Source organism: Nocardioides panacisoli (assembly GCF_019448235.1).
Classification (GTDB): Bacteria; Actinomycetota; Actinomycetes; order Propionibacteriales; family Nocardioidaceae; genus Nocardioides; species Nocardioides panacisoli_A.
This window is the reverse complement of the sequence record NZ_CP080409.1, coordinates 2,767,876-2,822,915: the sequence shown is the minus strand read 5'-3', so window position 1 is coordinate 2,822,915 and position 55,040 is coordinate 2,767,876. Positions and strand designations below refer to the sequence as shown.

General features: G+C 71.3%; 58 protein-coding genes and 1 riboswitch (1 of these 59 running past the window's edge). Of the genes, 25 read left to right on the top strand and 33 right to left on the bottom strand.

The annotated features are described in order from the left end of the window. Positions 1–2: 2 nt before the first annotated feature. Positions 3–290 carry a hypothetical protein gene (locus KUV85_RS13665; protein ID WP_219960443.1) on the bottom strand — a complete coding sequence of 96 codons (288 nt, stop codon included), beginning with the start codon at positions 288–290 and terminating at the stop codon, positions 3–5. Positions 291–579: 289 nt separating this feature from the next. On the opposite strand from KUV85_RS13665, the gene KUV85_RS13660 reads away from it, so the two are divergent. Genes KUV85_RS13660 through KUV85_RS13650 form a run of 3 tightly spaced genes read left to right on the top strand, consistent with a single transcriptional unit; the run spans position 580 to position 2,571 of the window. Beyond that, positions 580–909 carry an ArsR/SmtB family transcription factor gene (locus KUV85_RS13660; RefSeq protein ID WP_425299407.1) on the top strand — a complete coding sequence of 110 codons (330 nt, stop codon included), beginning with the start codon at positions 580–582 and terminating at the stop codon, positions 907–909. 1 nt (position 910) lies between these two features. Beyond that, complete coding sequence (locus KUV85_RS13655) at positions 911–1,627, top strand: cation transporter (protein WP_219960442.1); 717 nt, start codon at positions 911–913, stop codon at positions 1,625–1,627. Between the two features lie 50 nt (positions 1,628–1,677). Continuing rightward, complete coding sequence (locus tag KUV85_RS13650; protein ID WP_219960441.1) at positions 1,678–2,571, top strand: haloalkane dehalogenase; 894 nt, start codon at positions 1,678–1,680, stop codon at positions 2,569–2,571. A gap of 16 nt (positions 2,572–2,587) precedes the next feature. Here KUV85_RS13650 and KUV85_RS13645 read toward each other — a convergent pair whose 3' ends face one another. Then, on the bottom strand, positions 2,588–2,902 hold the full coding sequence (locus tag KUV85_RS13645; RefSeq protein WP_219960440.1) for a DMT family transporter: 315 nt from the start codon (positions 2,900–2,902) through the stop codon (positions 2,588–2,590). 9 nt (positions 2,903–2,911) lie between these two features. Further along, positions 2,912–2,977, bottom strand: a riboswitch (guanidine-III (ykkC-III) riboswitch). A 59-nt stretch (positions 2,978–3,036) separates the two neighbouring features. Beyond that, positions 3,037–3,501: a MarR family winged helix-turn-helix transcriptional regulator gene (locus tag KUV85_RS13640; RefSeq protein ID WP_219960439.1), complete on the bottom strand. Its 465-nt coding sequence runs from the start codon at positions 3,499–3,501 to the stop codon at positions 3,037–3,039. A gap of 104 nt (positions 3,502–3,605) precedes the next feature. Between KUV85_RS13640 and KUV85_RS13635 the strand changes: the two genes are divergently transcribed. Then, positions 3,606–4,427: an alpha/beta fold hydrolase gene (locus KUV85_RS13635; protein ID WP_219960438.1), complete on the top strand. Its 822-nt coding sequence runs from the start codon at positions 3,606–3,608 to the stop codon at positions 4,425–4,427. A gap of 93 nt (positions 4,428–4,520) precedes the next feature. Here KUV85_RS13635 and KUV85_RS13630 read toward each other — a convergent pair whose 3' ends face one another. Further along, positions 4,521–4,937 (bottom strand): VOC family protein, encoded by a 417-nt coding sequence (locus KUV85_RS13630; RefSeq protein ID WP_219960437.1) that lies wholly within the window; start codon positions 4,935–4,937, stop codon positions 4,521–4,523. A 66-nt stretch (positions 4,938–5,003) separates the two neighbouring features. Then, complete coding sequence (locus KUV85_RS13625) at positions 5,004–5,570, bottom strand: TetR/AcrR family transcriptional regulator (RefSeq protein ID WP_219960436.1); 567 nt, start codon at positions 5,568–5,570, stop codon at positions 5,004–5,006. Positions 5,571–5,720: 150 nt separating this feature from the next. Between KUV85_RS13625 and KUV85_RS13620 the strand changes: the two genes are divergently transcribed. Next, positions 5,721–6,443: a sulfite exporter TauE/SafE family protein gene (locus tag KUV85_RS13620; RefSeq protein ID WP_219960435.1), complete on the top strand. Its 723-nt coding sequence runs from the start codon at positions 5,721–5,723 to the stop codon at positions 6,441–6,443. 132 nt (positions 6,444–6,575) lie between these two features. Continuing rightward, positions 6,576–6,716 carry a hypothetical protein gene (locus KUV85_RS13615; RefSeq protein WP_219960434.1) on the top strand — a complete coding sequence of 47 codons (141 nt, stop codon included), beginning with the start codon at positions 6,576–6,578 and terminating at the stop codon, positions 6,714–6,716. 38 nt (positions 6,717–6,754) lie between these two features. Here KUV85_RS13615 and KUV85_RS13610 read toward each other — a convergent pair whose 3' ends face one another. From KUV85_RS13610 to KUV85_RS17585, 3 genes are all read right to left on the bottom strand, one after another. Beyond that, positions 6,755–7,660 (bottom strand): SDR family NAD(P)-dependent oxidoreductase, encoded by a 906-nt coding sequence (locus tag KUV85_RS13610; RefSeq protein ID WP_219960433.1) that lies wholly within the window; start codon positions 7,658–7,660, stop codon positions 6,755–6,757. Positions 7,661–7,694: 34 nt separating this feature from the next. Continuing rightward, a complete protein-coding gene (locus tag KUV85_RS13605; protein WP_219960432.1) occupies positions 7,695–8,966 on the bottom strand; it encodes an Nramp family divalent metal transporter in 1,272 nt (423 codons plus the stop codon). 92 nt (positions 8,967–9,058) lie between these two features. Further along, the gene (locus tag KUV85_RS17585) at positions 9,059–9,601 is read right to left on the bottom strand and encodes a YbaK/EbsC family protein (protein WP_237690141.1); all 543 of its coding nucleotides are present in this window, start codon (positions 9,599–9,601) and stop codon (positions 9,059–9,061) included. A gap of 52 nt (positions 9,602–9,653) precedes the next feature. Here KUV85_RS17585 and serA point away from each other — a divergent pair, with 52 nt between their 5' ends. Then, positions 9,654–10,853 (top strand): phosphoglycerate dehydrogenase, encoded by a 1,200-nt coding sequence (gene serA, locus KUV85_RS13600; protein WP_237690140.1) that lies wholly within the window; start codon positions 9,654–9,656, stop codon positions 10,851–10,853. Positions 10,854–10,987: 134 nt separating this feature from the next. Here the strand turns inward: serA and KUV85_RS13595 are convergent, their stop codons facing one another. Further along, positions 10,988–11,353 carry a DoxX family protein gene (locus KUV85_RS13595; RefSeq protein ID WP_237690297.1) on the bottom strand — a complete coding sequence of 122 codons (366 nt, stop codon included), beginning with the start codon at positions 11,351–11,353 and terminating at the stop codon, positions 10,988–10,990. A 67-nt stretch (positions 11,354–11,420) separates the two neighbouring features. After that, the gene (locus tag KUV85_RS13590; RefSeq protein ID WP_219960429.1) at positions 11,421–11,879 is read right to left on the bottom strand and encodes a MarR family winged helix-turn-helix transcriptional regulator; all 459 of its coding nucleotides are present in this window, start codon (positions 11,877–11,879) and stop codon (positions 11,421–11,423) included. Between the two features lie 73 nt (positions 11,880–11,952). Between KUV85_RS13590 and KUV85_RS13585 the strand changes: the two genes are divergently transcribed. Then, positions 11,953–14,016: an MMPL family transporter gene (locus KUV85_RS13585; protein WP_219960428.1), complete on the top strand. Its 2,064-nt coding sequence runs from the start codon at positions 11,953–11,955 to the stop codon at positions 14,014–14,016. A gap of 62 nt (positions 14,017–14,078) precedes the next feature. On the opposite strand, the gene KUV85_RS13580 is transcribed toward KUV85_RS13585, so the two are convergent. Genes KUV85_RS13580 through KUV85_RS13570 form a run of 3 tightly spaced genes read right to left on the bottom strand, consistent with a single transcriptional unit; the run spans position 14,079 to position 15,820 of the window. After that, the gene (locus tag KUV85_RS13580) at positions 14,079–14,315 is read right to left on the bottom strand and encodes a hypothetical protein (RefSeq protein ID WP_219960427.1); all 237 of its coding nucleotides are present in this window, start codon (positions 14,313–14,315) and stop codon (positions 14,079–14,081) included. A gap of 40 nt (positions 14,316–14,355) precedes the next feature. Beyond that, positions 14,356–14,973 carry a GNAT family N-acetyltransferase gene (locus KUV85_RS13575; RefSeq protein WP_219960426.1) on the bottom strand — a complete coding sequence of 206 codons (618 nt, stop codon included), beginning with the start codon at positions 14,971–14,973 and terminating at the stop codon, positions 14,356–14,358. A 1-nt stretch (position 14,974) separates the two neighbouring features. Further along, complete coding sequence (locus KUV85_RS13570; protein WP_219960425.1) at positions 14,975–15,820, bottom strand: sigma-70 family RNA polymerase sigma factor; 846 nt, start codon at positions 15,818–15,820, stop codon at positions 14,975–14,977. 177 nt (positions 15,821–15,997) lie between these two features. Between KUV85_RS13570 and KUV85_RS13565 the strand changes: the two genes are divergently transcribed. From KUV85_RS13565 to KUV85_RS13555, 3 genes are read left to right on the top strand one after another with little or no spacing between them, the layout of a single operon-like run. Continuing rightward, complete coding sequence (locus KUV85_RS13565; RefSeq protein WP_219960424.1) at positions 15,998–16,600, top strand: DUF4956 domain-containing protein; 603 nt, start codon at positions 15,998–16,000, stop codon at positions 16,598–16,600. Then, positions 16,597–17,427 (top strand): VTC domain-containing protein, encoded by an 831-nt coding sequence (locus KUV85_RS13560; protein ID WP_219960423.1) that lies wholly within the window; start codon positions 16,597–16,599, stop codon positions 17,425–17,427. Before KUV85_RS13565 ends, KUV85_RS13560 begins: the two co-directional genes overlap by 4 nt. A 2-nt stretch (positions 17,428–17,429) precedes the next feature. Then, positions 17,430–19,043: a CotH kinase family protein gene (locus tag KUV85_RS13555; RefSeq protein ID WP_219960422.1), complete on the top strand. Its 1,614-nt coding sequence runs from the start codon at positions 17,430–17,432 to the stop codon at positions 19,041–19,043. Between the two features lie 163 nt (positions 19,044–19,206). Here the strand turns inward: KUV85_RS13555 and KUV85_RS13550 are convergent, their stop codons facing one another. The 5 genes from KUV85_RS13550 to KUV85_RS13530 form a co-directional block, all read right to left on the bottom strand. Next, on the bottom strand, positions 19,207–20,655 hold the full coding sequence (locus tag KUV85_RS13550; protein ID WP_219960421.1) for a catalase: 1,449 nt from the start codon (positions 20,653–20,655) through the stop codon (positions 19,207–19,209). Positions 20,656–20,752: 97 nt separating this feature from the next. Further along, positions 20,753–21,106 carry an STAS/SEC14 domain-containing protein gene (locus KUV85_RS13545; protein ID WP_219960420.1) on the bottom strand — a complete coding sequence of 118 codons (354 nt, stop codon included), beginning with the start codon at positions 21,104–21,106 and terminating at the stop codon, positions 20,753–20,755. Positions 21,107–21,203: 97 nt separating this feature from the next. Then, the gene (locus tag KUV85_RS13540) at positions 21,204–22,046 is read right to left on the bottom strand and encodes an alpha/beta hydrolase family protein (RefSeq protein ID WP_219960419.1); all 843 of its coding nucleotides are present in this window, start codon (positions 22,044–22,046) and stop codon (positions 21,204–21,206) included. 48 nt (positions 22,047–22,094) lie between these two features. Continuing rightward, positions 22,095–23,360, bottom strand: a complete 1,266-nt coding sequence (locus KUV85_RS13535) for an HNH endonuclease signature motif containing protein (RefSeq protein ID WP_219960418.1) — start codon at positions 23,358–23,360, stop codon at positions 22,095–22,097. A gap of 178 nt (positions 23,361–23,538) precedes the next feature. After that, complete coding sequence (locus KUV85_RS13530) at positions 23,539–24,042, bottom strand: mycothiol transferase (protein ID WP_219960417.1); 504 nt, start codon at positions 24,040–24,042, stop codon at positions 23,539–23,541. A gap of 359 nt (positions 24,043–24,401) precedes the next feature. Between KUV85_RS13530 and KUV85_RS13525 the strand changes: the two genes are divergently transcribed. From KUV85_RS13525 to KUV85_RS13515, 3 genes are all read left to right on the top strand, one after another. Beyond that, entirely contained in the window at positions 24,402–25,121 is a 720-nt protein-coding gene (locus tag KUV85_RS13525; protein WP_219960416.1) for a VOC family protein, read from the top strand. Positions 25,122–25,283: 162 nt separating this feature from the next. Next, a complete protein-coding gene (locus KUV85_RS13520; protein WP_219960415.1) occupies positions 25,284–26,885 on the top strand; it encodes a DUF1800 domain-containing protein in 1,602 nt (533 codons plus the stop codon). Positions 26,886–26,889: 4 nt separating this feature from the next. Next, on the top strand, positions 26,890–28,206 hold the full coding sequence (locus KUV85_RS13515; RefSeq protein ID WP_219960414.1) for a DUF1501 domain-containing protein: 1,317 nt from the start codon (positions 26,890–26,892) through the stop codon (positions 28,204–28,206). Positions 28,207–28,223: 17 nt separating this feature from the next. Here the strand turns inward: KUV85_RS13515 and KUV85_RS13510 are convergent, their stop codons facing one another. Then, entirely contained in the window at positions 28,224–29,717 is a 1,494-nt protein-coding gene (locus KUV85_RS13510; RefSeq protein ID WP_219960413.1) for a cryptochrome/photolyase family protein, read from the bottom strand. 111 nt (positions 29,718–29,828) lie between these two features. On the opposite strand from KUV85_RS13510, the gene KUV85_RS13505 reads away from it, so the two are divergent. Next, positions 29,829–31,223, top strand: coding sequence for an AI-2E family transporter (locus KUV85_RS13505; protein WP_219960412.1), 1,395 nt, complete (start codon positions 29,829–29,831; stop codon positions 31,221–31,223). Between the two features lie 35 nt (positions 31,224–31,258). Here KUV85_RS13505 and KUV85_RS13500 read toward each other — a convergent pair whose 3' ends face one another. Further along, complete coding sequence (locus tag KUV85_RS13500) at positions 31,259–31,687, bottom strand: SRPBCC family protein (protein WP_219960411.1); 429 nt, start codon at positions 31,685–31,687, stop codon at positions 31,259–31,261. A 136-nt stretch (positions 31,688–31,823) separates the two neighbouring features. Between KUV85_RS13500 and KUV85_RS13495 the strand changes: the two genes are divergently transcribed. Both KUV85_RS13495 and KUV85_RS13490 read left to right on the top strand, forming a co-directional pair. Continuing rightward, positions 31,824–33,398, top strand: coding sequence for a DUF1800 domain-containing protein (locus tag KUV85_RS13495; RefSeq protein WP_219960410.1), 1,575 nt, complete (start codon positions 31,824–31,826; stop codon positions 33,396–33,398). A gap of 7 nt (positions 33,399–33,405) precedes the next feature. Further along, positions 33,406–34,671 carry a DUF1501 domain-containing protein gene (locus KUV85_RS13490; RefSeq protein WP_219960409.1) on the top strand — a complete coding sequence of 422 codons (1,266 nt, stop codon included), beginning with the start codon at positions 33,406–33,408 and terminating at the stop codon, positions 34,669–34,671. A 22-nt stretch (positions 34,672–34,693) separates the two neighbouring features. On the opposite strand, the gene KUV85_RS13485 is transcribed toward KUV85_RS13490, so the two are convergent. Beyond that, positions 34,694–35,509, bottom strand: coding sequence for an alpha/beta fold hydrolase (locus tag KUV85_RS13485; RefSeq protein WP_219960408.1), 816 nt, complete (start codon positions 35,507–35,509; stop codon positions 34,694–34,696). Positions 35,510–35,567: 58 nt separating this feature from the next. Here KUV85_RS13485 and KUV85_RS13480 point away from each other — a divergent pair, with 58 nt between their 5' ends. After that, positions 35,568–36,215, top strand: a complete 648-nt coding sequence (locus KUV85_RS13480; RefSeq protein WP_219960407.1) for a TetR/AcrR family transcriptional regulator — start codon at positions 35,568–35,570, stop codon at positions 36,213–36,215. 21 nt (positions 36,216–36,236) lie between these two features. Here the strand turns inward: KUV85_RS13480 and KUV85_RS13475 are convergent, their stop codons facing one another. Next, positions 36,237–37,484, bottom strand: a complete 1,248-nt coding sequence (locus tag KUV85_RS13475) for an FAD-dependent oxidoreductase (protein ID WP_219960406.1) — start codon at positions 37,482–37,484, stop codon at positions 36,237–36,239. Between the two features lie 49 nt (positions 37,485–37,533). Here KUV85_RS13475 and KUV85_RS13470 point away from each other — a divergent pair, with 49 nt between their 5' ends. Beyond that, positions 37,534–38,199 carry a class I SAM-dependent methyltransferase gene (locus KUV85_RS13470; RefSeq protein ID WP_219960405.1) on the top strand — a complete coding sequence of 222 codons (666 nt, stop codon included), beginning with the start codon at positions 37,534–37,536 and terminating at the stop codon, positions 38,197–38,199. A gap of 119 nt (positions 38,200–38,318) precedes the next feature. Here the strand turns inward: KUV85_RS13470 and KUV85_RS13465 are convergent, their stop codons facing one another. Further along, positions 38,319–39,323, bottom strand: coding sequence for a LuxR C-terminal-related transcriptional regulator (locus KUV85_RS13465; protein WP_219960404.1), 1,005 nt, complete (start codon positions 39,321–39,323; stop codon positions 38,319–38,321). A gap of 126 nt (positions 39,324–39,449) precedes the next feature. After that, positions 39,450–39,926, bottom strand: a complete 477-nt coding sequence (locus KUV85_RS13460; RefSeq protein ID WP_219960403.1) for a MarR family winged helix-turn-helix transcriptional regulator — start codon at positions 39,924–39,926, stop codon at positions 39,450–39,452. Between the two features lie 127 nt (positions 39,927–40,053). On the opposite strand from KUV85_RS13460, the gene KUV85_RS13455 reads away from it, so the two are divergent. Further along, positions 40,054–40,446: a group I truncated hemoglobin gene (locus KUV85_RS13455; RefSeq protein ID WP_219960402.1), complete on the top strand. Its 393-nt coding sequence runs from the start codon at positions 40,054–40,056 to the stop codon at positions 40,444–40,446. Between the two features lie 106 nt (positions 40,447–40,552). Here KUV85_RS13455 and KUV85_RS13450 read toward each other — a convergent pair whose 3' ends face one another. The 3 genes from KUV85_RS13450 to KUV85_RS13440 are packed head-to-tail and all read right to left on the bottom strand — an operon-like array spanning position 40,553 to position 42,437. Next, positions 40,553–40,942, bottom strand: coding sequence for a VOC family protein (locus KUV85_RS13450; RefSeq protein WP_273543989.1), 390 nt, complete (start codon positions 40,940–40,942; stop codon positions 40,553–40,555). After that, entirely contained in the window at positions 40,939–41,235 is a 297-nt protein-coding gene (locus tag KUV85_RS13445) for an ArsR/SmtB family transcription factor (RefSeq protein ID WP_219960401.1), read from the bottom strand. The genes KUV85_RS13450 and KUV85_RS13445 overlap by 4 nt, the downstream gene beginning before the upstream one ends. Positions 41,236–41,267: 32 nt before the next feature. Continuing rightward, the gene (locus KUV85_RS13440; protein ID WP_219960400.1) at positions 41,268–42,437 is read right to left on the bottom strand and encodes a serine hydrolase domain-containing protein; all 1,170 of its coding nucleotides are present in this window, start codon (positions 42,435–42,437) and stop codon (positions 41,268–41,270) included. A gap of 99 nt (positions 42,438–42,536) precedes the next feature. Between KUV85_RS13440 and KUV85_RS13435 the strand changes: the two genes are divergently transcribed. Then, entirely contained in the window at positions 42,537–43,130 is a 594-nt protein-coding gene (locus tag KUV85_RS13435; protein WP_219960399.1) for a GNAT family N-acetyltransferase, read from the top strand. 670 nt (positions 43,131–43,800) lie between these two features. Continuing rightward, the gene (locus tag KUV85_RS13430) at positions 43,801–45,636 is read left to right on the top strand and encodes a hypothetical protein (RefSeq protein WP_219960398.1); all 1,836 of its coding nucleotides are present in this window, start codon (positions 43,801–43,803) and stop codon (positions 45,634–45,636) included. A gap of 77 nt (positions 45,637–45,713) precedes the next feature. Here the strand turns inward: KUV85_RS13430 and KUV85_RS13425 are convergent, their stop codons facing one another. After that, the gene (locus tag KUV85_RS13425) at positions 45,714–48,731 is read right to left on the bottom strand and encodes an RNA-directed DNA polymerase (protein WP_219960397.1); all 3,018 of its coding nucleotides are present in this window, start codon (positions 48,729–48,731) and stop codon (positions 45,714–45,716) included. Between the two features lie 426 nt (positions 48,732–49,157). On the opposite strand from KUV85_RS13425, the gene KUV85_RS13420 reads away from it, so the two are divergent. Then, complete coding sequence (locus KUV85_RS13420; RefSeq protein WP_219960396.1) at positions 49,158–49,409, top strand: hypothetical protein; 252 nt, start codon at positions 49,158–49,160, stop codon at positions 49,407–49,409. 354 nt (positions 49,410–49,763) lie between these two features. Here the strand turns inward: KUV85_RS13420 and dnaB are convergent, their stop codons facing one another. After that, positions 49,764–51,080, bottom strand: coding sequence for a replicative DNA helicase (gene dnaB / locus KUV85_RS13415; protein ID WP_219962911.1), 1,317 nt, complete (start codon positions 51,078–51,080; stop codon positions 49,764–49,766). A 543-nt stretch (positions 51,081–51,623) separates the two neighbouring features. Here dnaB and KUV85_RS13410 point away from each other — a divergent pair. Next, a complete protein-coding gene (locus KUV85_RS13410) occupies positions 51,624–52,979 on the top strand; it encodes an MATE family efflux transporter (protein WP_219960395.1) in 1,356 nt (451 codons plus the stop codon). Next, entirely contained in the window at positions 52,976–53,536 is a 561-nt protein-coding gene (locus KUV85_RS13405) for a hypothetical protein (RefSeq protein WP_219960394.1), read from the top strand. The genes KUV85_RS13410 and KUV85_RS13405 overlap by 4 nt, the downstream gene beginning before the upstream one ends. A gap of 80 nt (positions 53,537–53,616) precedes the next feature. On the opposite strand, the gene rplI is transcribed toward KUV85_RS13405, so the two are convergent. The 4 genes from rplI to rpsF form a co-directional block, all read right to left on the bottom strand. Next, a complete protein-coding gene (rplI, locus tag KUV85_RS13400; protein WP_219960393.1) occupies positions 53,617–54,063 on the bottom strand; it encodes a 50S ribosomal protein L9 in 447 nt (148 codons plus the stop codon). A gap of 21 nt (positions 54,064–54,084) precedes the next feature. Then, entirely contained in the window at positions 54,085–54,321 is a 237-nt protein-coding gene (gene rpsR, locus KUV85_RS13395) for a 30S ribosomal protein S18 (RefSeq protein ID WP_219960392.1), read from the bottom strand. A 76-nt stretch (positions 54,322–54,397) separates the two neighbouring features. Beyond that, on the bottom strand, positions 54,398–54,928 hold the full coding sequence (locus KUV85_RS13390; protein WP_219960391.1) for a single-stranded DNA-binding protein: 531 nt from the start codon (positions 54,926–54,928) through the stop codon (positions 54,398–54,400). An 84-nt stretch (positions 54,929–55,012) separates the two neighbouring features. Then, on the bottom strand, positions 55,013–55,040 hold the 3' portion of the coding sequence (gene rpsF / locus KUV85_RS13385; RefSeq protein WP_219960390.1) for a 30S ribosomal protein S6. It continues 287 nt past the right edge of the window; the window shows 28 of its 315 coding nt (coding positions 288–315); the start codon falls outside the window, past its right edge; it ends in the stop codon at positions 55,013–55,015.

Sequence of the window (55,040 nt, the reverse complement as noted above, 5' to 3'; positions counted from 1 at the left end):
GCTCACTTCGTGACGGCGCGGTGGATCTCCTCGAGCTTGCCCTGCATCGCGGGGATCTCCTTGATCAGTGCGATCTCGTCACTGAGGTCGGACAGCAGCCCCTCGACGCGACCGAGGACGTCGCGCACCTCGCCGAGCGTCTCGTCGACGCTGCTCATCCTGCCGTCGACCCGGGACAGGGTGCCGTCGACCGAGCTCAGCGTCCCGTCGACCTCCTCCAGGGTCTGGCCGGCGCCCTTGAGCACCTTGTCCGCTCGCTTCAGGGTGTCGGCCACCGGGTTGATCCCCATGGGTCCTCCTCGCTCGTGTGCTCGGTCGCACCGTTGTGTGCGACACGGCGTCCACCCTGAATCCTAGTGCGACGCGGGTCACGCCGCGGCGGATTGACGCACAGCCAGTTGGCGTTATCATCGCTGCATGGCGATGAATGACGGGTCTCGACAGGCTCGACCGACGGAGCCGGCGCGACCGACGGAGCCGGCGCGACCGACGGACGAGGGTGCGGCCCGGTCGACCGCTGCGGAGCAGCCGGGGCTGACGGAGCCGGAGCCGCCGGTGGCGAACGAGGCCACCACCGAGGTGGACGAGGCGGCTGCGGCAGCCGCCGCCGCGTGCCTCTTCCGGGCGCTCGGCGACCCGCGGCGCCTGACGATCCTGCGCCACCTGCTGCTCGGCGAGCACAACGTCGGCGAGCTCACCGCCCACCTGGGCCTGGCGCAGTCCACGGTCTCCAAGCACCTGGCGTGCCTGCGCGACTGCGGACTGGTCAGCTCGCGCGCCGTCGGGAGGTCGTCGGTCTTCTCCGTCGCGGTGCCCGAGGTCGTACTCCGCGTCCTCGGCGCGACCGAGGAGTTGCTCGCCGCCACCGGCGACGCGGTGGTGCTGTGCCCGACCACCGGGGAGGAATGAGATGAGCACCCACGTGCACTCCGAGACCTACGCCGTCGACGCGGCCACCCGCGACCGGCTGGGCCGGCGCGCCCAGTGGCTGGCGGGCGCCTCGGTGGCCTACAACGCCGTCGAGGCCGTGATCGCCATCAGTGCCGGCCTGGTCGCCGGCTCGATCGCGCTGGTCGGCTTCGGCCTCGACTCGGTGGTCGAGGTGAGCAGCGGGCTGATCGTGCTGTGGCAGTTCCGCCACCGCTGGCCGGAGTCGCGGGAGCGCCGTGCGCTGCGGCTGATGGCGCTGTCGTTCTTCGCGCTCGCCGGCTACGTGACGTTCGAGTCGGTGCGGTCGCTGGTGACCGCCCACGAACCCGAGACGTCCGCGGTCGGGATCGGGCTGGCGATCGCCTCGATCATCATCATGCCGTTCCTGTCCTGGGCGCAGCGGCAGACGGGTCGCGGCCTGGGCTCCAACGCGGTCGTGGCCGACTCGACCCAGACGGCGCTGTGCGCCTACATGTCCTTCGTGCTGCTGGCCGGCCTGCTGCTCAACGCGGCCCTGGGCTGGGCGTGGGCCGACCCGGTCGCGGGCCTGGTGATCGCCGCGGTCGCCGCCCGTGAGGGCGTGAAGGCGTGGCGGGGCGAGGGCTGCGCGTGCGGCGGCGCCGTGCTGCCCGACGCCGTCACCGAGGAGGCGGCGCCCGCCGACGCGTGCTGCGGCGACGGCCACTGCGGCGACTGATCCGGCCGGCGGGGATACTCGACCCAGCCGAGGAGAGAGGAACCCCCGCCGTGGACGTACTCCGCACCCCCGACGAGCGCTTCGCCGACCTGCCCGACTTCCCCTTCGCGCCGCACTACGTCGACGTGGCCGCCGAGGGCACGCCGTCGCTGCGGATGCACTACCTCGACGAGGGACCGCGCGACGGGACGCCGGTGGTGCTGTTGCACGGCGAGCCGACGTGGAGCTACCTCTACCGCACGATGGTGCCGCCGCTGGTGGCCACCGGCCACCGGGTCCTCGTGCCGGACCTGGTCGGCTTCGGACGCTCCGACAAGCCGACCGCGGTCACGGACTACACCTACGCCCGCCACGTGGCGTGGGTCCACGCCTGGTTCGAGGCCGTCGGGGTGCGGGACGCGACGATCTTCGTGCAGGACTGGGGGTCGCTGATCGGACTGCGGCTCGCGGCCGAGCAGGACCACCTCGTGGGCCGGATCATGGTCGCCAACGGCTTCCTTCCCACCGGTGACCGGCCGCCCTCGCCGGCCTTCCGCGCCTGGCGTGGCCTCGCCCGCTGGAGCCCGGTCTTCCCCGCGGGCCGCATCGTGGCCACCGCGACCGTCGAGAGGGTCCCCGCACCGGTGCGGGCGGCGTACGACGCGCCGTTCCCGTCGGCGAGGTACCAGGCGGGAGCCCGCGCGTTCCCCCGTCTCGTGCCGACCTCGCCGGACGACCCGGCGACGCCGGCCAACCGTGCCGCGTGGGAGTCGCTCGGTCGGTGGGAGAAGCCGCTGCTGGCGGTCTTCGGACGCAACGACCCGATCCTGGGCAAGGCCGACGCCCGGCTGATCCGGCACGTGCCGGGCGCCGCGGGGCAGCCCCACGCCCGGATCCGCGGGGGCCACTTCGTGCAGGAGGACTGCGGACCCGAGCTGGCGCAGCGGCTGATCGCCTGGGGCTGAGCCACGCCGGGGAGGCTCAGTGGGCCAGCTTCAGGCCCACGATGCAACCGACCAGGCCGAGCAGCAGCACGACCTTGACCACGCTGACGGCCTCCTCGCCGGTGACCATCCCGTGGCACACCGCGAGCGAGGCGCCCACGCCCACCCACACGGCGTACGCCGTCCCGGTGGGCAGGTCGCGCATGGCCCAGGCGAGGCCGAGCATGCTGATGACCAGCGCGACCCCGAAGACGACCGAGGGGCCGAGCCGCGTGAAGCCCTCGGAGCGACCGAGGGCGACGGCCCAGACGGCCTCGAAGATGCCGGAGACGATGAGCACGAGCCAGGACATGACCACACCAGGTGGCCGTCTTGTCGCGCGCCGGGTACGGCTCCCTCGTCCGGTGGGCCGATCGCCGGCCCGCACCCGAGGCTAGCAACACCGGCAGCCGTTGGCACCTCGGCGCGGCTCCTACCGGCGGCGACTCAGTCCTCGCGCGCCACGGCGTCCTCCATGGCCACCGACGCCCGACGCAGGACCAGCTGCAGGTCACGCACCTCGTCGGCGCTGAGCCCGAAGTCCTCCCGGATGGTGCACTGCACCCGCTCGGTGGCCTCGTGCGCCTCCCAGCCGCGCTCGGCCAGCGAGAGCCGGTAGGAGCGCCGGTCGACCGGGTCGCGCTCGCGCTGGAGCAGCCCGGCGTCCTCCATGCGGCGCAGCATCGGTGTCAGCGTGGCGTGGTCGAGGCGGAGCGCGCCGACGAGGTCCTTGATGGGTGCCGGTCCGGTCGCACCGAGGACGACGATCACCAGGTACTGCGGGTAGGTGAGGCCCAGCTCCTCCAGCAGGGGCCGGTAGCGCCGGGTCATGGCGCGGGACGCTGCGTAGAGGTCGAAGCAGAGCAACTCGTCGAGCGCGGCACTCTCGGCCACGTGACGGGGGCGCGGCATCGGTGTCTCCTCCTCACGGTTGATCACCGGACTTGTCCAGCCTAGTGCCACGTGGCATGTTGTCTAGTGCACGAGACATTTCCCGAGCGGAAGGAACTCGACCCATGCCGGAGATCACCGCAGGCGACATCACGCTCCACTACACCGACAGCGGCGGCAGCGGCCGCCCCGTCGTACTGATCCACGGCTGGCCCCTCAGTGGCGCCGCGTGGTCGGAGCAGGTGCCCGCCCTCACCGAGGCCGGCCACCGCGTCATCACCTACGACCGTCGCGGCTTCGGCGAGAGCAGCAAGCCCGCCGACGGCTACGACTACGACACCTTCGCCGACGACCTGGCCGCCCTGCTGGAGGGCCTCGACCTCACCGACGTGAGCCTCGTCGGGTTCTCGATGGGCGGCGGCGAGGTCGCCCGGTACGTCGGCCGCCACGGCACCGACCGCCTGCACTCGGTCGCGTTCGCCGGCGCCGTGCCGCCGTACATGCTCAAGACCGAGGACAACCCCGACGGCGGTCCGTCCGAGGAGGACGTGCAGGGCATGGAGGAGGGCGCCCGCACCGACCGGGCGAACTTCCTCGACGGCTTCACCACCGGCTTCTTCTCCGTCGGGGAGGAGCTGAAGGTCTCCGAGGAGCAGCGCCAGGAGGCGCTGGCCCTGCAGCAGCCCGCGCGTGACGAGGCGGTCGTCGGATGCATCGACGCCTTCGCCCGCACCGACTTCCGCGCCGACCTGCCCAAGGTCGACGTGCCCGCACTGGTGCTGCACGGCGACTCCGACGCCATCGTGCCGCTGGAGGCGTCCGGCCAGCGCACCGCGGAGGCCGTCGCGGACAGCACCCTCGTGGTCATCGAGGGCGCTCCGCACGGCTTCAACGTCAGCCACGCCGCCGAGTTCAACCGCGCCCTGGTGGACTTCCTGGCCCGCTGACCCCCTGATCCGCGCCGCGGTCCCGGTTCCCGAATCCCCGGGGCCGCGGCGTCGGCACGTCCACCGGGCGCCCTGCCCCGGCCACGGGGCGCGCTAGATCGAGCCCTGGACCCGTGCGGCAGCGATCTCGCCCTCCGAGCGCAGGATGCAGAACTCGTTGCCCTCCGGGTCGGCCAGCACCACCCAGCCGGTGCCCGGACCGTGCTCACCACGCAGGTCCGCGACCTGGGTCGCGCCGTGCTCGACCGCCCACGCGACCTCCTCGTCGCGGGTGCGCTCGCGCGGTCGCAGGTCGAAGTGGAGCCGGTTCTTGCGCTCCTTGGCCTCCGGGACCTCGAGGAAGAGCACCTGCGGCCCCGCACCCGCGGGGTCGATGATCATGCACTCCTCGTGACCGGGCTCGTTGGGGTCACCGGGCACGTCGACGTACCCCAGCACGGGCTTCCACCACTCCGAGAGCTCGTAGGCGTTGCCGCAGTCGATGCTGGTGTGGGAGATGAAGGAGGCCATGGTCGTCAACCTGCCGCGCCTCCGCCGCGCCGCGCAACCGGATTGGGCGCGCCTCCGGACGCGGGGTCAGGTCAGCAGGTCGCGCGCGATCTCGCGGGCCTGCACCATCAGCTCGTCACCATGGATGCCCTGGTGCACGAACGCGCCCTCGAGCAGCAGGAAGACGTGGCGGGCGAGCCGCTGCGGGTCGGCCGCGTCCGGCAGGTCCTCGGCGATGAGCTCGGCGAGCCGCTCCTCGATGGACCGCTTGTGGTAGACGACCACGTCGAACGCCGCGTGGCCCCGCGGGAGTTCCGCGGCGGCGTTGAGGAACGCGCAGCCGCGCGTCACCGTGTCGCCCTCGTCGGCGTAGACGTCGAAGAAGGCGAGGGCGCGCGGCGCGTCGAGTGCTGCGATGCGGTCCTCGAGCCGCTGCCACCAGGCCGAGTGACGGTTGCTCAGGTAGGTCGAGACGAGCGCGTCCTTGGACCCGAAGTTGTTGTAGAGCGTGCGCTTGGTGACCCCCGACTCCTCGGCGATCGTGTCCACGCCGACGGCGTGGATGCCGTGGCGGTAGAACAGCTCGGAGGCGACCTCGAGGATCTTCAGCGAAGCCTCGGTCAGGTCGTCGATGGGTACTTCCTGCGTGGTCACGTCAACCTCTCGTCGTCGTTTCCCAGCCATGGTCCCGGCCCTGACGCCGGTCCGTTCCACCCTCGACTACACAGAACAGTGTAATTGCCGGACAACGTGTCACCCACCCGGCGTGCTCGCCGGCGGTCGTCGTCGGCGATCCTGAGCCCCATGGGTGAGGTCGTGATGCTGGCGGTGCCGGCGCTGGTCGTCGTCCTCGCCGCGTTCTCCCAGGCGGTCACCGGGTTCGGGTTCGCCCTCGTCGCCGTGCCGCTGCTCAGCGTGGTGGTCGGTCCCCAGCACGCGGTGGTGTCGGTGACGGCGATCGCCGCCCTGCTGGCCGGCACCGTGGCCGTCCGCCACCGTGACGCCGTCGACGTCCCCGCTGCGCGGACCTTCGTGCTGACCGGGTTCCTCGGCGCGCCGCTCGGGCTGGCCGTGCTGCTGCTGGTCGACGCCGCCACACTGACGGTGCTGGTCGGGGTCGTGGTGCTGGTCGCCGTCGTGGCGATGCTCTTCCGCGTCCGGGCGACCGGGCGGCGTACGCAGCTGGGTGCGGGGGTGCTGGGCGGCACCCTGTTGACCGCCACCGGCATGAACGGCCCGCCCATCGTGATCGGGCTGGACGGCCGCGGCCTGCGCCCGGTGGAGTTCCGCGCGACGATCCAGGTGGTCTTCTGCACCCAGGGCGCAGTCGCGTTCGCCCTGTTCGCCGCCAGCGGCCTGGTGGACCGCACCGTCCTGGGTCTGGTCGCGACGTACGTGATCGCGCTGCCGGTGGGGTGGACGGTGGGCGCCAAGCTCTTCGACCGGATGGACGCGCGGCACTTCCGTGGCGCGATGCTCCTCATGCTCAGCGCCTCCGCGCTGGTCGCCCTCGGCTCCGCGCTGTAGCCGTCCGCGTCGCTGTTGCACGAATCACACCGAAAAAGGTGGACCGGGACGGGCGACGGCTGTTGTGTACACAGACCTGTGTACTACACTGACCAGTGAAGTTCACAGATCAGTAAACACAGGAGGTGCTTCATGTCCAAGTTCTTCGGCAGCATGGTCGGGTTCGTGCGCGAGGTCGGTTCGGCGATCGATGCGGGGCATGCGGTGCGCCTCGGCCTCCCGGTCCCCGAGAACGCCAAGACGCGCTGCGCTCCCAAGCACAGCCGCTGGTGACCTGACCTCCGCGACGGCGCACTGACCCTGACCAGCCATCAGGGCGCCGACGCGGACTCGTGGAGCCCGACTCCCCGCGCCGCCGGGGAGTCGGGCTCCTTGCTGTGCAGGACCGCCATCACCAGGTCCGCCAGCCGCGGCGTCGCGAGGTTGAAGACTTCGTAGAAGCTGCCCACCGCACCGTTGACCGTGAGCGGCCGGTCCTCCAGCGCCCGCACCACCCGCTCCGCACACTCCTCGGGGCTCTCCCCACGCCCCTCGTAGGACGCCGTCGGCGCGATCATCGGCGTGCGCACGATCGAGACCCGCATGTTGGTGCAGGTGACGTTGTCGAAGAAGGCCTCCCGCCCCAGGATCCGGCCGAACACCTCCAGCGCGGTCTTGGCGGCGATGTAGGGCGCGAACTTGGGCGCCCGGATCTGGTTGCCCCACGTCACGATGTTGACCACGTGCCCGAACCGCTGCGCCCGCATCGCCGGCAGCAGGCCCATCGTCAGCCGCACCGGACCGAAGTAGTTCACCGCCATCATCCGCTCGAAGTCGTGGAAACGACCGTGGGTGAGCTCCAACGAACGCCGGATCGACCGGCCCGCGTTGTTGACCAAGTAGTCGACCGCACCGTGCTCGGCGAGCAGCCGCTCCACGAGCGCGTCGATCGCCTCCCCGTCCGTCAGGTCCACCATGTACGACGACGCCCGGCCGCCGCGGTCGGCGACCTCGCGCCGCACCCGCTCCAGCTCACCCTCCCGCCGTGCTGCCAGCAGCACGTGGGCACCCTGCCGGGCCGCGGCGTACGCCGTCGCCTCGCCGATGCCGGAGGTGGCACCGGTGATGAGCACCGTGCGATCCGCGAGGGGGCTGGGGGCGCCGGTCGCCCGGCGCGCGAGGCGCCCGGCGCGGGCGCGAGGGGTCTGCAGGAGCGGGGTGCGCAGCAGGTCGATCACGTCGCGAGCCTAGGCCCACGACCCGGTCGGCCGCTCAGCCCACCAAGCCGGTCTGGGAGGCCACGAAGAGCAGTCCGAAGCCGACGAGGAAGACCAGGCCGGCATACGACAGCATCCGCATGCTGCCCGACAGCTCGCGCTCGCTGCGGATGAGGGAGAAGTTGAGCCAGGCGAAGACCGGCGCGGTGAGGAAGGCGCTGATCATCGCGAACCGCAGCATGTCGGCCAGCGACGCGCTCATCCAGACCACGATGGCCAACCCGATGATCGAGATGCCGGTGATCCACAGGTCCTTGGACCGGCTGCTCATCTCCGGCCGGCCCCGCAGCAGGCGCACCGACTCCGCGCAGGCGCGGGCGTAGCCGTCGACCACCGAGATCACCGTGCCGAACATGCAGGCGAAGGCGATCAGTGCCATCAGCGGCACGGCCCACTCGCCGATCGCGGCGCCGTACATGCTCATCAGCTGTGGGATGTAGGCACCGCCGGCCAGTTCCAGCTCCTCGCCGCTGCCGTACTGCACGAAGACGCCGAGGCCGATGAAGAAGACCGCCAGCAGGGTGGACACGACGTAGCCGGTGTTGAAGTCGAACAGGACGTCGCGGACCGCGAGCCGGCGCCCCTGCCCCTTGGCCTTGACCCACAGCGAGTTCAGCGCGCTGATCTCGATCGGGGCCGGCATCCAGCCGATCACCGCCACGAGGAACGGCAGCGTCGCCACGGTCCACGGCGAGGGGTCCTCGAACCCGGCCTGACGTACGGCGCCCTGCCCGGCCGCCATCACCACGGCGACCACGGTGGAGACCGCGAGGACGGCCATGATGACCTTCGTGACGCCGTCCAGCGCCTGGTAGTGGCCGCCCACCAGCAGCAGGAAGGTCACGGCCATCAGGACCGCCGCGATCACCGGCACGCCCAGGCCCCAGGAGGCCGGGAGCAGGTAGGCGAGGATCACCGTGCACAGCAGCGCCACGCCGGCGGTGGAGATCACCGAGGACACCGCCGCGAGCACGAAGAACACCCACAAGTAGCCGGTCCCGCGCCGCGCGTAGCCCTCGACGAGGCTGCGGCCGGTCTCGGCGGCGTACTGCGGGCCGAACCGGAAGAACGGGTACTTCAACACGTTGGCCAGCACGATCAGCCACACCAGCTGCCACCCGAAGAGCGCGCCCGCCTGGGTGGAGGAGATGAGGTGGGAGGCGCCGATCGCGGCCGAGGCCGCCAGCAGGCCCGGCCCCATCGCGGCCCAGCGACTCCGCCAGATCGAGCGCGCGGGTGTGGTCGTGGTGTCCCCGAGAGTGGCCATGGCGGGCACGCTAACAGCGCGCACGGTCACCGGTCGCCCGATGACGCCCGGGATCCCCGGGCGGGGTCAGGTCGCCGGCGGGACCGGCTGGGTCACGCCTGCCCGAGGCCGTCCACGACCTCCGCACCGGGGAGCGCCGCCAGGGTGGCGCCGGGCAGCACGAGCTTGGAGCGGCGTACGCCGGAGCCGATGATCGCGGCCTCGATCGAGGACACCCGACCGTCGACCAGCACCCGCCACGCGGTGGGGAGCCCGAGCGGGGTGATGCCGCCGTACTCCATGCCGGCCTCGGCGACCGCGCGCTCCTGGGGCAGGAAGGAGCACTTGCGCACGTCGAGCAGCTGCTTGACGGTGCGGTTGACGTCGGCGCGGGTGTCGGCGGGGACCAGGCAGGCGGCGATGCGCTCCTCGCCCGCGCGCTTGCCGGCGACGAGCACGCAGTTGACCGAGTCCGACATCGCCAGGTCGTGCGCCTCGACGAGGGTGGCGGTGTCCGCGAGGTCCGGGTCGATCTCGACGACGGTCAGCTCCGCGCGACGGTCCCACGCCTCGAGCGCGTCCGCGACCGGCGGCGCGAGCAGGTCGGAACGGTCGGTCGCGGGGTGGCCGGGCAGGCCGGGGATCTCGGGTCGCACGTGGTCGAGTGTGCCGCACGGGCCACGGAACGCCCCGCGTAGGCTCAGCCGCGTGAAGGTGCTGCTGACCGAGAACATCCATCCCCTCGCCGTGGACAACTTCGAGCGCCACGGGTACGACGTCGAGCTGCTCTCCCGGTCGCTGAGCGAGGAGGAGCTGGTCGAGCGCCTCCCCGGCGTCGGCATGCTCGGGATCCGGTCCAACACCACCCTCACCCCGCGCGCGATCGAGGCCGCGGACGACCTGGTCGCGGTCGGCTGCTTCTGCATCGGCACCAACCAGGTCGACCTCGCCGCGGCGGCCGGGCGAGGGATCCCGGTCTTCAACGCGCCGTTCTCCAACACCCGCAGCGTCGTGGAGCTGGTGATCGCCGAGATCATCGCGCTCGCGCGGCGGCTCCCGGAGAAGACCGAGCGGATGCACGCCGGGGTGTGGGACAAGTCAGCGCGCGGCAGCCACGAGGTGCGGGGCCGCACCCTGGGCATCGTCGGCTACGGCAACATCGGCACCCAGCTGTCCAACCTCGCCGAGGCGATCGGCCTGCGCGTCATCTACTACGACACCGCCGACCGGCTCGCCCACGGCAACGCCCGCCGGATGCCGACACTGGAGGCACTGCTGGCCGAGGCGGACGTGGTGAGCCTGCACGTGGACGGGCAGCCGGGCAACGCCGGCATGTTCGGCGACGAGCAGTTCGCCGCGATGAAGCCCCGGGCGCTGTTCGTCAACGCCTCCCGCGGCATGGTCGTCGACGACGAGGCGCTGCGTGCCCACATCGAGTCCGGCCACATCGCGGGTGCGGCGCTCGACGTCTTCCCGGTCGAGCCCAAGGCGCAGGGCGACGAGTTCACCTCGGCGCTGCGCGGGCTGGACAACGTCATCCTCACCCCGCACGTGGGGGGGTCCACCCAGGAGGCGCAGGAGGAGATCGGCCACTTCGTCTCCCGCAAGCTGGCGAACTTCCACGAGGAGGGCAGCACCGAGCTGTCGGTGAACTTCCCCCGCGTGCAGCCGCCGGGCCTGCAGTCGGGCCACCGGGTCGCCGTACTGCACCGCAACGTGCCCGGCGTCCTGGCGGGGATGAACCAGATGCTGGCCGAGCAGGGCGACAACGTCACCGGCCAGTACCTCTCCACCAGCGGTGAGCTCGGGTACGTCGTCACCGACGTCGCCGAGATGCCCTCGGCGGAGTCGCTGCGCCAGCTGGCCGACTCCGAGCACGCCCTCTGGGTACGCACCCACTCCGCCTGACCCGTTGAGTCGTGACTTCCTGCGGTTGAGTCAGCACTTTCTGCGGTCGAGTAGGCAGTGGTCCGCACCTCGACTGCGAAGAAGTGCTGACTCGACCCGCAACAAGTGCCGACTCAACGGGAGGAAGTGAGCGCTCAACCCTCGGGGGGGTCGGGGTCGCGACGGCGGAGTACGCCGCCGGCCCACAGGGCCCACAGGACGAGGACCGGTTGGAAGAACAGGCGGACCAGGCGGGCGCGGTCGGTGGTGAGACCGAAGGCGTCGGTGCCCTCGACGTACTGCGCGACGTTGCCGGGGAAGATCGCGACGAAGAACGCCGCGAGCAGGGCGCCGACCGTCCGGCGGTGGCCCTTGAGCGCCACGAAGGCCGCGCCCAGCCCGATCTCGACCACCCCGGACGCCAACACGGTGACGTCGTCGTCGACGGGGAACCACTCGGGGACCTGCGCCTGGAACTCCTCCCGCGCCACGGTCAGGTGGGTCACCCCCGCTCCGACCATGAGGGTGCCGAGCACGATCCGGGCGAGGTTGCGCACGAGGTTCACCGGTCCAGCGTAGGTCGGCGGCTCACAGGATCCGCTCGACGGCGTCGATGGCGCCGCGCAGGAACTCCTCGACGACCGCTCGGTCGCCCTCGGAGAGGCCCCGGTCGAGGTCGACGAGCGCCTCGAACATCGGGGTGAGGTGGGCGACCACCTCACGGCGTCCCGAGTCGGTGAGGTCCAGGCGCCGGCGGCGCCGGTCGTGCTCGTCGGGGACCCGCTCGACGTGGCCCCGCGCCACCAGCCGGTCGACGATGCCCGAGGCTGCTGCCGAGGTGACCCCGAGGTGACGGGCGAGGTCGCTGGGGCCGTGCTGGTCGGCGACCAGCAGCTCGAGGGCCGTCAGCTCGTGCGGCGAGAGCCCGGCACGACGGGCCACGGTCGGCCCGGACCTGGCGCCGGCGTCGAGCAGCCGACGCAGCAGCACGAGGGTCGACGAGGCCAGGGCGTCGGCATCGTGTGGCCCGGATCTCGCCTCGGACATTGGCAATTTACCTAACTGGCTTAGTAATCTTCTACGGTAGTTGTCGTACTATCCTACCCACGGAGGGACCCCCATGACCGGTGCGCCGAGCTCACCCAGCACGTCGGTGGCTGCGCCACGTCGGATCCGCCCGGCCGCGGCCGGCACCGTCGCCGTGCTCGCTCTCCTCGCGACGGGGCTCCTGCTCGGCCTCGTGGGGCAGGCCACGCACCAGACGGCGGTCACCGACGACCTGCCGGAGGGGTACGACGCGACCCGGGTCGCCGCACTGCTCGAGGAGGTCCCCAGCAGCGACAGCGCCGTGGCCGTGACGCTGTTCGTGTCCGACGACGGCGAGCTGGATCGAGCGCAGCTCGCCGAGCTCGAGCGGGCCCAGCAGTCCCTCGGCCCGGGCAACGGTGCCCCGCTGCGGGTCAGTGAGGACGGCACGGCCGCCCTGGGCGTCGTCCCGGTCGACGCGCGCAGCGCGACCGACGTGGCGGCGTACGTCGAGGACCTGCGGGAGCGCGTCGACGCGGCCGCGCCCGAGGGAGTGACCGCCCTGGTCACCGGGCCCGCGGCGATCCAGGCCGACCTCGCCGGCGTCTTCGAGGGAGCCGACTTCACGCTGCTGCTCACCACGGCCGCGATCGTCGCTGTGCTGCTGGTGGTCACCTACCGCAGCCCGTTGCTGTGGGTCGTGCCGCTGCTCGTGGTGGGCGCGGCCGACCAGGTCGCGGCCGTCGCGGCCACCCACGTGCTGGCGGTCTTCGACATCGCGTGGAACGAGTCCACCGTGGGCATCCTCAGCGTGCTGGTCTTCGGTGCCGGCACCGACTACGCGCTGTTGCTGATCAGTCGCTACCGCGACGAGCTGCGCCTGCGCGAGGACCGCTTCGCCGCGATGGCGGTCGCGGTGCGCAGCACCACCGAAGCGGTGCTCGCCAGCTCCACCACCGTGGTGCTCGGCCTCCTGACGCTGCTGCTCTCGGTGGTGCCGACGACGCGCGGCCTCGGGCTGGCCTGCGCGGTGGGCGTGGCGATCGCGGCGTTCACGGCACTGGTCGTCCTGCCGCGGGTCCTGGTGCTCTTCGGGCGCTGGGTGTTCTGGCCGATCGTGCCGCGGGTGGGCCAGACCGCGCTCGTCGACTCCCGCACGTCGCTGTGGCGCCGCCTCGGCACCGCCGTCTCCGCACGCCCGGGTCGCTTCGCCGTGACCGCCGTACTCCTGCTCGGCACGCTGGCGGCAGGGCTCACCCAGGTGCGCGTGGGGCTGTCGGAGTCCGAGCAGTTCCTCGACACACCCGAGTCGATCGTGGCCGCCGACCGGATCGTGGAGTCCTTCCCCGCCGGCACGACCGACCCCACCGTGGTGCTGACCCGCGACGACGCGGAGGAGGTACGCCGCGACGCGGCCGCCGTCGACGGGGTGGCCTCGGCACAGGTCGGGACGCAGGCCGACGGGCTCGCGCGCGTGGACGTCGTGCTGGCGGACCGGTCGGGCAGCGACGGCGCGGAGCGCACGGTGCGGGACCTGCGGGAGGCGATGACCGCCCACGACCGGACGCTGGTCGGCGGCACCGAGGCGCAGGCGATCGACTCCGACGACGGGGCCGCCCGCGACCAGCGGCTGATCATCCCGCTGATCCTGGTGCTGGTGCTGGTCGGGCTGGCCGTGCTGCTGCGCTCGGCGGTCGCGCCGTTGCTGCTGGTGGCGACGGTCGTGGGCACCTACTTCGCCGCGCTGGGCGCGTCGTGGTGGATCTACACGCAGGTGTTCGGGTTCGCGGCGATGGACGTGACCGTCCCGCTGTTCGCGTTCTTGTTCCTGGTCGCCCTGGGCGTGGACTACAACATCTTCCTCGTCAGCAGGGCGGCGGAGGAGGCGCGACGCCACGGCCTGCGTGAGGGCATGCTGCGCGGCCTCACCGCCACCGGCGGGGTGATCACCAGCGCGGGCATCCTGCTGGCGGCGGTGTTCGCCGCACTCGGCGTGCTCCCGTTGGTGGTGCTGGCGCAGCTGGGCATCGTGATCTTCGTCGGGGTGCTGCTGGACACGCTGGTCGTGCGCACCGTGCTCGTGCCGGCGCTGGCGTGGCGCCTGGGCGACCGGTTCTGGTGGCCCCGCCGGATCACCTCGACCGCGGACGCCGACTGAACGACTGAGCGGCGCGGGCGGTGGCTCGGCCACGCCCGCGCCGCTCGGCCGCCGGTGCGGCCTCAGTCCTCCGGCAGCTCGGCGAAGGCGCGCTTGGTCCCGAGGTACCAGTCCAGCGACTTCTTCGGACGCCGCCAGCGCCCCTTCATGTCCTCCCGCGCGGGCTGGTGGCTGGCATCGCCGGCCTTCTCGGCGTCCTTGAGGTGCTGGTCCTGCGCCTTGATGACGTCGTCGGCGGTCTCGCCGCGGTGCGCGAGGTCGCAGGGGCCGCCGAGCTGGCGGCAGGTCATGGTCTTCATCGTCCCTCCAGGGCCGTGTCGTCGGTGCTGCTCGGTGCTGTCACTGCCCTGACGTACGCCGCCGCCCCGGTGTGACATCCGGGGTCGCCTCCGGCAGCACCATCACCCGCACCGCGGGCGCGTCCGCGCCGCCGGGTGCCCGGGCCAGCCACTCGGGACGGTGCCGCTGCACCTCCTGCCACCCGGTCGCCTCGTAGAGGCGCAGCGCCGTGGGCACCACCGGGAGCACCTCGAGGCAGCCGCGGCGGCCGGCGGCGCGCAGGTCGTCGACCACCGCCTCCAGGAGGCGGCGACCGACCCCGAGCCCGCGGGCCTCGCGTCCGACGAAGAGGGCGCTGACCCACGCCAGCCGGTCGACCGCGCAGTCGTGCGCCGCCGCGCAGGCGCGGTTCATCCCTGCCGCCGCGGGGAAGCCCGACGGTGGCCCGACCCAGCATCCGTGGCCGACCGGGCGCCCGTCGAGCTCGGCGGTCCAGGCCGCCACCGCGTCCTCGGCCCGCAGGAAGTCGGCCACCGGGATCGGCAACGGGTCGCGGAAGGGGTAGCGACTGTGCGGCTGCTGGTCGACCAGCGCCGCGGCCAGGGCGTCGAGGTCGCTCCGCTCCCGGCGGCGTACGACGACCCGCGGCCCGGCGCGGTCGGCATGCGGTGCCGTCATCTCACTCGCGTCGCTCTCCGCCGCCGCGGCGCGTCACCGAGGCGAGCACGTCCGGCTCGGCGCGGAAGGTGATGGCGCGGACCAGGCCGTCGGCGACGGTGAAGTCGAAGAGCACCTTCGCCTCGCCGCGGTGGAACCAGGCCGATCCCGGGCGGGTGCCGGCGTACACGGGGAGCGCGGCGTGGGCGCTGCCGTTGAAGAACTCCGCGATCGCCTCGCGGCCCTCGATGCGCTCCGGGGTGCCGGACAGGATCGCGGCCTCGTCGGCGCCGACGGTCGCGTCGGGGGCGAGGAGGGCCAGCAGCCGGGCGAACTCGCCCTCCCGCGCCGCGGCCATGAAGGCGTCGACGACCTCCCAGTCGGCAAGGTCGTCCTCGGCCGCGGGCTGGGCGACCTTGCTGCGGGCACGCGAGGCGAGCTTGCGGGCCGCGGCCGGCGTGGTGTCGAGGACCGAGGAGATCGTGGTGAACTCGAACCCGAAGCTGTCGTGCAGCACGAACGCGACGCGCTCCTTGGGCGAGAGCCGTTCGAGCACCACCTGCAGGGCGACGCCGACGGTGTCGGCGAGCTCGACCTCCTCGGCGGGGTCCGGAGCGGTCCCGGAGGGGTCGACGTCCTCCTCGGGCACCGGCGTACGCGCGCGCAGCCGGTCCAGGCACAGGCGCGTGGTCACGGTCGTGAGCCAGGCGGGCAGGCTGTCGATCTCGGCACCGCCGCGTTCGGCGCGTTCCAGTCGCAGCCATGCCTGCTGCACGACGTCCTCGGCCCCGGCTGCGTCGCCCAGGACCTTCGTCGCGATCCCCGTCAGTCGGGGCCGCTCGGCCTCGAAGGCTGCGGTGCTGTCCACGGGCCCACCCTTCCATCTCGTCCTCGGCTTCCCCTGCATGACGACGACGCGACCGCGGGTGTGACCGCGGGCGCCGCAGAACGCACAGGTTCCTGACAGGTCGTGCTGGGGGTCCGGACGAGAACGTCGTCCACCGTTCACCCCAACCTCATCTCGTGCCCACCGGAAGGACACCTCGTGGAACTGCTCTCCACCTTCGCCGCCGACCTCGTCGCGATCAGCATCCTGTGCTTCGCGCTCTACTACCCGCGCCACCGCCGCCGCGAGCTGCTGGTCGCCTTCCTCGGCGTCAACGCCGGCGTGCTGGCGGTGACCACGGCGCTGGTCGCCAGCGACACCACGCTGGGCCTGGGGCTCGGCCTGTTCGGCGTGCTGTCGATCATCCGGCTCCGCTCCCTCGAGCTCGGCCAGCACGAGGTGGCCTACTACTTCGCCGCCCTCGCACTCGGCCTGTTGGGCGGCCTCGGCTCGCTCACCGTGACCCTCACCGCGATCCTGATGGCGGTCATCGTCGCGGTGCTCGCGATCGCCGACAGCCCGCGGACCTTCCCGCGCGACGAGCAGCAGATGGTGCTGCTCGACGGCGCGTACGCCGACCGGGCCTCCCTGGCGGCCGCGCTCGCCGAGGTCGTCCCCGGCGAGGTGCGACGCACGGTCGTGCAGCGCGTCGACCTGGTCAACGACACCACCCTGGTCGACGTCCGCTGGACCCGCACCGACGAGCCGCGTCGTGGCGACCACGGCTCCGCCGAGCGCACCGGGGCCGAGGTGCTGGCATGAGCGCGCTCCTCGCTCACGTCGACACCGGCCTGGACGGTTTCACACCGGCCTCGCTGGACGACCTCGCCGAGCACGCCGCCCTGATGACCCGCACCGACCGCAAGTACGTCGTGCCGCAGGCCGCGCTGCCCGAGCTGGTGGCCGCGATCGGTGCCCTTGACGCGGCGCCGCGGGTGCTGGAGATCGACGGCCGGCACCACCACCGCTACGCCTCGACCTACCTGGACACCCCGGACCTGGACGCCTACTGGCGCTCGGCCCGCCGTCGGCGACGCCGGTTCAAGGTCCGCAGCCGGGAGTACCGCGACGTCGGCACGGCCTTCACCGAGGTGAAGACCCGCGGGATGCGCGGCAGCACCGTCAAGACCCGCGTGCCGCGCGGCGGCGGACGGCCCGGCGTCGAGCGGGACGTCCTGCCGCGCGAGGACACCGACTTCGTCCGCGACGCGCTGGCCTCGGCCGCACTGGGGCACGTCGACGTCGCCGCGTTGGTGCCGACGCTGCGGACGTCCTATGCCCGCACCACCCTGTGGCTGCCCGGCTCCGGTGCCCGCGTCACGGTCGACACCGACCTCAGCTGGCAGTTGCCGTGGAGCCCGCACCGCACCCGCGTGCCCGGCGTCGCGATCGTCGAGACCAAGACCCCGGCCGCCGGGACCGGTGTCGACCGTGCCCTGTGGGCCCGCGGGCACCGCCCCGACCGGATCTCGAAGTTCGCGACCGGCCTGGCGCTGGTCTGGCCCGACCTGCCCTCCCACCGCTGGCACCGCGTGCTGCAGCGCCACCTCCGTCCCGCCGCCCGCCACGACCACCACCAGGAGCGATGACCATGACCGCCCAGCCCTCCCCCTCCCGCCGCGTACGCCGCTGGGTCGCCTCGCTGACCGTGGCGGCGCTCGCCCTGGCCGGTCCGACGGGATGCGCCAGCGTGGAGTCCGCGCTGACCGGCGCCAGCACCTCGACGACGTCGGTCTGGGACGCCAGCTCGGTGCACGAGGTCGCGCTCACCGTGGACGAGGACGAGTTCGCCGCGATGGTGGCGACGTACGCCGACTCCGGCGAGAAGGAATGGGTCAGCGCCGACGTCACCATCGACGGGCAGACCTTCAGCAACGTCGGCATCCGCCTCAAGGGCAACAGCTCGCTGCGCGGCGTCGACGCGGACGCCGATCCGGCCGACCTGCCGTGGCTCATCGACCTGGACAAGTACGTCGACGGGCAGAGCCTGGACGGTTGGGAGCGCTTCGTCGTGCGCTCCAACAACAGCGAGACCGCCCTCAACGAGGCGGTCGCGCTGGACCTGCTGGAGGAGGCGGGGCTGACCACGCAGGAGTCCGTCGCGACGAGCTTCACCGTCAACGGCAGCGACGCGCGGCTGCGGCTGGTGATGCAGGACCTCGACGACCGGTGGACCGAGGCGACCTTCGACGGCGAGGGCACGCTGTACAAGTCCGAGGCCGGGGGCGACTGGTCATACCGCGGCGACGAGGCGACGGCGTACGAGGACGTCTTCGACATCGAGGGCGGCACCGAGGACTACGCGCCGTTGACCCAGTTCCTGCAGTGGCTGGAGGAGTCCTCGGACGAGGAGTTCGCCGACGGGCTGGCCGACCGGCTCGACGTGGAGGCCTTCGCGACCTACCTGGCCTTCGAGGACCTGGTCGGGAACTTCGACGACATCGACGGGCCCGGCAACAACTCCTTCCTGCGCTGGGACGCCGACACGGGCCTGATGACCGTCGTGGCGTGGGACCACAACCTCGCCTTCGGCGGCTTCGGCGGCATGGGTGGCGAGCGCGGTCCCGGCGGTCCCGGCGGCACCGAGGACGGGGAGCGTCCGGAGGTGCCGGAGGGCTTCGAACCGCCGACCGACGGCGAGATGCCCGACATGCCCGAGGGCTTCGAGCCACCGACCGACGGCGAGATGCCCGACATGCCCGAGGGCTTCGAGCCACCGACCGACGGCGAGATGCCCGACATGCCCGAGGGCTTCGAGCCACCGACCGACGGCGAGATGCCCGACATGCCCGAGGGCTTCGAGCCACCGACCGACGGCGAGATGCCCGACATGCCCGAGGGCTTCGAGCCACCGACCGACGGCGAGATGCCCGACATGCCCGAGGGCTTCGAGCCACCGACCGACGGCGAGATGCCCGGCGGCGGGATGCGCGGCGGGCCCGGCGGCTCGAACGTCCTGGTCGAACGCTTCCAGGACAACGAGGAGTTCGCCGCCCTCTACGACGAGGCCGTCGAGCGGCTCCAGGCCGAGCTGTACGACGACGGCACGGCGCAGGGGATCCTCGATGACTGGACGACGCTGCTCACCGAGCAGGCGGGCGACCTGGTCGACGAGGCCACGGTGGCCGAGGAGGCCGACCAGGTGGCGTCGTACTTCGACGGGCACGGCGCCACCGAGGACCAGTCGACCGGGGACGACGCCTGATCACTGATCCGGGCACACCTCCCGGCCTTGCTGGTCGAGCCGGGCCGCGACGGAGGAGCGGACCGTGTCGAGACCCGCGGGATCGGTCTCGACACGGCCTCGCTGCGCTCGGCCGGCTCGACCAGCGGCACCGGGCGGTCGGCTGAGGGGGTCAGCCGTGCTGTCAGCGGCCCATCCCGGAGGCGATCCGGTCGCCGATGTCCGGGTCGATGTTGCGCCAGTACTCCAGGGCGCGCTCGAGGATCGGCTCGGAGACGCCGTCGGAGAGGTGCCCGACCACGTTGTCGACCAGCCGCTCGCGCTGGGCGTCGTCCATGACCTCCCGCACGAGGGTGCCGGCCTGGCCGAAGTCGCCGTCGTCCTCGCGCAGCGTGTAGGCCTGCCGGACCATCTCCCCGTCGGCGGCCCAGACGGCCGTCTCGGGGTAGTGCTCCGGGTCGGCGTGCGGGCCGCCGTAGGAGTTGGGGGCGTAGACCGGGTCGGTGACGTTCTCCACCCGCATGGCGCCGTCCTTGGAGTAGCTGTGGACGGGCGCCTTGGGACGGTTGACCGGGATCTGCTGGTAGTTGACCCCGAGCCGGGCGCGGTGGGCGTCGGCGTAGGAGAAGCCGCGCGCCAGCAGCATCTTGTCGGGGCTCAGCCCGGTGCCGGGCACCATGTTGTTGGGCTGGAACGCCGCCTGCTCCATCTCGGTGTGGTAGTCGGTGACGTTGCGGTTGAGCGTCATCGTGCCGACCTTGATCAGCGGGTAGTCCCCGTGCGGCCACACCTTGGTGAGGTCGAACGGGTTGATCCGGTAGGTCTTCGCCTCCTCGTAGGGCATCACCTGCACGTAGAGCGTCCAGCTGGGGTGGTTGCCCTGCTCGATCGCGTCGTACAGGTCGCGCTGGTGTGCGTCGCCGTCGGCACCGGCCAGGTGGTCGGCGTCGTCCTGGGTGAGGAAGTCGATGCCCTGGTCGGTCTTGAAGTGGTACTTGACCCAGAACCGCTCGCCCTGCGCGTTGACCCACATGTAGGTGTGGCTGGAGTAGCCGTTCATGTGGCGCCAGGTCTTGGGGATGCCGCGGTCGCCCATCAGCCACGTGACCTGGTGGGCCGACTCCGGCGAGAGGGTCCAGAAGTCCCACTGCATGTCGTGGTCGCGCAGGTTCGTGTCCGCGCGACGCTTCTGGGACCGGATGAAGTGCTGGAACTTCATCGGGTCGCGGAGGAAGAAGACGGGCGTGTTGTTGCCGACCAGGTCGAAGTTCCCCTCGGAGGTGTAGAACTTCAGCGAGAACCCGCGGGGGTCACGCCACGTGTCCGGGCTGCCCCGCTCGCCGGCCACCGTGGAGAACCGGGCCAGCATGTCGGTCTGCGTGCCGGGCTGGAACACCGCGGCCTTGGTGTAGGCGCTGACGTCATCGGTGACCTCGAAGGTGCCGAAGGCACCGCCGCCCTTGGCGTGCGGCTGCCGCTCCGGGATGCGCTCCCGGTTGAAGGCGGCCATCTGCTCGATCAGGTAGTGGTCGTTGAGGACGATCGGGCCGTCGGGGCCCACGGTCAGCGAGTGCTCGTCGCTGCTGACCGGGATGCCCGCATCGGTGGTGGTGGGATTCTGCTCGCTGGCCATGGTGTGGCGCCTCCTCGTCGGGGCTGGTTGCGTCCTGGTTCCGACCCTGCACCCTTTTCTTGAATTGTTCAAGGGACGGGTGCAGGGCCGGACGACCTCACGAGGTCAGCCAGGCGACCGCGTCGTCGCGGGTGTCGAAGGAGCGCACCTCGAGCTTCGTGGCGTCACTGATGCTGCCCAGCAGCTTGTCCAGCAGGCCGCTGTCGGCGACCACGCCGACGCGCTCGACGTCACTGAGCACGCGCGTCGCCTTCAGGTCCTCCCAGACCGCCTTGGGCTCGACACGGCCCACGTCGACGCCGGCGTAGTCCAGCAGCAGACGTGCCGACCCGTGGTCGGCGACGGCGCGGTCGATGACGTCCTGGGCCGCCTTCTGCTCGTCGGCGCTGATGGCGCCGTCGACGGTGAGGCTCACGACGTTGGTGCCCTCGATCGTCGATGCTTCCAGCACGGGATCCTCCTCGTGGATTCGGGTTCCTACGAGGCCCTCGTACCCACTCGCGGCGGATCCATGCATCGGCGACCGGCCGAGAGGGGGTCGCCGGCCCTCAGACGAGCTCGTCGAGGAGTTCGCGCGTCTGCCGCCAGGCGCCGCTGCCCGGGTCGATGAGGGTGAAGTGGTCGCCGTCGACCTCGGTGAGCGTGGCGTCGGCGCCGGCGTCGGTCGCGGCGTCGACGTACGCCGTGGACTGGGAGAGCGGCACGTTGCCGTCGCTGCTGCCGTGGATGCAGCGCACGGGGACGTCGAGCGGGACCTGGCTGAGGGGGTCGACGGTGGCGAACTGTGCCTCGAGGTCGTCGCCCATCAGGCCCTGGACGGCACCGCCGCCCAGCGACTGGTCGACGGCGGAGCGGAGGTCGAGGACGCCCGCCTGGGAGACGGCTCCCGTCACGGGGACGGTGGCGTCGGTCCAGCGCTCCGACCGCTGGCGAGCAGCCGCCCACACGCCGAGGTGGCCACCGGCGGAGTGGCCGAGCGTGATGACGCGGGAGGTGTCGAGGTCCTCGACGTCGGCGAGGGCGTCGATGCCGGCGGAGACGTCGTCGAAGGTGGCCGGCCAGCCGCCGCCGTTGCCGACGCGCCGGTACTCCAGGTTCGCAGCCGTCCAACCGTCATCGACGAGCGAGGCGGCCAGTGGTCGTCCGAGGGAGAGGTCGAACTGGGCGAGCCAGAATCCGCCGTGGATCACCACGACCACGCCCCGGGACGTGCCCTGCGGCCGGGTCAGCTCGAGGAACTGCGCGGGGTCCTCGCCGTAGGCGATCGTCTCCGTCGCGCCGGCGCCGTTCGTCGGCGGCGTGCTCGACCCGGTCGGGCCGGTGGTCGAGCGAGAGCAGCCGGCCAGCAGCAGTGCGGCGCTGCCGCTGAGCAGGGTTCGTCGGTGGAGCACACCCCATGCGTATCCCACCGGACCAAGGGTCGGGAGTCCACGGGTCCGCTACTGGCGCCGGTGGAATCGGAGGTCGCCGTCGGGGAGCGTGTCGGTGCGGTAGGTCGGGTCGTGGGCCCGATGGTGATGGTGGGAGCACAGGAGTACGCCGTCGGCGAGGTCGGTGGATCCCCCGTCTGCCCAGGGGCGTCGGTGGTGGGCCTCGCACCAGGTGGCGGGGACGGTGCAGCCCTCGGCGCGGCAGCGGCGGTCCCGCAGTCGGAGCGCCCTGCGCTGGGCGGGAGTGAAGAGGCGACGGGCGCGGCCGAGGTCGAGTGGCGCGGAGTCGCCGCCGAGGACGACCGGGATGATCCTGGCGGTGCAGGCCAACCGGCGTGCGGTGTCGGCGGTCAGGCCGGGACCGGAGTCGAGGTCGGCGTCGACGAGGCCGGCCGTGGCGAGGTCGGTGCGGAGCTGGTCGAGCGTGAGGGTGACCATGACCGTCGTGGCGTCCCCGCCGTGGTGGGGCAACTGGGCCGGGTCGAGGTGCTCCAGGAGCGCAGCGAACGCGTGGGCGTGGGCCCGGTGCTGCGGCACCCGGTCGCAGCCCTGCTGGTCCAGCCTTGCCTGCGCACTCTCGCGCCGTGGCGAGGTGAACGCCTCGAGGTAGGTGGTGAGGCGGTCGGCGACCTGGTCGGGCAGCAGCCCGGTGATCCGCGTGGTGCCGTCACCGGTGCGGCGCAGCCGCAGGGATGCCCGCTCCCGCGCCCGCCTTTCCTGCTCGGTGAGGACCGTGGCGTCCTCGGCGTCGGCCACCTCAGGCGCGACGACGTCGAGGATCCGACGTCCCAGGCGCCGCAGTTGGCTGGGACGGAACTGGTCGGCGTACCCCACCAGCGTCTGCTCGGCGGACGTGACCACGTCGGGACCGAGGTGGCCGGGCAGCGCGTCGACGGCGTCGGTGATGACGCGGGCGTGCGCCACTGACACCGCACCGGAGCGCATGCTCTCGGCCACGAGCGTGTGGGATCGGTCCAGGTCGCGGGCGAGCGCGAGGTCGGCCCGCATCGCCCGCGGTTCGGCCTGCGTCCGGTGGGCCAGCCACGCCCCCGCGTCGCGAGCGCCGTGCTCGGCGGCCACGTCGTCGCTGACCGCCAGCACCCGCAACCGCAGCTCGGCCACCTGCGCCTCGGCACGGGCCAGGTCCTCCAGCGCTGCGGCCTTGTCCGCGGCGGCCATGTAGGCCGGCTCCACGTCGGCGACCTCGGCCACCTGGGCGCGCACCGCTGCGGCACAGCCGCGGATCGGGTGCGTCGGCAACAGCGTGAGGGTCATCGAGAAGGCTCCGGGACAGCGGGACTCGTCCAGCGCCCCGCCGGAGGCACCGGATCCCGATGCAATCACGAAACCTTCGAGACTGGTCCCGCCTCCTCCCCCAGCAGGGGCACCGGCCAATGGACCTGTCCCCTACCATACATCTGTTCGAATACGATGACAACCGTCGTTTGGTCGGTCAGCCGGACAGCAGGCCCCGCAGGTAGGCCGCCTGGCCCACGTGCTGCGTGGTGTCGTTGACGACGCTGACCAGCCGGACCCCGAGGGTGACCGGTGGGTCCCAGGCCGCGTCGACGACGCGATCGAGGTCGTCGCCGGCGACGGAGCGCAGGTAGGCGACGGTCCGGTCGTGGGTCGCGTGGTGGTACTCGCGCAGCAGCCCCTCGGGGGCGCGCAGGAGGGCGACCTCGTCGCTGGAGTGGCCGAACCCAATGTCGGCGACGTCGTAGGGCAGGGCGAAGCGATCGGCGTACCGCTCCGCGGTCCACACCTGCTCGCGTCCCGCGACGTCGGCGACGTGGTCGTCCTGCACCCGGGTCAGGTGCCACACCAGCCAGCCGATCGGGTTGGCGTCCGGTCCGACGCGGTGGTGCAGCTGGTCCTCGCTGATGCCGTCCAGGACGGCGTCGACGCCCTGGCGCACCCGTCCGACGGCATCGATGAGCAGCTCTGCTGGCGTCATGGGATCGACGGTACGCCGTGGGGTGCCGCGGGTGCCGCGGTCGCGGTGGTCTCGACACGGCCTCGCTGGCGCTCGACCGGCTCGACCAACAAAGCGGCTCAGGTTCCGGGGGTCTCGACACGGCCTCGCTGACGCTCGACCGGCTCGACCAGCAAGGCGGCTCAGGTTCCGGGGGTCTCGACACGGCCTCGCTGGCGCTCGACCGGCTCGACCAGCAAGGCGACTCCGGCGGCTCGACCAGCAAGGCGACTCGAGCGGCTTGGTGGTCGAGCCGGGACGCGAGGAACGAGCGTCCCGTGTCGAGACCCCCGCAGCGGAACTCCGGTGCGGGTGTCGGCGGGCAGGACTAGCGTGACGACATGTACTTGGAGAACCTCGGGTTCGATGCCGTCGACCCGCACCGGCTGGGCGGCTTCTGGGAGGCGGCGCTCGACTGCTCGCGGCTCACCGACGAGCCCGACATCGTCGAGAGCCGACTCGAGCTGGGCGGCGACCTCTACCTCGACCTGTGCTTCCCGAGGGTGCCGCAGCGACGCACCGAGCCGCTCCGGCTGCACCTGGACCTGGTCGGCGGCGACCGGCAGCAGGAGACGGTCGATGCGTTGCTCGCCCTCGGCGCCCGCCACCTCGACATCGGCCAGGGCGACGTGCCGTGGGTGGTGCTCGCCGACCCCGAGGACAACCCGTTCTGCGTGATGGAGTCCCGCGACGCCTACGTCGACACCGGTCCGATCGCCGCCCTCCCGATGGATTCGGCCGACCCCGACCGCGACGGCGAGCTCTGGGCGGCGCTCTCCGGCTGGACGCCGGTCGACGGCTACGCGCCGGTCAGCCTGCGCCACCCCTCCCGCCGCGGCCCCCTGCTGGAGTTCTGCCCCGAGGAGGGCCCCAAGGGCCCCGAGAAGAACCGGCTCCACCTCGACATCCGACTCGAGCGCGGCGACGACCCCGACGAGGCCGAGCAGCTGATCCTCGCCCACGGCGGCCGCCGCTACGACCACGACTGGGGCGACCTGCCCTGGCAGGTGTACGCCGACGGCTCGGGCAACGAGCTGTGCGTCCTGCCCGCCCCCTCCTGACCCACGTCCCTCCCCGATCGGACACCGCCACCCGGACCGAAATGACCAGCGGGGACGCGCCGTACTCGGGCGGCACCGCCCCGTCGCACCGGGCCACACTGCTGCGTCCGGGTCGTGATCGCCGCGCTCGGGCACCCGAGCAGAGGCGACGGAGGCACCGCGATGACCCACGGGGACGGCACGGCTGTCAGCAGTCCCGCTGACGAGGTCGGCACGCCCGGCCTCACCCGTCGTGGCCTCGCCGCAGCCGCCGTGGGTTCGGTCGGCACCGCGGTGGTCGGCGCCACCGCCGGCGAGGCAGCCGCCGGACGGCGCTACCGCCCCCGCCGCTACCGGGCGACGAAGATCCCCGGCAGCGCGACCCGTCACGCGCTCACCCGCTTCAGCTACGGCTGGACCCCGCAGCTGCAGCGCCAGGTCGCCAAGGCGGGTGGCTTCAACCGCTGGTTCGACCGTCAGCTCTCCGGCTCCTACAGCGACGGCTGGTACCGCACGACCGCCGACTGGTGGCCCACGACCAACGCCTCCCGCGACCGCCTCGTCGGGATGGTCGACAGCGGCGCGCTGTCGTCCTTCTGGCAGGTCGACATCAACTACCAGCGCTGGGTGCTGGCCCGGCGTACGCGCTCGCACCGGCAGGTCCAGGAGCTGATGGCGGAGTTCTGGGAGCACCACTTCCACATCCCCGCCCAGGGGCTGGTCGGCCCCTACCGGGTGTCCTACGGCAAGAAGCTCCGCTCGCTGGCACTGGGCCGCTTCGACGCCCTGCTGCCGGCCGCGGTGCTGCACCCGGCGATGGCGCTCTACCTCAGCAACGCCAACTCCTCACGCAGCGCACCCAACGAGGACCTCGGCCGCGAGCTGCTCGAGCTGCACACCGTCGGCCGCGGCAACTACACCGAGCGCGACGTCCGCGACTCGGCGCGACTGCTCACCGGCTACCGCGTCGACAAGTGGCGCACCTGGCGCTACACCTACGACACGGCGCACCACTGGACCGGACGGGTGTCGATCGTGGGCTTCACCCACCCCAACGCCGCACCGGACGGCCGCGACGCGCTCCGGGCCTACCTGCGCCACCTCGCCCACCACCCCGCCACGGCCCGTCGGATCGCCCACAAGTTGGCCGTCCGGTTCATCTCCGACGACCCGCCCGCGTCGGTCGTGGACATGCTGACGCGGGTCTACCTCGCCAACGACACCCGCATTGCGCCCGTGCTGCGGGCGTTGGTCCGGTCGCCCGCCTTCCGCTCCGCCCGGATGCGCAAGGTGCGCACCCCCGACGAGGACCTCGTCGCCACCTACCGCGCCCTCAACGCCCGGCTGCAGCGCCCGAGGGGCAACTCCGCCGCCGCCGACGGCATCGTGTGGCAGGCCCGCACGCTCGGCAACATGCCGTACGAGTGGGGCAGCCCGGACGGTCGTCCGGACACCGCCGACGCCTGGTCGTCCACCGCACGCTTCCTCGGCTCCCTCGACGTGCACTACATGATGTGCGGCGGCTGGTGGCCCAACGAGCACATCGCCTACCGACGGCGGCGGGCGTGGCTGCCCCGCAAGTCGCTGCGCTTCGCCAAGTTCGTCGACCACCTGTCGCGGCGCATGCTCGGTCGCAGCTCGACCTCCACCATGCTCCAGGCGGCCTGCGAGGCCACCGGCTGCCAGCCGTGGACGGTCATCACCCCGGACCACCGGGTCATGAAGTGGGAGTTGCCGCGGCTGCTCACCGTCTTCCTCGACTCGCCGTACCACATGAAGCGGTGACCTGATGTCCCACGAGACCACCGACCACGCCACCGACCACGCCACCGACAACGCCACCGGCGACGCCTGCGGCTGCCCCGAGTACGCCGCCCTCTCCCGCCGCGGACTGCTGCGCGGCACGCTGCTGGCAGGTGGCGTCGCGGGCGCGTCGGCGAGTGCGATGTTCGGCTCGGCCTTCATGGAGACCTCTTACGCCGCCACCCGGTCCGCGCCGCGCGTGCTGGTGGTGCTGTCGATGCGGGGAGCCGTGGACGGCATGAGCCTGGTGGTGCCGCACGGCGACCCGGTCTATGCCAAGGCGCGCCCACGGATCGCGATCCCCGGCGAGTCACTGCTGGCGGCCAACGGGTTCTTCGGGCTGCACCCGGAGATGGCGCCGCTGCTGCCGCTGTGGCAGTCGGGCAAGGTCGCCGCCGTTCACGCGACCGGGCTTCCGGTGCCCAACCGCTCCCACTTCGCCGCCATGGAGGAGGTCGAGGACGCCGACCCCGGCACCACCCGTCGCGTCGGCTGGCTCAACCGGCTCGTCGGGCGCGACTCCTACGAGCACCCCCTGCAGGCGATCCAGCTGGGCGCGGCCGCACCACCGACCTCCCTCATCGGCCCGAGCCATGTCGCGGCGGTGCAGCAGATCAAGGACATGAAGCTCTCCGGGCACGACAAGTGGGACACCAAGAACCGGCGTCCCCGCTCGATGAACACGATGTGGCGCCGCACCGGCGGCCCGCTCGGTGCGGGAGCACGACGGGCGCTGCGGGCCGTGGACGACTTCGCGCCCGTCCGCAACGGGGCGGCCACCCCGCGCAACGGGGCGTCGTACCCGGGCAACTCGAGCCTGGGCGACGCGCTGGCCGCGGCGGCCCGCACCATCCGGGGCGACGTGGGCGCCGAGGTCATCACCATCGACCACGGGTCGTGGGACCACCACGACAACCTCGGCACCCTGGCCTGGGGACAGATGCAGTCGATGACGCGGGAGTTCTCCCAGGCGCTCGCGGCGTTCTTCACCGACCTGGGCGGACTCGCCTCGAAGGTGACCGTGGTGACGCTCTCGGAGTTCGGCCGCCGCACCCGGGAGAACGCCAACTACGGGCTGGACCACGGCCACGGCAACGTGATGCTGCTGCTGGGGGCCGGCGTCAAGGGCGGGTACTACGGCACCTGGCCGGGACTGACCAACACCGCCGACGCCGACCTGTTGGTCACCACCGACTACCGCAGCGTGCTCGCCGAGGTGATCACGCAGCGCCTCGGGGCCTCGCCGGCCGCGGTCTTCCCCCGCTTCAGCCCCACCCCGGTCGGTGCGGTCCTCTCCCGCTGAGCACCGCACCCCGGGTCTCAGGGTGCCCGGTTGCCGCGCTCGTCCTCCTGCGCGACGAGCGCGTCGAGGTCCGACAGCCGACCCAGGCCGTTGACCGCGCGGCTCATCCGGGGGCTGCCGGCGAAGCGGTCGCGGTGACGGTCCAGGAACCACCAGTAACCGGCCGTGAAGGGACACGCGTCCTCGCCCACCCGCACCTTCGGGTCGAACCGGCACGACCCGCAGTGGTCGGTCATCCGCGCCAGGTAGGCACCGCCCGAGGTGTAGGGCTTGGTCGCCATCGCCCCGCCGTCGGCGTGCTGCGACATGCCGACCACGTTGGGCACCATCACCCAGTCATAGCCGTCGACGAACGCTCGGTGGAACCAGTCGGTGACCTGGCGCGGCGACCAGCCGCGCTGCATCGCGTACGACCCGAGCACCATCAGGCGCGGGATGTGGTGCACCCAACCGTGCTCGGCCACCTGGTCCAGGGTGTGGGAGAGGCAGCGGGCGTCGGTGGCGGCACCGTCGAGCTCGGCGAACCACTTCGGCATCCGCTCGGTCGCGCCCAGCTCGTTGCGCCGCCGGTAGGAGTCACCGAAGTGCCAGTAGAGGTGCCACACGTAGTCCCGCCACCCCAGCACCTGCCGGCAGAACCCCTCGACCGCGGCGATCGGGGCCTCGCCGTCCTGCCACGCACGCTCGGCACGGCGTACGACGTCCAGCGGGTCGAGCAGCCCGAGGTTGAGCGGGACCGAGACCAGCGAGTGCGCCATCCACGGATCCCCCTCGAGGACGGCGTCCTCGTGGGCGCCGAAGTGCGGCAGCCGCTGCTGGGCGAAGTGGTCGAGCGCGGCGAGTGCCTCGCGGCGCGTGGCGGCGAACCGCCGCGGCCCGTCCTCGCCGATGAAGGAGACCAGGCCCTCCGACTCCCACCGGTCGAGGTCCGCCCGCACCTCCTCGTCGACCTCGTCCTCCTCCGGCCACCAGGGCGCGGGCACGCCGAGGGTGTCGGCGCCCCTGGGCGGCGGCTCGCGGTTGTCGTGGTCGAAGTTCCACCGGCCGCCGGCCGGTTCGTCGCCGGCCATCATCACGTCGTGCGCGACGCGGGCGCGGCGGTAGAAGTCCTCCATCAGCAGCCGTTTGCCGCCACGCCCCTCGGCCCACCGCTCGAAGTCCTCGCGCGGCGTCGCGAACCCGCGCGGCGGCAGCACCGTCAGGTCGAGCTCGTCGCCGAGGCGGCGGACCAGCCGGTGCGCGGCGTAGGAGGTGGGGTGGACGACCTCCACGGGACCGTCGGTGACCGAGCGCACGGCCTCGGCGTAGGTGTCGGCCTGCACGTAGGTCATCCGGTCGCCGAACTCGCGGGCGCGGTGGCGCATGGCGCTGAGCACCAGGTGGGCCTTGGCGCGGTGGAACCGCCGCCGGGCCAGTACGTCGCGCGACTCCACCAGCAGCAGCGGGCCGTCGTGGTCGTCGACGAAGTGCGGCCCGAGCTGGTCACCGAAGAGCCACCGCAGCGTCGTCATGCCGCGAGGCTATCCAGCGTGCGTGGCGCGGTCACCGCCCGTTCGACTCCTCCTCGCCGAATCGACGCGCGGCGGATGAACCCTGTCGCCGCGGCGCCGTAGGTTGGTGCCATGACCGAACCGGATCCGCAGGACCGCACGCAGCGGCCCGAGACGCACGAGGCCGCCGAGGAGTCGCGGCCGCCGGACCACGTGACCGGCGCGGACACGGCAACGGACCCGGCGGATGCCGACAGTGACGACCGGGCCGGCGGTGCCGACGATGCCGGTGGTGCCGCCGACGACCCGCGCGCAGCCGGGTCCGGCGAGGCGTCGACGCCGGCCGCGACCGACCGCGTGGACCGCAGCGTCGTCGTCCACGACTGGCTGCGGATGGCCGCGACCGCCGCGTTGCGGCTCATCCTCATCGGGATCACCGTCACCGCCGTGCTGTGGCTGATCGGCCAGTTCTGGGTCGGCGTGCTCCCGATCATCCTGGCACTGATCGTCACCACCGTGCTGTGGCCGCCGGTCGCGTGGCTGCGCCGCCATCGCGTGCCGTCCTCGCTCGCGGCGTTCATCGGCCTGATCGTGCCGTTCGCGATCGTCGGTGGGCTGTTCGCCTCGCTGGCCCCGTCGGTGGTGCGCCAGTCCGCCGACCTGTTCGACCAGGCCTCGCAGGGCCTGCTCGAGCTGCAGCGGTGGGCGCAGGGGCCGCCGGTCAACCTGCGCAACGAGCAGGTCGCCGAGCTGACCGACTCCGTCGTGGGGTGGGCGCAGAGCAGCTCCTCCCAGATCGCCTCCGGCGTCTTCACCGGCGTGGGCGCCGCGACGTCGGCGCTCGTCGCGCTGGTGCTGGTGCTGGTGCTGACGTTCTTCTTCCTCAAGGACGGGCCGCAGTTCCTGCCGTGGATCCGCCGCGTCGCGGGCCGCAACGCGGGCCGCCACCTGACCGAGGCCGGCACCCGCGGGTGGGTGACACTGAGCGGGTTCATCCGCGCCCAGGCGATGGTGAGCGCGTTCGACGCCGTGCTCATCGGCATCGGACTGGTGGTGCTGCAGGTGCCGTTGGCGTTCGTGCTGGCGCTGCTGACGTTCTTCGGCGGCTTCGTCCCGATCGTCGGCGCCTTCGCCGTGGGTGCGCTGGCGGTGCTCGTGGCGCTGGTCGGCAACGGCTGGGGCACGGCGTTGGCCGTCCTGGTGATCATCGTGGTGGTGCAGCAGGTGGAGAGCAACGTGCTGCAGCCCTTCCTGCAGGGTCGCACCATGCAGCTGCACGCCGGGATCATCCTGATCGCGGTCGCCTCGGGCGGCACCCTGTTCGGCATCATGGGCGCCTTCCTGGCCGTGCCCGTCGCGGCGGTCGCCGCCTCGGTGCTGCGCTACGGCAGCGAGCAGATCGACCTGCGCACCGGCGAGCTCGCGCCGGAGGACGTGACGCCGCTGACGCCGGAGGGTGCCGAGGTCAACGCGCAGGCCGCCCGCCGCTCGGCGGTCTACCGCCTCAAGGACCACGCGGTCGACTGACGGCGTACGCCGCCGGCCCGCCGGGGCGCGCCGGCTCAGAGCTTCTCGAGCGCGTCCCGCAGGCCGACCTCAGCCTCGTCGCCGAGCTTGGTGAAGGCGCCGCGGATGAACGGCTCGGCCAGCCGCAGCACGCCCTTGAGGCGGATGTCGGCGGTGTAGGTGACGCGGCAGCCGTGCTCGGTCGGCTCGATCTCCATCACGTCCACGGCGGTGGCGCTCTTGCCCTCACCGTGGAGCTCGATGCGCCGGCCGGGGTCGAGGTCGACGACCTCGTAGGTGAGCTCGGTGCGGCGTCCGTTGAACTCCGAGACGTTGTCGTAGGTCGTCCCCACACCGCCGTCGCCGGAGGCCCGGGTGGTCTCCACCGTCCCGGGGTCCCACTCGTTGGTGGTGGTGAAGTCGCTGAGGTAGGCGTAGACGGCGTCGGGGCTCGCGGTCGTCGCGACCGATCGGCTGATCTTCATGGGCCCACGGTAGTCAGCACCCGGTCGCCGCGGGGTGGGACGGCCGGGAGCCCGCGACCGCCGGTTACAGTGCTGCGACTGGGGGATTCGTCGGCTCGGCGGCGCGCCTCCCGCTCCGACGCGCCGAGGTCTGCCGATGCTCCCTGCCGAACCCTCCCGGCGCCGGGCCTTGACCCGGCGCGGGTTCGGCGTGGCCGCGGCCGGCACGGCCGTCGTCGCCGGGAGCGTCCTCGAACGGGCCGAGGCCGGGCCCTACCGTCCCCACTCCCACGTCGCCACGGCGGTCCCGGACCCCGCCACGCGCCACGCGCTCACCCGCTTCAGCTACGGCTGGACGCCCGAACTGCAGGAGCGCGTGGAGCGCGCCGGCGGGTTCCGTGCGTGGTTCGAGGCGCAGCTGACCGACGACGCGACCGACGCCGACGACGAGTGGTACGCCGCCACCGCCGCCTGGTGGCCCACCGTCACCGCCTCGCACACCGAGCTCGCCGACCGGGTCCGCAGCGGGGACCTCCCCTCCTTCTGGCACGTCGACATCGACTACCAGCGGTGGGCGCTGGCGCGACGCATCCACGGCGAGCAGCAGGTCTGGGAGATGATGGCGGAGTTCTGGGAGCACCACTTCCACGTGCCCGCCGAGGGCCTCGTCGGGCCCCACCGGCCGGCGTACGGCCGGGAGCTGCGGCGGCTCGCCCTCGGGCGGTTCGACGAGCTGCTGGCGGCCGCGATCCTGCACCCGGCGATGGCGCTCTACCTGAGCAACGCCAACTCGCTCAAGGACGCGCCGAACGAGGACCTCGGCCGCGAGCTGCTCGAGCTGCACACCGTCGGCCGGGGGCACTACGACGAGGCGGACGTCCGGGCCTCGGCGCTGCTGCTGACCGGCCACCGCGTCGACAAGTGGCGCACGTGGGACCACGCCTACGACCCGGCGAGCCACTGGACCGGTGCGGTGCGGGTCATGGACTTCACCCACGACAACGCCGAGGCCGACGGCACCGCGGCGGTGTCGGCGTACCTGCGCCACCTGGCGCGACACCCGGCGACGGCCGAGCGGATCGCCCGCAAGCTGGCGGTGCGGTTCATCGGCGACGAGCCGTCCGCGGCGGTGGTGGCGCGCCTCGCGGAGACCTACCTCGACCACGACACCGCGATCGCACCGGTGCTGCGGGTGCTGGTCGACACCGGGGAGTTCCGCGCCGCCGATCAGGCCAAGGTCCGCACCTCCGACGAGGACGTGGTCGCCACCTACCGTGCCCTCGGCGCCCGCCTGGCGGCGCCGATCAGCGACGCCTCCGCCGCGCAGGGAACGGTGTGGCAGGCCAAGGACCTCGGCAACTACCCCTTCGGCTGGGGGACGCCGGACGGCCGGCCGGACGACGGGCTCGCCTGGTCCTCCACGGCACGGTTCCTCGCCTCGCTGGACCTGCACCAGCAGATGGCGGCCCGGGCATGGCCCACCGAGGCGATCACCCACCGGGAGCCGACGTCGTGGCTGCCCGAGCGGGCCCTGCGCTTCGGTGCGCTGGTCGACCACCTGTCGCGGACCCTGCTCGGTCTCCGGTCGACGTCGGTGCTGCTGCGTGCGGCGTGTGAGGCGACCGGGTGCGAGCCGTCGACGATCATCACCGCCGACCACCGGGTGGCGGACGAGGGGATGCCGCTGCTGCTGACCGTGCTCCTCGACTCCCCCGCCCACATGGAGCGGTGAAGCGCCCGTGACCGACCACCCGACCGACGCCGGCGGATCCTGCGGCTGCCCGGAGTACGCCGCCCTCTCCCGCCGCGGACTGCTGCGCGGGGCACTGCTCGGCGGGTCGACGACGGCGATGGTCGGCACCGCCTTCATGGAGACCTCCTACGCCGCCACGCGCTCGGCCCCACAGGTGCTGGTCGTGCTCTCGATGCGGGGCGCCGTGGACGGGATGAGCCTGGTCGTGCCGCACGGCGACCCCGTGTACGCCGCCGCCCGGCCCACGATCGCCGTGCCGGGCGAGCAGCTGCTGGCTTCCGACGGCTTCTTCGGGCTGCACCCCCACCTCGCACCGCTGCTGCCGCTGTGGGACGCCGGCCGGGTGGCCGCCGTCCACGCCACCGGGCTGCCCACGCCCAACCGGTCCCACTTCGCGGCGATGGAGGCCGTCGAGGACGCCGACCCCGGCACCACCGACCGGGTCGGCTGGCTCAACCGGCTGGTGGGTCGCGACCGCGCGGCCCATCCGCTGCGCGGGGTCCAGCTCGGCTCGGCGACCGTGCCGACCTCGCTGCTCGGGCCGCGTCCGGTCACCGCGGCGCGCACCATCGAGGACATGCGGCTCCTGGGCGACGAGCCCGGGCCGGGGAGCCGGACCCGGTCGATCGCCACGACCTGGGGTGATGCCCCGGGGCCGCTCGGCGACGGCGCGCGGCGGGCGTTGGAGGTGGTCGACGCCTTCACCCCCGTGCGGGAGGGCGACCCCGCGCCGCGGCACCGGGCGGCGTACCCGGAGAACTCGAGCCTGGGCCTCGCGCTGGCCGCGGCAGCACGCACCATCCGCGGGGACCTGGGGGCGGAGATCATCACCATCGACCACGGCTCGTGGGACCATCACGACAATCTCGGCACGCTGGCGTGGGGGCGCATGCAGGAGATGACGACGGAGTTCGCGACCGCGCTGGCGGCGTTCTTCACCGACCTGGGGCCGCTCGCGGAACGCGTCACCGTGGTGACGCTCTCGGAGTTCGGCCGCCGCACCAAGGAGAACGACAACTACGGGCTCGACCACGGCCACGGCAACGTGATGCTGCTGCTGGGCGCCGGCGTGCGGGGTGGCTACTACGGCACCTGGCCGGGGCTGACCGACAGTGTCGAGGACGACCTGCTCGTCACCACCGACTACCGCAGTGTGCTCTCGGAGGTCATCAGCCATCGGCTCGGTGCCTCGCCGGCCGCGATCTTCCCGCGCTTCTCGCCCGAGCCGATCGGCGCGGTGCGGGCGACCTGAACCGGCCCGGTGCCGGAGTCGCTCACTCGACCGGGTCGCGGAACCGCTCCACCAGCTCGGGGAGGAGCACCTTCGCATCGACCAGGTGGTCCTGGCCCGGCAGCACGGCGGTGGTGGCGTCCGGGATCGCCGACGTCAGCGTCGCGGCGACCGTGTGGAGCTCGGCCGGGCTGCGCTCACCGACCACGACGTGCACCGGCACCCGGACCGAGGAGGCCACGTCGACGGGCGGCAGGTCGGCGGTGAGCGCCATGTCGTAGCGCAGCGTCGGCGCCAGGGCCCGCATCCGGCGCCACCCGGGCATCAACGGCAACAGCGCGACGAAGGCGCGCGGCATGCCGATCCCGACCAGGAAGCACCGCAGCGCCGCGGCGTGGCGACCCCGGTCCAGGAGCGCCTCCACGCGGTCGCACAGGACGGCGTACTCCGCGCGCTGGGCGGCGTCGCCGGCCCACGGGGCGTCGTAGAGCACCACGCCGCGGACCTTGTCCCCCAACCGGGCGGCGGCGTGCAGCGCGAGGACGGCGCCCGAGGAGTGGCCGTGCAGGTAGGCGGTGCCGCCGACGGCATCGATCATCGCCTCGATGTCCTCGACCTCCCGCTCGACCGACCACGGCGCGGTGTCCCCGGAGTCTCCGCGACCGCGGCGGTCGTAGGTGACCACCCGGAACGCCGTCGCGAAGGTGGCGACGTCCTTGACGACCGGTGGGAAGCGCCGCGAGCAGATGGCACCGGTGACGTGGACCAGGGGCGGCCCCTCCCCCACGATCTCGTGGGCCAGCAGCGTGCCGTCCGCGGACGCTGCATGGGCGGGGACGTCGCGGTGGGATCGGGGCACGACAGCTCCTTTTTGGACCGAAGAGTCTGGAAACTAGGAACAATCTAGACTGGGCGGTATGACGCGTCAACCCGTCCCCGCTGCGGCACCATCGCGCCCCACCTCTCGCCGCAAGCGCGAGGCCGTGCTCGCCGCCGCGGAGGAGGCATTCCTCGGGGGCGACTACGGGGCCGTCACCATCGACGACATCGCCGAGCGCTCAGGCGTGGCGAAGCAGACGGTCTACGCCTACTTCGGCAGCAAGCAGGGGTTGTTCCTCGAGCTGGTCACGACGATGACCACCGAGACCGGCGATCGGGTCGACGCCGAGCGCCTGGAGGTCACGTCCGCAGCAGACGTGCCCCCGGCCCTGACCGCCCTGCTGGACCGGCAGCTCGCCGCGGTCCTGACGCCGCGGATCGTGCAGCTGCGGCGCCTGGTGATCGGCGAGGCCCACCGGTTCCCCGACCTCGCGCACGCCCTCGCGCACCACGGCCCGTCTCGGGCGATCGAGTCCCTCGCCACGCACCTCGCCGACCTCGACCGGCGCGGCCTCCTCGCGGTGCCGGACGCCCCGACCTCCGCCGGCTTCCTCAACTGGCTGGTGATGGGTGGACCGATCAACGAGGCGATGTTCCACGGGGCGGAGGCCCTCCCCGCCGCCGCTGCGCGGACCGAGCACGTGCGTCGCGCGGTCGACCTGTTCGTCGCTGCCCACCGACCGTGAACCGACGTCCCTGCGAGGGCGTCAGGTGGCCGTGCGGCCGAGCGCGCGGCGTACGGCGTCGGCGGTACGCCGGCCAGACACCAGGGCGCCCTGGATCGAGGGGGTGTCGCGGTGGTCCCCGCACACGAACCGCCCGTCCCCCAGGGCGACGGGTTGGCGCAGCGACTGCCCGGCCGGGTGCGTGGGCAGGGCGTGGGTGATGACGTCGCTGCGCAGCAGCTCCCAGCGCGTGGGGTCGTCGCCGAGCAGGCGGGCGGCCTGGGCGCGGGCCTCGGCCTCGGCGGTGGCCTCGGGGTGGGTGCCGACGGCGGTGGCGGCGACCAGCGCCCTGCCGACGGGGGCGTAGGTCGGGGCGGCGTTGCTGACCACGACGGTGTTGGCCAGCGGACCGTCGCGGTCGCCGTCGACGTGGAGCAGGGCGGAGGAGTGCGGGGCCTCCTCGGCGGCGTACCACCAGGTCGTGAGTGCGCGCATCGCCGATCCGGGTGCGCCGAGGTCGGTGGCCGCCACGCCGTCGACGGCGGAGACGACCGCCCGGGCGCGGATCGACCCCTGGTCGGTGTCGACGCCGCCGCCGGTCAGGCCGGTGACGCGTACGCCGAGGTGGAGCGTGTCGGGGGCCAGCTTCGCGGCGAGCTGGTCCGGCATCGCCTGCATGCCCTGCGACGGCACCGCGGGGGTGCCGCGGACGAAGGCCCGCAGCAGCAGCGACACCATCCGCTGCGAGGACTGCAGCTCCTCCTCGGCGAGGACGCCGGAGAGGAAGGGTCGCAGGGCGCGGTCGGTCAGGTCGCCGTCGAGCCCCCGCGCCCGCAGCTCGTCGACGAACGGGCGGTCCGCGGCGGCGCGGACGCGGGAGGCGGGACCGAGTCCGACCGGTCCGAGCCACCGCAGCAGGGCGAGCTTCTGGCGCAGCGTGCCCACCGGTGCGGTGAGGTCGGCCGGCAGCGACCGCGGCAGCCGGCGCGGATCCCCCAACAGATGCCGATCGTCGCCGGACGCCACGACGAGACCGGCGTCGAAGGACTGCAGGACGAGGGCGTCGAGGTCCAGCAGCGCCTGCGCCTCCGGGTAGGCGGGGTTGAGCAGCTGGAAGCCGCGGTCGAGCCGGTAGCCGTCCACGACGTCGGTGCGGACCCGGCCGCCCACGCCGTCGGACTGCTCGACCAGGACGGTCTCGATGCCGGCCTGCTGGAGCCGGGTGGCGGCCGCGAGCCCGGCCAGCCCGGCGCCGACCACGACGACGTCGGCGGTGTTGGGGAGAGCCACGGCGTCGAACCTACCCGAGCGGCCGGAGCCCGGGCGTAGCCTTGCGGCGATGACTCCTCGGGACGAGGCGAGCGACGACCTGCTCGCCGAGCAGCGGGCCTACTACGACGCGCTCGCCGCGCACTACCTCGACGGGGCGATCCCGGGGAGCGAGCAGGCAGGCGACGAGCTGGTGGCCGCGATCGACGCCTTCGCACCCGCCGGCGACGTGCTCGAGCTCGCCTGCGGGCCGGGCACGTGGACGCCCCACCTGCTGCGCCACGCGAGCACCGTGACCGCCGTCGACTCCTCGCCGCGGATGCTGGAGCTGGCCGCGTCGGTCCCCGGGACGACGGCCGTGCGGTTCCAGCGCGACGACCTCTTCACGTGGCGCCCCGACCGGCGGTACGACGTGGTGTTCTTCGGCTTCTGGCTCTCCCACGTGCCGCGCGAGCGGTTCGCCGACTTCTGGTCGCGGGTGGCCGACGCGCTGGTCCCCGGTGGTCGGGTGCTGTTCGTCGACGACGCCTACCGCACCCCCGACGAGCTGGTCCAGGGCGAGGAGTCGACCACGATCCGACGACGGTTGCGCGACGGGACGGCGTACCGCGCGGTGAAGGTGCCGCACGAGCCGGCGGCACTGTCCCGGCAGCTGGCCGACCTCGGCTGGGACGTCCGGGTGGAGCAGACCAACGGTCCGTTCTACTGGGGAGCAGGACGCCGCGCCGACCGGTGAACGCACTCGGCGACCGGTACCCACCCCCCAGTTAGGGGTACCGGTCGCCGCGCTGACATCCTCCCCGAACTCTCCTCCACCCGACTCCGTACGCCGTACGGAGAATCCCGGCGCCGGCCTCAGGACCGATGAACCACCCAGAGGTGCCCGACCTGCGCGCCGACATCGTCGCGTCGCGGACTCACGCCGGCGTCGAACTGCTGCCACGTCCCGTCATGGCGCCGGAGCTCCAGTCGTCCCTGCCACGTGTCGTCGCGGAGGTGCTCGGCGGGGTCGGGAGCGCCGGGGGTGGGCCGTGCGATCTTTCGCCAGTCGACGGTCCTCACGGTCTCCGGCGTCAGGCCGGTGAAGTCCAGCAACGCTCGGCTGCCGAAGACCACGGCTCCGCCGGCATCGGTCTGCCAGACCAAGCACGGCACGGCATCCGCCAGCGCCCGGAAGGAGCGGCCGACCTCGCCCAACTCGGCCTCGAGCCGGATGCGCTCGACCCGGTCCCAGGTGCGCTCGGCGGTCTCGACCAGCAGCGTGACGTCGTCCATGGTCCACTCGCGGGGGCTGGTGCTGGTGACCGCGAGTCCAGCGACGCACGCGCCGTCGCGGAGGTTGGGCGCCATCATCGCGGCGCGGATCGACAGCGAGTGCCACGCCGTCGCGATCTTCGGGACGAGCGCACTCGAGTCGGACACCACGAGCGGCTCGCCGGTGCGCATGGCCTGTGCGACCGGCTCACCGACGTAGTGCGACAGCGTGTAGGCCCCCGCGATCGGCTTCACGCCGTCGGCGTAGTCGCGGTGGATGATGGTGACGTCGGCCTCGTGGTCGAACTCCTGGTAGTAGGACCGGTGGACCGCCAGGTGGCGCCCGACGAGGTGGGCGACGCGGCTCTGGGTCTCCACCGAACCGTCGCTGGCACGCAGCTCGTGCGAGAGACTGGCCCGGAAGGTCGCCGGTCCGAGTGCGGCGGTGAGCGTACGGCGGTCGTCGACGCCGTACTTGCGCAGCAGCGTGGAGACGTGGGTCTCGACGGTGCGCTTGGAGATGGTCAGGCGCTCTGCGATCTGCTGGTTGCCACACCCTTCGACAACCAGTCGCAGGACTTGTCGTTCCCGGTTGGTCAGACCCACCCGAGCGAGCGCCTTGACGGGCCCGCCGTGGAGCACCGGCGGCCACACAACTCTCACCTCCTCCTCCGGTGACAGTAGCCGGTGGTCCCCACGTTGTCTCCCCCCAACGAACGCGGCCGGCGCGGCTCAGCCGACCTCGCCGGAGGCGGTCCGCGACCGCCGTGACTCCCGCAGCCGGTGGGCCACCGCGTGCAGCTCCTCCCGCAGCTCGGCGAGCTCGGCGCCGGTGAGGCCGGTGTCCGCCTCGACCCCGGCCTGGACCGCGGCCACGGGCTCGCGGAGCGCGCGGCCCTGCGCGGTGCAGGAGACCAGGACGGTGCGCTCGTCGGCGGCGGCGCGCTCGCGCGTCACCAGCCCGCGGGCCTCCAGGCGCTTGAGCAGTGGCGAGAGGGTGGCGCTGTCCAGGTGCAGCCGGGCGCAGAGGTCCCGCATCGAGACGACGTCGTCCTCCCACAGCGCAAGCAGGGCGACGTACTGGGTGTAGGTGAGTCCGTGCGCGGCGAGGCCGTCGCGGTACGCCGCGGTCATCGCCTGGGAGGCGCCGTAGATGGCGAAGCAGAGCTGGTCGTCGAGCCGCGGGCCTGCTGCGTCGTCGCTCGTCATGGGGACATCCTAGGAGGCCGTGGACTCGGGCACGATCAGATCGCGCACTATTCGATCGTGCGCTATTGACCTTGCCCGCCGAGAGGCGGAGAGTGAGGTGGGTCACATCGGATCGAGGAGGTCGACGATGAGCACCTCGTTGTACGAACGACTGGGCGGCACCTACGGCATCGCCGGGGCCGTGGACGTGCTGGTGGACCGGCTCTTCGCCAACGCCGCGGTGAACGCCAACCCGGCCGTGCACGCCCACCACGGCGACCCCACCAATGCGCCGGGGTACAAGTTCCTGGTGACCGCGTGGTCGATCCAGGCCACCGGTGGTCCGGCCTGCTACCCGGGACTGGACATGGGCGCCGCCCACCGGGACCTGGCCATCGCCAGCCACGACTTCGACGCCGTCGTCACCGAGATCGACGCGACACTGAACTTCCTCGGCGTCCCCGACGCGGAGCGGCGCGAGTTCATGGACCTCATCGAGGGCTATCGCGCGGAGGTCGTCGCCACGCCGACCCCGGCCTGAGCGACCGCGCCGCACGGCGACGTACCGAACGACGGATCCGTCGGCGTGTCCCTGCTCGGCGCACCGGCCGGTGGGGCCGGTCGGTACGTCCGCCGACGGCGGTGGGTCACGTGAGCGCGGCGAGCTGCACCAGGTTGCCGCAGGTGTCGTCGAGCACGGCGGTGACGACGGGGCCGAGGTCGGTCGCGTCCTGGCTGAACTCGACCCCCAGGGCCTTGAGTCGGTCGACCTCGGCGTGGACGTCGTCGACGGCGAACTGCGCGGCGGGGATGCCGTCGGCGGTCAGCGCCTCCTGGTAGGCACGTGCTGCCGGATGCTCGTTGGGCTCCAGCAGCAGCTCGACGCCGTCGGGGTCCGCGGGCGAGACCACGGTGAGCCAGCGGGCGTCGCCGACCGGCTCGTCGGTCTTCTTCGAGAAGCCGAGCGTGTCGGTGTAGAAGGCGAGCGCCTTGGCCTGGTCGTCGACGTGGATGCTGGTGAGGTTGATGCGGATCACGGTGGCGGTTCCTCTCCGGTGGTGAGCCATCGCTGCACGATCGCGCGCAGCGGGCCCGGGTCGATGTGGTGGAGCTTGTAGCGGCCCCGGCGCTGCGTGTGCACCAGGCCCGACTGTTCGAGCACGGCGAGGTGTTGGGACACCGCTTGGCGCGACGAGGTGAGGCCGTGCCTCATGGTCAGCCGACTGCAGATCTCGAAGAGCGTCTGTCCGTCGGACTCGGTCAGCTCGTCGAGGATCAGTCGCCTCGTCGGGTCGGCGATGGCCCGGAACGGGTCGGGCTCAGCGCTCACGAATCCATTACATGCAAGTGAGCACTTGCCTGTCAATGCCTGCCGGCGGCGTTCCCTCGAGCGGCGTGGGTCAGCACCTCGGTCATCGCGGCGGCGTCGTCGGGTGCGCCGAGTTCGACCTGGCTGAGCCACACGACGACGGTGTCGGTGGCGGGGATGACGTAGCCGGCAGTGCCGGTGCCACCGATCCAGCCGTAGCGACCGGCGACCTGGAACGGCCGTGTGGGCCGGATGTCGACCCCTCCGCCGAACCCCCAGCCCTGGCCGTCGAGGAACAGGTGCCGCGGGCCGCCGTCGACGTGGCTCGTGGTCATCAACCGCACCGACTCCGGCGACAACACCCGCGTGGAGCGACCGGCGCGTCGGTGCTCGCCGTCGGCCAGCACCATCCGGCCGAAGGACCACCAGTCGTCGGCCGTCGACACCAGCCCGCCGGCACCGGAGGGGAAGCGGGGCGGAACGGCCCACTGCCCCTCGGGAGGGTCGACGACCCGGGGCGTCCCGTCCTCGTCGCGCTCGTAGTACGTCGCGAGTCGGTCGGTGGCCGAGGTGGCGAAGCCGGTGTCGGTCATGCCGCACGGATCGAGCACCGTCTCGGCGAGGACGTCGCCCAGGGTGGCGTCGCAGGCGCGGGCGAGCAGGACGCCGAGGATGTCGGCGCCGGTGTTGTAGGTCCAGCCCTGACCGGGCTGGTGCAGCAGTGGAACGTCCGCGAGCCGGCGCATCCACTCGTCGGGGTCGGGCATCGTCGCCGGCCGGGGTGGCCCCTGGCCGAGCTGGTCGACCAACCGCGCGACGATCGGCAGGTCGAACCGCTCGGGGAAGCCATGGCCGGAGCGGAAGGTGAGGAGGTCACGCAGCGTGATCGCTCGCTCGGCCGGCTCGAGGTTCGCTGGGTCCTCGACGGGGCCGCCCGCATCGCGCAGCACCATCGGCGTGGTGAGCTCCGGCAGCAGCGGATCCACCGGATCGTCGAGGTGGAGGTGCCCGCGGTCGACCAAGACCATCGTCGCCGCCGCGAGGACCGGCTTGGTGAGCGAGGCGAGCCGGAAGAGGGTGTCCCGTGTCATCGGGGGTCCCCCGAGGGTGCGCACGCCCGCAGTGGCCACCTCGACGTCCTCGCCCCGGGCCACCAGCGCGACGGCGCCCGGGAGGCGGTGGGTCGAGCACACCCGGGCCAGCAGCTCCTCGAGCGCGGTCACGGCGACCACGATGGCACACCGCGGCACGCCGCGTCGGCCGGCGGCCGGGCGCGGGTCTCGTCGCGCTCGGGGCGGCGCGTTCTCATTTAGAGTCGCGGCATGCCCGGTTTCACCTGGCTCCCGGCCAACGAGGCTGCACCCGAGCACGTCGAGGCGGTGTTCGCGACCGGAGGCGCCCACAAGTGCCGATGCCAAGCGCTGAAGGTGCCCGGCTGGATCTGGCGTGACACCACCCAGGAGGAGCGCGATGCCGCTCAGCTGCAGCAGGCCGCGTGCGGCTCCGCCGGGCCGACGTCGGGTCTGGTCGGGTACGTCGACGGCGAGCCTGCTGGCTGGGTCGCCGTCGAGCCGCGCGAGAACTATCCCCGGGTGTGGAGCCGGAAACAGGCGTGGATGCGCATGGACCCCGACCTCGAGGGCGTCTGGTCGGTGACCTGCTTCGTCGTACGCCAGCAGCACCGCCGGTCAGGGCTCACCTACGAGCTCGCTGCGGCCAGCGTCGAGTACGGCGAACGGGTCGGTGCCCACGTGCTGGAGGGCTACCCGATCGAGCCGCCGCCCGGTGGGTCGGCGACCTGGGACGAGGCGTCGGTCGGGTTGCTGCACGTCTTCACCGACGCCGGCTACGAGGTCGTCGCCTCACCCACGCTACGGCGGCGCGTCGTACGACGCCGACTGGCCAACCGTCCCTGAGTCGTTCGCCCCTTGCCCTGCATCGGCGGCGGCACTGCCGACGATCATCGAGACTGCAAACGGCCCACGCTCACGTGCCGCGAATCTGCAACGGGGTCTTTCGCGAGTCTGCAACGCCTCTCCAGACCAGGCGAGCGACCCCACCGAGGTCGCTGCTGCGGCAGCGCAAGCGGATGCTCACCTGTTCGACTAGCTGTGATGCCCAGCGGGTCATGTGCCCGTCGGGAACGGTGAGTCTGCCTGACCGACGAAGGCATGTAATGCCCCGGCAAGGCCGGAGATTCTGGTGTGTCTTAGTTAGTAGGGGCACTTCAGTCAGTGCGTGTCGTCACGAAGGTCGTGCCTGTTCCTGACCCGAGTACAGCGGCGCTCGTACTCCCGCTGTTCCGTCCAAGACAGCCTCTGGTCGACGACCTCAGTGTCCTCTGCCACGGCGCCCCAAGTCCCACCAAAAAATCAACTGCTGCCAGTTCGAGTCGGGTTGTCAATCGCTCCCCCGAGTTCGTTCGCTGCCCTACGGCCGTTTCGTTGGCCCGAAGTAGCTGCCATCTCGCCCGTGGCGTAGTCCCCTCTATCCAAGTCCATCCAATCGTTTGGCTCTCGCCGGTCGGCGTGTGCGTGCGCGGATACGCCGGTGGAAACAGTCGGACGCTGGATAGATACTCGGGGGATGTCGGAGGATGCTGCGATCCGGGCCCTGCTCGTTGGGGGTCTCGTGGTGGCCATGGTTTGTCACTTCCTCTGGGAGACCTACGTCAACGGTCCACGAGAGGAGCGACGAAGGGCTGAGCGTCAAGAACAGGAGCGGGAGTGGGCGGCTACGCAGTACGGGGCCGGGGAGGACGAACGCGACGCCCTCGACGAGGACGAGGAAGACGAGTACGCCGAGGTCTACGAGGAGCCATACGGCGAGCACCATTGGGAACTCCGAAGTGAATACGCCGCGATCATCCGGAGCCACGGCGGATACTGTGTCGAGCGGGTTTGCATCATGGCGACGCGACGTATCGAGCGTGGGGCGCCTTGGCACCTTGCTCACGATCACGACCGGGGTGGGAGTCGGGACTACCTCGGACCCGCTCATCCGGAGTGCAACCAAGCAGAGGCCCTCCGCCGTGGAGTGACATGGGACGGTGCTCCATCGCTCTCGGAGCTGCTTGAGAGCGTGCGTGCGCGTCATGGACAAGCCGACGAGACCGAGGCTGGGGTTGTCGATCCTTGGGGCGATGATCGGCGCGGGGGTGGGGACGACGGAGGACCGCCAGCCCCCTTGGCGTCTGGTCATTTTATCCAACCTCACGATTCAGACCGCGCCCACGCCGTCATCGTGTCCGGCATGCCGCCGCCCGGGGCAGACTCGTACGCACTCGAGGAGTTGCGCGATCAGTTCGTTGAGTTGACGCAGAGCGGAACTCTCGACGAGGTTGCCGCGTTCAGGGTTAGTCTTGGTTCCGATGATCCAGGGGATGTCTGGCTAGATGCATCGGATCCGGCACCCAACCTGCTTCCGCTCGCCGCGGTTTCCGCTGCTTGTAGCGTCGCTCGGACCCTCTCGAAGGCTGGCCTTGACGATACTGCTCGCGAGTGGTTGCACGAGTTTGCGAATGCCGGGTCTTCGTCGGGACTGGTCGAATGGCTGGCTGATCCGGCATCTGACGAGAGCGTCACCGTCGCAGCGATCGTGTATCGCGATCAGGATGACGAGGATCGTGTGCTGTTCAACTCACCCACCATCGGCGCAACCAGTCGTGCTCTGGCTGCGCTATGGGCTGCCTCGGAGCGGGTCGGCCAGGGCAACACAGTGAGACGGGCGCTTGCGCTGCTCGCCGCGATGAGTCGAGCCGACCTCACGTCCGCCGCAATCGTCACCAGAGTTCCGGGGCGTTTGGTACGGACCGCGAGGCAGCCGTCCCCGTATGGCGAGGAAGAGGGTGTAGACGCTCAGATCACAATGATGTTCAAGGCGCAGGGCATTCTGGACGGTCTGATTCATGAGGATGCTGATCGTGCACTACGTGCGGCGACTCATTCACAAGTCAGTGCTGACTGGCAAGCCGTTGTCACGGTTGCTCCAGCACAGTACGAAACCCATGCGGCCTTCTTCTACGGCGAGTTCGGCCTCGGGATCATCGTGAGCACGAGCACCACATCTGCGCGCGGTTCACGAACGGTCACCAACGATTGCGGTGAGTCGGACACGGCCTGGGGTGTCGACATGGACGAAATGCTCATCACCGGCGACCTCCTCGACGGTTGGGCGTACGACCACCTCGACGACGTCTTCACCCACGTGATCGGACACATGCCGCCACGCACCGTCGTTTCCATGATCACGGTCCAAGGTGGTGGTTACGCGAGCAACGGGCTGAGGAACTCCGCCCTGGAGGATGGCGGTGCCATTCCTGGGGACCCTGAGCTGCGCGCTGCGGTCCTCGCAACCCTGCTCCATGCCGCCGACGCGTTCTTCCGAGACCATCCGGCCGACCACGGTTCCGCCGTCACTTAGCCACGACTTGGAACCCAACTGCGGGGCACCTGAAGTTGGTCACCTCATCGTGCAGCAGTCCCATCTGGGAAGTCCGGTCAATCTGAGGACAGCGGCAGTCGCCGCTCGGACGCGATCTCGAAGCCGTCAGGCGTCGGTTTGAAAACGCCATCGAGCACGATGTGCTTCGACTGCTCACGACGGAGCGCAAGAAAGTCGATCTCGCCGACGACGACGTAGTCGTGGGTCCCGCCGCGTACCCGCACCACGTCGCGCTTCCACTCCTTGCGAAGGGGCCCGCGGATGCGGGCGTCGCCATGCTCTCGATGGTTGGCTTGTGCAATAAACGCATGGATGTCGAGTGCGGCCGACTCGACGAGGGCGCCGAAGGTGTGGAGGTCCTGATTCCACTCCGGCACCAGGAGAGCGTCGACCCTCCCGCGTAGCGACGCTCGGTGAGCGATGTTCGTAAGTTCGCTGCAGATCAGCAGCGCGAACCGGAAGTCGCCGTGCGCAATCACGGGCGGGTTGCACCATGGGATCTCTGGCCGCAGCGAGAGCTTGTTCAGCTCGCGAAGGTTACGTTCCTCGCCAGGTGCGGGCCTCTGCTTGTCTTGGCGGTACACGGGGAAGAACGGGAAGCCGGCGCCGTCGACGCGGAGGGCTGCCCAGACTTGGTTGTGGACCACGCCAGGTGTCCGATGCCGGTATTCCACGCCTGAGACGAGGCTGATCCCCTGAGATTCCAGGCGTAGACCGAAGTGCACGAACCACATCGGTGGCATGGCGAGCTCGGGCAGCAGCAGGTAGTGCACGGGCCTCGGCCGGGTGATGGCTTCGTCGACCACGTCAACAAGCTGTTCATAACGCCGCCGTGTGATGTCATACCGGCCGAGCGCGGCGGCCTCCATCGATGCCTTCGCCGTGTGGACCATGCCCAAAGCAATGCGACGGCATCCTGAGCGGACTTCGGAGGGTACGGCGATCAACCTGCCGTCGGGTTCCACACCGGGCATGACAGCTGGTTTGAACCCGCGGATCGCGCGCAGAATTCGCTGTATCACATCGGCAGGAGCCGAACCGAGGGCATTCGTCACGTCTCCCCGCAGCGCAAGGTAGAGGTCGAGGACGTTGAACGGGCGCGTAGCGAACACCAAGCCCGGGATCTCCCGACCCACGCCGAGTTCGGCGGGATCCACCGCGGTGTCGTCGAGCCACTCGACCAGCTCGTCGAGACCGTCCGCCACCGTCGCGTCGAGTGGGAGATCGAAGCGATCGCTCACATGTGGGGTCGGTGAGTAGAGATCGCTATGCCGCCCGAGGTCGCGCCGCATCAGGGCGAATCGATACGGTACGTGCCCAAGATCGCGCTCAAACAACCTCCGGTGCCAGCGCCGCAGGCGCCTCACTCGAAGTTGATCGGCCGCCTGTGGTGCAATCGTCGTCAGTGGCTCGACCATGGCGCTCAACTCCTGTGCGCGCAGACGGCCCCCGTAAGCCGCGGCGAGGCTCTCGGCGCACTCCACAACCACTTGCTCGGCCCAACGCCGACGTGTTTCCGCAGCCCGTTCTCCGTTCGGGTCGAACTCGGCGACGGTCACCACACAGGTGCGTTGGACCTCATCGTTTAGCTCACGGAGCGCCTGGAAGAGACTCGCCAGAGCTTCATGATCCTCGCATGCGGCGGCAAGCTTGATGAGCCGCGGCAAGTAACCAGCTAGGTCAAAATAGGTGGGCAAGGCGAGTAGTTGTCGCTCGATCGCCCCAAAGAAGGCGCGGCGGTGATCGGCCCACGACGCAGGTTCAAGAATGCGCTCGTAGGCTTCGAAGTCCCGGAGTCGGATCGCGAACGAGGCTCTCCGCCCGGACAGCTGATCGGAGTCTCGCAGGGTCGCCGCAGCTTCGCCGTCCGAGGTGGTGATCGCCGCAAGGTCAGTACCTATCCGGCTGCTGTCGGCGCTGATAGACGGTAGCGCGCGCCATTCGCTTGCACGCTCGTTGATCGTGCGTTCTATGGAACCGAGGATGAATCTGCCTGTGTCTCCGGAGAGGTGAAACAGCTTGTTCTTGCCGTTCTCGAACACGACGTCTGAGCCCGCGAGGTAGTCAGGCACAAAATGTGCAGCGAACGTGCCGACGCCGGTCTCATCGACGCGCTCATGAGCGATCAGCCCCCGAGACCGAGCGGCGAGCCAATCCCATAGGTCCTGTTGACTGTTGAGCGCCGCCGTGGACTCCAGGACGAGCATGATGTCGTCGACGTACCGGCCGTAGTAGAGGGGCTTGAACTCCTCCGCGGCGAGTCTGTCGAGGTCGGCCAGGGCCACGTTCGCCACTACCCCAGATGCCGGAAGCCCCACAGGAAGTCCACGCTCACGCCATCCGGTTGCTCGGGAAACGTGGCTGGTCCAGGCATGGAGAGCGTCCACAAAAAGTCGGTGGAGATGCCACTCTTCCTCGGTCAGGGACACACCCAAGCGAGCGAGGAACCCCTCGTCAAGCATGAAACCGGGGTCGAGCCGGTGGTAGAACGCCGTTGCGTCTGCGGTTAAAGCCACGATGCTCTTGCCCGCGTCGAGTTCTGAGCGCATCACCGCGAGCCCCTTGTCCCTCCACTGCCGATACGGCGACAGATAGGATCTGAACGTGCCGGGCGCATCACGGTTGAGTACGCCGTCCGGACGTCTCCGCAACCGGTTGCCGAACGCACTTAGCCCAAGCGCGCTGTCCATCTTGTCCCCGACAGTGATCAGCCACAGGGTCGAGAAGACGTGGAAGTCCACCGAGCATCGAGACATGAGGCGGAACGTAGCGGTCGGGGGCTTGTCGGCCACAGCGACACGTTCCCGCCAATCGGTGGCAGGGTCGGACCACAAGACCGACGGAGCGGCGGGGCTGGGATCCACGCTCTTGGGGACGACCGTGAATCCGCCGACGAAAGCGGGTTCAATCACCCACGAACGATCGCCGTTGTTGATCCGGTCAAGTAGGGCCGCAAGATTGGCCTCGAGGGACTCCTCGTAGTCGACTAGGTCGAAGAATCGCTGCTCCGTCGAGTGATACAGATCGACCTTGGCCTTGCGGTAGGCGACCACAAGGTCCTTCAGGCGCACCACTTTCCGCCTCCCTCCCACGACCCGCTCCCGCGAGGCTACCGGATCCTTCTCGTGCGCCGATCGTCTCCGCCGCCAGCCAGGTGACGTCGCTGTGGGTCGGGGTCACCCGTTCGTACAGCTCTCCCGTTCGCCATAGAGCGTTGCGATGGGCGCCTCGGGACGTCCGCCGAGCGGCGTCGGAAGAGTTTCGGTGCGCGAAGCCCGGCGTCGGATCCGTCGACTCGAGCCGGAGAACGAGGTGCTGCGCCGTGCCGCGGCGAATCTGTCGCAGGCGCACCTGCCGGGAATCGGTACTACCCGCTCGTGAGAGACCTCGCAGCGAGCGGTGTTCCGGCCGAGGTCTTCCTGCAGGTGCTCGGACTGGCCAGGTCGCCGTACTACCGGTGGCTGGCGCGGCCGGTCACCGAGTGATTCGACGGCGGCGTCATGTCAGTTGAGGAAGGCGTCCTCGTACTCCTACGCCTCGCTGGGTTTCAACTCTCCTGTCACTCGGAGAAGGTTGGGCCCTTCGAGGTAGTGGTACTCGTTGCCGAGCATGGGCGCCTTCTCCTGAATGCGCGCGATGTACTCGGCACGCCACTCGGCGTCCTCGGGGTCGGGCCAGACCTCGAGGGTGGCACCGCACTCGGATCCGACGTCGTCGCACTCGACACGGTCGTCGAGATGTGCGAAACCTGAGCTAGCCCATTCTGGGCGGTTCGACGCAACTGCCCGGAGTCCCTGTCCCGCAAGACGAACCCCAACCGCGAGGCACCGCAGGTCAGTCGTGTAGAGCGAGGCCCAGGGTCCCAGATCCCCCGTCCGGTGACATGCACCGGGACCGGGGCCTTGTCCGGCACCAACGCGACCCGCACACTTTGACGCCAGCAACCGATTGGAGTCAGTCCAACAAGGTCCCCCAGCGAGGTCCAAGGATCTTTGCCGCACTCGACCGCCGAGGTTGGTCATCCTCACCGCACACCACCGAGTTTGCAGCTCTAGCAGACTCAGAGCACTTTCTGCAGACTCGTCGATCGTCACCAACGGCAGACGTCAGTGGGCCATGTCGACGAACCGGCTGTAGTGGCCCTGGAAGGCGACGATGATGTCGCGGGTGGCGCCGTTGCGGTGCTTGGCGACGATCAGGTCGGCCTCGCCGGGGCGGGGGGACTCCTTCTCGTAGGCGTCCTCGCGGTGGAGCAGGATCACCATGTCCGAGTCCTGCTCGATCGAACCCGACTCACGCAGGTCGCTCATCATCGGGCGCTTGTCGGCCCGGGACTCCGGACCACGGTTGAGCTGCGACAGCGCGATGATCGGGACCTCGAGCTCCTTGGCCAGCAGCTTGATCTGGCGGGAGAACTCCGAGACCTCCAGCTGGCGGGACTCGACCTTCTTGCCCGAGGTCATCAGCTGCAGGTAGTCCACGACGATCAGCTTCAGGTCGTGGCGCTGCTTGAGCCGCCGCGCCTTCGCCCGGATCTCCATCATCGTCATGTTGGGCGAGTCGTCGATGAACATCGGCGCCGCCGACACCTTCGACACGTGGCGCGCCAGCCGCTCCCACTCCTCGGCGCTCATCTTGCCGTTGCGGATGTGGTTCAGCGGGATCCGCGACTCCGCCGAGAGCAGGCGCATCGTGATCTCCGAGCGCGTCATCTCCAGGCTGAAGAAGCAGCTGGTCAGGTTGTTGTGGATCGACGCTGCACGACAGAAGTCGAGAGCCAGCGTCGACTTGCCCATGGCCGGTCTCGCGGCCACGACGACCATCTGGCCGGGGTGGAGACCGTTGGTCAGCTCGTCGAAGTCGGCGAAGCCGGTGGGGACGCCGTACAGCCCCGCCTCGCGGTTCTCGATCGCCTCGATCTCGTCCAGGACGCCGTTCATGATGTCGCTGAGCGGGACGTAGTCCTCGGTCTTGCGGCCGTCGGCCACCTGGTAGATCTCGGCCTGGGCGGCGTCGACGATGTCGGTGACCTCGCCCTCGCCGCGGTAGCCGATCTGGACGACCTTGGTGCCGGCGTCGATGAGCCGCCGCAGCACGGCCTTCTCGTGGACGATCTCGGCGTAGTAGCCCGCGTTGGCCGCGATCGGCACGTTGGCCGACAGCGTGTGGAGGTACGGCGCGCCCCCGATGCGCTGCAGCTCACCGCGCCGCGCCAGCTCGTCTGCGACCGTGACCATGTCGGCCGGCTCGCCCCGGCCGTAGAGGTCGACGATGGCGTCGTGGATGGCCTCGTGCGCCGGACGGTAGTAGTCCGGGCCACGGACCGTCTCGACGACGTCGGCGATCGCGTCCTTGCTGATCATCATCGCGCCCAGCACCGACTGCTCGGCCGCCATGTCCTGCGGCGGCGTCCGCGCATCCATGGGAGCGTTGCCCGGCTCGTAGGCCGCGGGACCGTCGCTCCAGTCCTCGGGGGGCAGGTCACGCACGTCGGAATCGGTGAGGCTCAAACCGGAACTCCTGATCGCATCGACCTGTGGTGCCACGTCGGTGGTGGTGTGTGACCATCCGTTGGGACCGACGGTAGGACCCGGCACCGACACTGGCCGGTACCTCGCCCCCGACGGGGTGTGCGTGGCGGACGAAGCGAGAACCTACCCACCGACGGGACCGGAACAAACCGATTCGCCCACAGGCCCTGTGGACAACTGGGGACAACCCGTGGACGACACGCGAGAGGGGTGTGCACTGACTGTGCACGAGACTGGGGAGAACCTGTGGGTCGCGGAGAGAAAACCGCCCCTGACCTGCAGGAACACTTCTTCACATCTGTGGACGAACAAAGATCCGCGGACTTTTTCGTTCACGTGTACGTCACGTGTGTGCCATAGCACCGTCAACCGCCGCGACGGCGCGAAATCGCGATATCCACAAGCAACCGGTAGTTATCCACCGGGAGCGGACCGGTGAGGCGGCCGCTGCGGTTCCACCCCACGCGCGACGACCGCGAGATCGCCCGGCTCGCCGTGCCGGCCTTCCTCGCACTGGTCGCCGAGCCCCTCTTCCTCCTCGGCGACGCCGCCGTCATCGGACACCTCGGCACCCCTGAGCTGGCCGGCCTCGGCATCGCCGCCACCGTCCTGCAGACCCTCGTCGGACTCTGCGTCTTCCTCGCCTACGGCACCACCGCCGGCGTCGCCCGCCAGCTCGGCGCCGGCCGACGGGGCGCGGCCCTCGGCCAGGGCATCGACGGCCTCTGGCTGGCGGTGGCCATCGGCGTCCCCGTCACCGCCCTCGGCATCGCCCTCACCGGTCCACTCGTGGCCGCCTTCGGCGCGGGCGCCGGTGTCAGCGAGCCCGCCGTCGACTACCTCCGCGTCGCCCTGCTCGGCGTCACCCCGCTGCTGCTCATGCTCGCCGCCACCGGAGTCCTCCGCGGACTCCAGGACACCCGCACCCCGATGTACGTCGCCATCGCCGGCAACGTCGCCAACCTCGGGCTCAACGTGGTCCTCGTCTTCGGCGCCGGCCCCGTGCCCGGCCTGGGCATCGTCGGTTCGGCGCTCGGCTCCGTGCTCGCCCAGCTCGCCAGCGCGGCCGTCCTCATCGCCGTGGTCACCCGTGCCGCCCGCCGCGAGGGCACGTCCCTGGTCCCCCGCCGCCGCGGCATCCTCGCCGCCGGACGGGCCGGCGTACCGCTGCTGATCCGGACCCTCACCCTGCGCGCCTCCCTGCTGGTGACGACGTACGCCGTCGTCGCGGCCAGCACCTCCGCTGCGGAGGAGTCGGTGCCGATCGCCGCCCACCAGCTCGCGCTGACCATCTGGGGCTTCCTCGCGTTCGCCCTGGACGCGATCGCGATCGCCGCACAGGCGATCACCGGCCGCTACCTCGGCGCCGGCGACGCGGACGCAACCCGGACGGTGACCGCCCGCATGGTCCGCTGGGGCGTCGTCAGCGGGATCGCGACCGGCCTCGGCCTGGCCGCCGTCAGCCCGTGGCTCGGCCACCTGTTCACCCCTGACACCGCCGTGCGCGACGCGCTGGTGCCCGTGCTGCTCGTGGCGGCCCTCGCCCAACCCGTGGCCGGCGTGGTGTTCGTCCTCGACGGCGTCCTCATCGGCGCCGGCGACGGGCCGTACCTGGCATGGGCCGGCCTGGCGGTGCTGGCCGGATACGCTCCCGTGGTGCTGTTGACCGGATGGGCGGGCGCCGCGCTGCCCTGGCTGTGGGTGGTCTTCGGGGCGCTCTTCATGGGCGGGCGCTACGTCACCCTGACCCGCCGGGCCGCCGGCGACCGCTGGCTGGTGACCGGCGCATGAAGCCGCTCCAAGCCGTCGGGCTCGGGATGGTGTGGGTCGCCCTCACGACGCAGGGCACCGCGGTCGACTGGTTCCCGGACCCCGTCGGTTGGGCGATCGCGCTGCTGGCGCTGCCGGGGCTGCGCCGCGTGCCGGGGCTGGCACCGCAGTGGCCCGTCCTCGCGGCCCTGGGGGCGATCGCCCTGGTGGCGTCCGCAGCCGTCTGGTTCCCCGCCGGGGACGCCTTCGTCGAGGAGGAGCCGGCCATCGGTTGGGCGGTCAACGTGCCCGGCCTGGCCTTCCTCGCCCTGCTGTGCCACGTGCTCGCTGCCGCGGCACGCACGAGCACCGAGGACGCCCACGGCGCCAGTGCCGCCGCGTGGCTGCAGATGTGCGAGGGCCTGCTGATCGCGGTCGTCGTCGCCCCGGTCCTGGTCTTCGGCGCCGGATGGGACGCGCTCGGCCCGTGGGCAGCGAGCGGCGCCCAGCTCGCGCTGCTGGTGACGATCCTGCAGTGCTTCATCTACGCCAGTCGCCCCTGGGCGGGTCCGCCCCCACTGGAGGAGCACGTCGGCTGACCGCGAACCGTCCCGGAAAAACGACGTGGGGCCGAACCCCGTCGGCGACGGGATCCGGCCCTACGGCTGGAGACGGTGTCTCAGGCGCGGATGACGTTGAGCGCCACGTTGGCCGAGACGTCGTCGTGGAGCTTGACCGACACCTCGTGGGCACCGAGGGACTTGATCGGGTTGCCGATCACGACGGTGCGCTTGTCGATCTGCTCACCGGTCGCCTCACCGAGCGCGGCGGCGACGTCGGAGGCGGTGACCGAACCGAACAGCCGGCCACCCTCACCGGCCTGCACCTTCACGTCGACGGTCGAGCCCTCGAGCTTGGCGCGGATCTGGGCCGCGTGCTCCTCGTCGCGCACGGCGCGGGCGACACGGGCAGCCTTGATCTGGTCGACCTGCTTCTGGCCGCCCTTGGTCCAGGCGACGGCGAAGCCGCGCGGCTGGAGGTAGTTGCGGGCGTAGCCCGGCTTGACGTCGACGACGTCACCGGCGGCACCGAGGCCGTCGACTTCTTGGGTCAGGATGATCTTCATGATGCTTCTCCCTTCCCTGGCTCAGCGACCGGCGGAGGTGTAGGGCAGCAGGGCAACCTCGCGGGCGTTCTTGACCGCGATCGCCACGTCCCGCTGGTGCTGGACGCAGTTGCCGGTCACACGCCGCGCGCGGATCTTGCCGCGGTCGGAGATGAACTTGCGGAGCAGCGCGGTGTCCTTGTAGTCGACACCGGTCGCCTTCTCCTTGCAGAACTGGCAAACCTTCTTCTTCGGCTTGCGAACGACTGGCTTGGCCATTGTGGTGCTCCTCCTCAGAGCCCGGCCCGCTCAGTCCAGCGGGCCGGAATGGTTGATGTGCTGATGAATGTGTGGATCAAAAGGGCGGGTCGTCGGATCCCGCGTTGCCCACGCCGGGGGCGGCCCAGGGGTCGTTGGCCGGGGCGCCGCCCTGGCCGCCACCCTGGTTGGCCCACGGGTCGCCGGCCGGGGCACCGCCCTGACCGCCGCCCTGGGAGCCGTAGCCCCCACCGCCGCCACCGCGACCGGACTTGCTGACCTGGGCGGTGGCGAAGCGCAGCGCGGGACCGATCTCGTCGGCGTCGAGCTCGATGACCGTGCGCTTCTCGCCCTCGCGGGTCTCGAAGCTGCGCTGCTTGAGCCGGCCCTGGACGATCACCCGGGTGCCCTTGGTGAGGGATTCCGCGACGTTCTCCGCGGCCTGCCGCCAGATGGAGCAGCGCAGGAACATGGCCTCGCCGTCCTCCCACTGGCTGGTCTCGCGGTTGAAGGTGCGCGGGGTCGACGCCACCGTGAAGTTGGCGACGGCGGCGCCCGAGGGCGTGAACCGCAGCTCCGGGTCGTCGGTCAGGTTGCCGACGACGGTGATGATGGTCTCGCCTGCCATGGGGATCTCTCTCTCAGTCGAGTTCGGTGACGCCTATCGTGGCGTGCCCTGCCGACAACCGGTAGGGCCCATCCACAGGGGGCGTCAGTCCTCGCTCGGAGCGGTGGCCGCC

Bases quoted from the DNA above. Each gene is read 5' to 3' on its own strand.
- KUV85_RS13560 (WP_219960423.1), top strand. From the start codon at position 16,597: ATGAGCGCGCTCCTCGCTCACGTCGACACCGGCCTGGACGGTTTCACA.
- KUV85_RS13470 (WP_219960405.1), top strand. From the start codon at position 37,534: ATGACTCCTCGGGACGAGGCGAGCGACGACCTGCTCGCCGAGCAGCGG.
- KUV85_RS13550 (WP_219960421.1), bottom strand. From the start codon at position 20,655: ATGGCCAGCGAGCAGAATCCCACCACCACCGATGCGGGCATCCCGGTC.
- KUV85_RS13595 (WP_237690297.1), bottom strand. From the start codon at position 11,353: ATGGTCGGAGCGGGGGTGACCCACCTGACCGTGGCGCGGGAGGAGTTC.
- KUV85_RS13500 (WP_219960411.1), bottom strand. From the start codon at position 31,687: ATGAAGATCAGCCGATCGGTCGCGACGACCGCGAGCCCCGACGCCGTC.
- KUV85_RS13525 (WP_219960416.1), top strand. From the start codon at position 24,402: ATGTACTTGGAGAACCTCGGGTTCGATGCCGTCGACCCGCACCGGCTG.
- KUV85_RS13535 (WP_219960418.1), bottom strand. From the start codon at position 23,360: ATGACCCTCACGCTGTTGCCGACGCACCCGATCCGCGGCTGTGCCGCA.
- KUV85_RS13460 (WP_219960403.1), bottom strand. From the start codon at position 39,926: ATGACGAGCGACGACGCAGCAGGCCCGCGGCTCGACGACCAGCTCTGC.
- KUV85_RS13420 (WP_219960396.1), top strand. From the start codon at position 49,158: ATGTCAGTTGAGGAAGGCGTCCTCGTACTCCTACGCCTCGCTGGGTTT.
- rplI (WP_219960393.1), bottom strand. From the start codon at position 54,063: ATGAAGATCATCCTGACCCAAGAAGTCGACGGCCTCGGTGCCGCCGGT.
- KUV85_RS13505 (WP_219960412.1), top strand. From the start codon at position 29,829: ATGACCGAACCGGATCCGCAGGACCGCACGCAGCGGCCCGAGACGCAC.
- KUV85_RS13510 (WP_219960413.1), bottom strand. From the start codon at position 29,717: ATGACGACGCTGCGGTGGCTCTTCGGTGACCAGCTCGGGCCGCACTTC.
- dnaB (WP_219962911.1), bottom strand. From the start codon at position 51,080: ATGGATGCGCGGACGCCGCCGCAGGACATGGCGGCCGAGCAGTCGGTG.
- KUV85_RS13435 (WP_219960399.1), top strand. From the start codon at position 42,537: ATGCCCGGTTTCACCTGGCTCCCGGCCAACGAGGCTGCACCCGAGCAC.
- KUV85_RS13390 (WP_219960391.1), bottom strand. From the start codon at position 54,928: ATGGCAGGCGAGACCATCATCACCGTCGTCGGCAACCTGACCGACGAC.
- rpsR (WP_219960392.1), bottom strand. From the start codon at position 54,321: ATGGCCAAGCCAGTCGTTCGCAAGCCGAAGAAGAAGGTTTGCCAGTTC.
- KUV85_RS13480 (WP_219960407.1), top strand. From the start codon at position 35,568: ATGACGCGTCAACCCGTCCCCGCTGCGGCACCATCGCGCCCCACCTCT.
- KUV85_RS13575 (WP_219960426.1), bottom strand. From the start codon at position 14,973: ATGACGGCACCGCATGCCGACCGCGCCGGGCCGCGGGTCGTCGTACGC.
- KUV85_RS13620 (WP_219960435.1), top strand. From the start codon at position 5,721: ATGGGTGAGGTCGTGATGCTGGCGGTGCCGGCGCTGGTCGTCGTCCTC.
- KUV85_RS13590 (WP_219960429.1), bottom strand. From the start codon at position 11,879: ATGTCCGAGGCGAGATCCGGGCCACACGATGCCGACGCCCTGGCCTCG.
- KUV85_RS13640 (WP_219960439.1), bottom strand. From the start codon at position 3,501: ATGCCGCGCCCCCGTCACGTGGCCGAGAGTGCCGCGCTCGACGAGTTG.
- KUV85_RS13455 (WP_219960402.1), top strand. From the start codon at position 40,054: ATGAGCACCTCGTTGTACGAACGACTGGGCGGCACCTACGGCATCGCC.
- KUV85_RS13495 (WP_219960410.1), top strand. From the start codon at position 31,824: ATGCTCCCTGCCGAACCCTCCCGGCGCCGGGCCTTGACCCGGCGCGGG.
- KUV85_RS13655 (WP_219960442.1), top strand. From the start codon at position 911: ATGAGCACCCACGTGCACTCCGAGACCTACGCCGTCGACGCGGCCACC.
- KUV85_RS13615 (WP_219960434.1), top strand. From the start codon at position 6,576: ATGTCCAAGTTCTTCGGCAGCATGGTCGGGTTCGTGCGCGAGGTCGGT.
- KUV85_RS13520 (WP_219960415.1), top strand. From the start codon at position 25,284: ATGACCCACGGGGACGGCACGGCTGTCAGCAGTCCCGCTGACGAGGTC.
- KUV85_RS13555 (WP_219960422.1), top strand. From the start codon at position 17,430: ATGACCGCCCAGCCCTCCCCCTCCCGCCGCGTACGCCGCTGGGTCGCC.
- KUV85_RS13515 (WP_219960414.1), top strand. From the start codon at position 26,890: ATGTCCCACGAGACCACCGACCACGCCACCGACCACGCCACCGACAAC.
- KUV85_RS13645 (WP_219960440.1), bottom strand. From the start codon at position 2,902: ATGTCCTGGCTCGTGCTCATCGTCTCCGGCATCTTCGAGGCCGTCTGG.
- KUV85_RS13530 (WP_219960417.1), bottom strand. From the start codon at position 24,042: ATGACGCCAGCAGAGCTGCTCATCGATGCCGTCGGACGGGTGCGCCAG.
- KUV85_RS13635 (WP_219960438.1), top strand. From the start codon at position 3,606: ATGCCGGAGATCACCGCAGGCGACATCACGCTCCACTACACCGACAGC.
- KUV85_RS13605 (WP_219960432.1), bottom strand. From the start codon at position 8,966: ATGGCCACTCTCGGGGACACCACGACCACACCCGCGCGCTCGATCTGG.
- KUV85_RS13405 (WP_219960394.1), top strand. From the start codon at position 52,976: ATGAAGCCGCTCCAAGCCGTCGGGCTCGGGATGGTGTGGGTCGCCCTC.
- KUV85_RS13665 (WP_219960443.1), bottom strand. From the start codon at position 290: ATGGGGATCAACCCGGTGGCCGACACCCTGAAGCGAGCGGACAAGGTG.
- KUV85_RS13580 (WP_219960427.1), bottom strand. From the start codon at position 14,315: ATGAAGACCATGACCTGCCGCCAGCTCGGCGGCCCCTGCGACCTCGCG.
- KUV85_RS13585 (WP_219960428.1), top strand. From the start codon at position 11,953: ATGACCGGTGCGCCGAGCTCACCCAGCACGTCGGTGGCTGCGCCACGT.
- KUV85_RS13430 (WP_219960398.1), top strand. From the start codon at position 43,801: ATGTCGGAGGATGCTGCGATCCGGGCCCTGCTCGTTGGGGGTCTCGTG.
- KUV85_RS13630 (WP_219960437.1), bottom strand. From the start codon at position 4,937: ATGGCCTCCTTCATCTCCCACACCAGCATCGACTGCGGCAACGCCTAC.